Origin of the sequence: Couchioplanes azureus, from assembly GCF_014648355.1 — a bacterium.
Taxonomy (GTDB): domain Bacteria; phylum Actinomycetota; class Actinomycetes; order Mycobacteriales; family Micromonosporaceae; genus Actinoplanes; species Actinoplanes azureus.
The window spans coordinates 1-57,671 of the sequence record NZ_BMQY01000007.1; the positions used below are offsets into that span (position 1 = coordinate 1).

The 57,671-nt window shown below is 71.0% G+C and carries 49 protein-coding genes, 1 tRNA gene and 1 pseudogene (1 of these 51 running past the window's edge); 24 read left to right on the forward strand and 27 right to left on the reverse strand.

Annotated features, from left to right (window positions below; translation table 11 throughout):
• Positions 1-90 precede the first annotated feature (90 nt).
• Positions 91-1,107: an XRE family transcriptional regulator gene (locus tag IEY99_RS23640; protein ID WP_189206253.1), complete on the forward strand. Its 1,017-nt coding sequence runs from the start codon at positions 91-93 to the stop codon at positions 1,105-1,107.
• Between the two features lie 318 nt (positions 1,108-1,425).
• On the opposite strand, the gene IEY99_RS23645 is transcribed toward IEY99_RS23640, so the two are convergent.
• The 3 genes from IEY99_RS23645 to IEY99_RS23655 all read right to left on the reverse strand — a co-directional run bounded on the left by IEY99_RS23645 (position 1,426) and on the right by IEY99_RS23655 (position 14,074).
• Positions 1,426-1,869: a hypothetical protein gene (locus tag IEY99_RS23645; RefSeq protein ID WP_189206254.1), complete on the reverse strand. Its 444-nt coding sequence runs from the start codon at positions 1,867-1,869 to the stop codon at positions 1,426-1,428.
• Position 1,870: 1 nt separating this feature from the next.
• Positions 1,871-13,318 carry a putative Ig domain-containing protein gene (locus IEY99_RS34975; protein WP_189206255.1) on the reverse strand — a complete coding sequence of 3,816 codons (11,448 nt, stop codon included), beginning with the start codon at positions 13,316-13,318 and terminating at the stop codon, positions 1,871-1,873.
• Positions 13,319-13,633: 315 nt separating this feature from the next.
• Entirely contained in the window at positions 13,634-14,074 is a 441-nt protein-coding gene (locus tag IEY99_RS23655) for a relaxase domain-containing protein (protein ID WP_308427080.1), read from the reverse strand.
• 438 nt (positions 14,075-14,512) lie between these two features.
• On the opposite strand from IEY99_RS23655, the gene IEY99_RS23660 reads away from it, so the two are divergent.
• Both IEY99_RS23660 and IEY99_RS23665 read left to right on the forward strand, forming a co-directional pair.
• Positions 14,513-14,878 carry an AbrB/MazE/SpoVT family DNA-binding domain-containing protein gene (locus IEY99_RS23660; protein WP_189206257.1) on the forward strand — a complete coding sequence of 122 codons (366 nt, stop codon included), beginning with the start codon at positions 14,513-14,515 and terminating at the stop codon, positions 14,876-14,878.
• Positions 14,879-14,883: 5 nt separating this feature from the next.
• A complete protein-coding gene (locus tag IEY99_RS23665) occupies positions 14,884-15,888 on the forward strand; it encodes a tyrosine-type recombinase/integrase (RefSeq protein ID WP_189206526.1) in 1,005 nt (334 codons plus the stop codon).
• A 313-nt stretch (positions 15,889-16,201) separates the two neighbouring features.
• On the opposite strand, the gene IEY99_RS23670 is transcribed toward IEY99_RS23665, so the two are convergent.
• The 14 genes from IEY99_RS23670 to IEY99_RS23735 all read right to left on the reverse strand — a co-directional run bounded on the left by IEY99_RS23670 (position 16,202) and on the right by IEY99_RS23735 (position 26,420).
• Entirely contained in the window at positions 16,202-16,741 is a 540-nt protein-coding gene (locus tag IEY99_RS23670; RefSeq protein ID WP_189206258.1) for an SUKH-4 family immunity protein, read from the reverse strand.
• A gap of 3 nt (positions 16,742-16,744) precedes the next feature.
• On the reverse strand, positions 16,745-17,257 hold the full coding sequence (locus tag IEY99_RS23675; RefSeq protein WP_189206259.1) for a hypothetical protein: 513 nt from the start codon (positions 17,255-17,257) through the stop codon (positions 16,745-16,747).
• Positions 17,250-17,741: an endonuclease gene (locus IEY99_RS23680; RefSeq protein ID WP_189206260.1), complete on the reverse strand. Its 492-nt coding sequence runs from the start codon at positions 17,739-17,741 to the stop codon at positions 17,250-17,252. Before IEY99_RS23680 ends, IEY99_RS23675 begins: the two co-directional genes overlap by 8 nt.
• A 106-nt stretch (positions 17,742-17,847) precedes the next feature.
• Entirely contained in the window at positions 17,848-18,549 is a 702-nt protein-coding gene (locus IEY99_RS23685; protein WP_189206261.1) for a WXG100 family type VII secretion target, read from the reverse strand.
• A 6-nt stretch (positions 18,550-18,555) separates the two neighbouring features.
• Positions 18,556-18,867, reverse strand: a complete 312-nt coding sequence (locus tag IEY99_RS23690) for a type VII secretion target (protein WP_189206262.1) — start codon at positions 18,865-18,867, stop codon at positions 18,556-18,558.
• 8 nt (positions 18,868-18,875) lie between these two features.
• The gene (locus IEY99_RS23695) at positions 18,876-19,310 is read right to left on the reverse strand and encodes a YbaB/EbfC family nucleoid-associated protein (protein ID WP_229799181.1); all 435 of its coding nucleotides are present in this window, start codon (positions 19,308-19,310) and stop codon (positions 18,876-18,878) included.
• Between the two features lie 182 nt (positions 19,311-19,492).
• A complete protein-coding gene (locus tag IEY99_RS23700) occupies positions 19,493-19,687 on the reverse strand; it encodes a hypothetical protein (RefSeq protein WP_189206263.1) in 195 nt (64 codons plus the stop codon).
• Between the two features lie 93 nt (positions 19,688-19,780).
• Positions 19,781-20,119 carry a histone-like nucleoid-structuring protein Lsr2 gene (locus IEY99_RS23705; RefSeq protein ID WP_189206264.1) on the reverse strand — a complete coding sequence of 113 codons (339 nt, stop codon included), beginning with the start codon at positions 20,117-20,119 and terminating at the stop codon, positions 19,781-19,783.
• Between the two features lie 1,196 nt (positions 20,120-21,315).
• Complete coding sequence (locus IEY99_RS23710) at positions 21,316-21,792, reverse strand: hypothetical protein (RefSeq protein WP_189206265.1); 477 nt, start codon at positions 21,790-21,792, stop codon at positions 21,316-21,318.
• Positions 21,783-22,343, reverse strand: coding sequence for an SMI1/KNR4 family protein (locus IEY99_RS23715; RefSeq protein WP_189206266.1), 561 nt, complete (start codon positions 22,341-22,343; stop codon positions 21,783-21,785). Before IEY99_RS23715 ends, IEY99_RS23710 begins: the two co-directional genes overlap by 10 nt.
• A 116-nt stretch (positions 22,344-22,459) precedes the next feature.
• Complete coding sequence (locus IEY99_RS23720) at positions 22,460-23,839, reverse strand: NucA/NucB deoxyribonuclease domain-containing protein (RefSeq protein ID WP_189206267.1); 1,380 nt, start codon at positions 23,837-23,839, stop codon at positions 22,460-22,462.
• A gap of 803 nt (positions 23,840-24,642) precedes the next feature.
• Complete coding sequence (locus IEY99_RS23725) at positions 24,643-25,707, reverse strand: tyrosine-type recombinase/integrase (protein ID WP_189206268.1); 1,065 nt, start codon at positions 25,705-25,707, stop codon at positions 24,643-24,645.
• Positions 25,704-26,054: an AbrB/MazE/SpoVT family DNA-binding domain-containing protein gene (locus tag IEY99_RS23730; RefSeq protein ID WP_189206269.1), complete on the reverse strand. Its 351-nt coding sequence runs from the start codon at positions 26,052-26,054 to the stop codon at positions 25,704-25,706. The genes IEY99_RS23725 and IEY99_RS23730 overlap by 4 nt, the downstream gene beginning before the upstream one ends.
• A 278-nt stretch (positions 26,055-26,332) precedes the next feature.
• Positions 26,333-26,420: transfer RNA gene (locus IEY99_RS23735), tRNA-Leu, on the reverse strand.
• A 350-nt stretch (positions 26,421-26,770) separates the two neighbouring features.
• On the opposite strand from IEY99_RS23735, the gene IEY99_RS23740 reads away from it, so the two are divergent.
• From IEY99_RS23740 to IEY99_RS23770, 7 genes are all read left to right on the forward strand, one after another.
• A complete protein-coding gene (locus tag IEY99_RS23740; protein ID WP_189206270.1) occupies positions 26,771-27,502 on the forward strand; it encodes an NUDIX hydrolase in 732 nt (243 codons plus the stop codon).
• A complete protein-coding gene (locus IEY99_RS23745; protein WP_189206271.1) occupies positions 27,499-28,593 on the forward strand; it encodes a 5'-methylthioadenosine/S-adenosylhomocysteine nucleosidase family protein in 1,095 nt (364 codons plus the stop codon). The genes IEY99_RS23740 and IEY99_RS23745 overlap by 4 nt, the downstream gene beginning before the upstream one ends.
• Positions 28,590-30,581: a hypothetical protein gene (locus IEY99_RS23750; RefSeq protein ID WP_189206272.1), complete on the forward strand. Its 1,992-nt coding sequence runs from the start codon at positions 28,590-28,592 to the stop codon at positions 30,579-30,581. Before IEY99_RS23745 ends, IEY99_RS23750 begins: the two co-directional genes overlap by 4 nt.
• Before the next feature lie 172 nt (positions 30,582-30,753).
• Complete coding sequence (kstD, locus tag IEY99_RS23755) at positions 30,754-32,505, forward strand: 3-oxosteroid 1-dehydrogenase (protein WP_189206273.1); 1,752 nt, start codon at positions 30,754-30,756, stop codon at positions 32,503-32,505.
• Positions 32,506-32,538: 33 nt separating this feature from the next.
• Positions 32,539-34,176 carry a GMC oxidoreductase gene (locus IEY99_RS23760; RefSeq protein ID WP_189206274.1) on the forward strand — a complete coding sequence of 546 codons (1,638 nt, stop codon included), beginning with the start codon at positions 32,539-32,541 and terminating at the stop codon, positions 34,174-34,176.
• 466 nt (positions 34,177-34,642) lie between these two features.
• Positions 34,643-36,610 (forward strand): M4 family metallopeptidase, encoded by a 1,968-nt coding sequence (locus IEY99_RS23765; RefSeq protein ID WP_189206275.1) that lies wholly within the window; start codon positions 34,643-34,645, stop codon positions 36,608-36,610.
• Positions 36,611-36,699: 89 nt separating this feature from the next.
• Positions 36,700-37,260 (forward strand): hypothetical protein, encoded by a 561-nt coding sequence (locus tag IEY99_RS23770; RefSeq protein WP_189206276.1) that lies wholly within the window; start codon positions 36,700-36,702, stop codon positions 37,258-37,260.
• 53 nt (positions 37,261-37,313) lie between these two features.
• Here IEY99_RS23770 and IEY99_RS23775 read toward each other — a convergent pair whose 3' ends face one another.
• A complete protein-coding gene (locus tag IEY99_RS23775) occupies positions 37,314-37,757 on the reverse strand; it encodes a hypothetical protein (protein ID WP_189206277.1) in 444 nt (147 codons plus the stop codon).
• 109 nt (positions 37,758-37,866) lie between these two features.
• On the opposite strand from IEY99_RS23775, the gene IEY99_RS23780 reads away from it, so the two are divergent.
• On the forward strand, positions 37,867-38,544 hold the full coding sequence (locus tag IEY99_RS23780; RefSeq protein WP_189206278.1) for a helix-turn-helix transcriptional regulator: 678 nt from the start codon (positions 37,867-37,869) through the stop codon (positions 38,542-38,544).
• A gap of 139 nt (positions 38,545-38,683) precedes the next feature.
• Here the strand turns inward: IEY99_RS23780 and pdxR are convergent, their stop codons facing one another.
• Positions 38,684-40,231 carry a MocR-like pyridoxine biosynthesis transcription factor PdxR gene (pdxR, locus tag IEY99_RS23785; RefSeq protein WP_229799225.1) on the reverse strand — a complete coding sequence of 516 codons (1,548 nt, stop codon included), beginning with the start codon at positions 40,229-40,231 and terminating at the stop codon, positions 38,684-38,686.
• Positions 40,232-40,303: 72 nt separating this feature from the next.
• On the opposite strand from pdxR, the gene IEY99_RS23790 reads away from it, so the two are divergent.
• Positions 40,304-41,176 carry a DMT family transporter gene (locus IEY99_RS23790; RefSeq protein ID WP_189206280.1) on the forward strand — a complete coding sequence of 291 codons (873 nt, stop codon included), beginning with the start codon at positions 40,304-40,306 and terminating at the stop codon, positions 41,174-41,176.
• A 50-nt stretch (positions 41,177-41,226) separates the two neighbouring features.
• Here IEY99_RS23790 and IEY99_RS34980 read toward each other — a convergent pair whose 3' ends face one another.
• On the reverse strand, positions 41,227-41,358 hold the full coding sequence (locus IEY99_RS34980; protein WP_268245145.1) for a hypothetical protein: 132 nt from the start codon (positions 41,356-41,358) through the stop codon (positions 41,227-41,229).
• Positions 41,359-41,362: 4 nt separating this feature from the next.
• Between IEY99_RS34980 and IEY99_RS23795 the strand changes: the two genes are divergently transcribed.
• On the forward strand, positions 41,363-41,683 hold the full coding sequence (locus IEY99_RS23795; RefSeq protein ID WP_189206281.1) for a hypothetical protein: 321 nt from the start codon (positions 41,363-41,365) through the stop codon (positions 41,681-41,683).
• 177 nt (positions 41,684-41,860) lie between these two features.
• On the opposite strand, the gene IEY99_RS23800 is transcribed toward IEY99_RS23795, so the two are convergent.
• Complete coding sequence (locus IEY99_RS23800; RefSeq protein WP_229799226.1) at positions 41,861-42,544, reverse strand: PaaI family thioesterase; 684 nt, start codon at positions 42,542-42,544, stop codon at positions 41,861-41,863.
• Positions 42,545-42,769: 225 nt separating this feature from the next.
• Between IEY99_RS23800 and IEY99_RS23805 the strand changes: the two genes are divergently transcribed.
• Positions 42,770-43,201 (forward strand): type II toxin-antitoxin system Rv0910 family toxin, encoded by a 432-nt coding sequence (locus tag IEY99_RS23805; RefSeq protein ID WP_189206282.1) that lies wholly within the window; start codon positions 42,770-42,772, stop codon positions 43,199-43,201.
• 89 nt (positions 43,202-43,290) lie between these two features.
• Here IEY99_RS23805 and kstR read toward each other — a convergent pair whose 3' ends face one another.
• Positions 43,291-43,920, reverse strand: coding sequence for a cholesterol catabolism transcriptional regulator KstR (kstR, locus tag IEY99_RS23810; RefSeq protein WP_189206283.1), 630 nt, complete (start codon positions 43,918-43,920; stop codon positions 43,291-43,293).
• Positions 43,921-44,053: 133 nt separating this feature from the next.
• Between kstR and IEY99_RS23815 the strand changes: the two genes are divergently transcribed.
• The 6 genes and pseudogenes from IEY99_RS23815 to IEY99_RS23835 all read left to right on the forward strand — a co-directional run bounded on the left by IEY99_RS23815 (position 44,054) and on the right by IEY99_RS23835 (position 49,194).
• Positions 44,054-45,130, forward strand: a complete 1,077-nt coding sequence (locus IEY99_RS23815; protein ID WP_189206284.1) for an acyl-CoA dehydrogenase family protein — start codon at positions 44,054-44,056, stop codon at positions 45,128-45,130.
• Entirely contained in the window at positions 45,111-46,256 is a 1,146-nt protein-coding gene (locus IEY99_RS23820) for an acyl-CoA dehydrogenase family protein (protein WP_189206285.1), read from the forward strand. Before IEY99_RS23815 ends, IEY99_RS23820 begins: the two co-directional genes overlap by 20 nt.
• A 12-nt stretch (positions 46,257-46,268) precedes the next feature.
• A pseudogene (locus tag IEY99_RS23825) lies at positions 46,269-47,156 on the forward strand (bifunctional MaoC family dehydratase N-terminal/OB-fold nucleic acid binding domain-containing protein); the annotation flags it as partial.
• On the forward strand, positions 47,139-47,537 hold the full coding sequence (locus tag IEY99_RS34470) for a hotdog family protein (RefSeq protein ID WP_373293433.1): 399 nt from the start codon (positions 47,139-47,141) through the stop codon (positions 47,535-47,537). The pseudogene IEY99_RS23825 and the gene IEY99_RS34470, both read left to right, overlap by 18 nt.
• On the forward strand, positions 47,534-48,694 hold the full coding sequence (locus IEY99_RS23830; RefSeq protein WP_189206287.1) for a lipid-transfer protein: 1,161 nt from the start codon (positions 47,534-47,536) through the stop codon (positions 48,692-48,694). Before IEY99_RS34470 ends, IEY99_RS23830 begins: the two co-directional genes overlap by 4 nt.
• Before the next feature lie 44 nt (positions 48,695-48,738).
• Positions 48,739-49,194: a GNAT family N-acetyltransferase gene (locus IEY99_RS23835; protein WP_189206288.1), complete on the forward strand. Its 456-nt coding sequence runs from the start codon at positions 48,739-48,741 to the stop codon at positions 49,192-49,194.
• Between the two features lie 31 nt (positions 49,195-49,225).
• Here the strand turns inward: IEY99_RS23835 and IEY99_RS23840 are convergent, their stop codons facing one another.
• Complete coding sequence (locus IEY99_RS23840; protein ID WP_189206289.1) at positions 49,226-49,753, reverse strand: pyridoxamine 5'-phosphate oxidase family protein; 528 nt, start codon at positions 49,751-49,753, stop codon at positions 49,226-49,228.
• Between the two features lie 13 nt (positions 49,754-49,766).
• On the reverse strand, positions 49,767-51,431 hold the full coding sequence (kstD, locus tag IEY99_RS23845) for a 3-oxosteroid 1-dehydrogenase (protein WP_373293434.1): 1,665 nt from the start codon (positions 51,429-51,431) through the stop codon (positions 49,767-49,769).
• A 62-nt stretch (positions 51,432-51,493) separates the two neighbouring features.
• On the opposite strand from kstD (IEY99_RS23845), the gene IEY99_RS23850 reads away from it, so the two are divergent.
• The 4 genes from IEY99_RS23850 to dmpG are packed head-to-tail and all read left to right on the forward strand — an operon-like array spanning position 51,494 to position 55,817.
• Positions 51,494-53,107, forward strand: a complete 1,614-nt coding sequence (locus tag IEY99_RS23850; protein WP_189206291.1) for an FAD-binding protein — start codon at positions 51,494-51,496, stop codon at positions 53,105-53,107.
• A complete protein-coding gene (locus tag IEY99_RS23855) occupies positions 53,091-53,879 on the forward strand; it encodes a 2-keto-4-pentenoate hydratase (RefSeq protein WP_189206292.1) in 789 nt (262 codons plus the stop codon). The genes IEY99_RS23850 and IEY99_RS23855 overlap by 17 nt, the downstream gene beginning before the upstream one ends.
• Positions 53,872-54,768 (forward strand): acetaldehyde dehydrogenase (acetylating), encoded by an 897-nt coding sequence (locus IEY99_RS23860; protein WP_189206293.1) that lies wholly within the window; start codon positions 53,872-53,874, stop codon positions 54,766-54,768. Before IEY99_RS23855 ends, IEY99_RS23860 begins: the two co-directional genes overlap by 8 nt.
• A gap of 8 nt (positions 54,769-54,776) precedes the next feature.
• Complete coding sequence (gene dmpG, locus IEY99_RS23865; protein ID WP_189206294.1) at positions 54,777-55,817, forward strand: 4-hydroxy-2-oxovalerate aldolase; 1,041 nt, start codon at positions 54,777-54,779, stop codon at positions 55,815-55,817.
• Here the strand turns inward: dmpG and IEY99_RS23870 are convergent.
• The 3 genes in view from IEY99_RS23870 to IEY99_RS23880 are tightly spaced (each overlapping or abutting the next) and all read right to left on the reverse strand, a layout consistent with a single transcriptional unit that may run on beyond the window.
• A complete protein-coding gene (locus IEY99_RS23870; RefSeq protein ID WP_189206295.1) occupies positions 55,808-56,812 on the reverse strand; it encodes a ferredoxin--NADP reductase in 1,005 nt (334 codons plus the stop codon). The genes dmpG and IEY99_RS23870 overlap by 10 nt on opposite strands.
• Entirely contained in the window at positions 56,812-57,087 is a 276-nt protein-coding gene (locus IEY99_RS23875; protein ID WP_189206296.1) for a hypothetical protein, read from the reverse strand. The genes IEY99_RS23870 and IEY99_RS23875 overlap by 1 nt, the downstream gene beginning before the upstream one ends.
• Positions 57,084-57,671, reverse strand: the 3' portion of a protein-coding gene (locus IEY99_RS23880) for a 3-ketosteroid-9-alpha-monooxygenase, oxygenase component (RefSeq protein ID WP_189206297.1). The gene runs 549 nt beyond the window's last position; 588 of the gene's 1,137 nt are visible here — the last part of the coding sequence; the start codon falls outside the window, past its right edge; the stop codon is at positions 57,084-57,086. Before IEY99_RS23880 ends, IEY99_RS23875 begins: the two co-directional genes overlap by 4 nt.

Consider the following 57,671-nt stretch of genomic DNA (forward strand, 5'->3'; position numbering starts at 1 on the left):
TACCGACGCCTCGAAACCACACCGTCAACCTCTTGACCGGTCATAGGAGCGTCCACGCTCGGGCAAATCGCCACGGCATTGCGAGTCCCGGTGCAGGCGCTCATCACGGTCGACGAGCAGGTTGTCCTCTCTCCCGGCACAGCGCACCCCGCACTGCCGGCGATCCGGCACGCGCTCAACCAGTGGCCGGCCCTTGGCCATGAACCACCCCCGCCGCTCGAACACATTGAGGCCCGGCTGACCATGGCATGGCGGGCCCGGCACGCCTCACCGGATCACCGCACCGTGATCGGTAGCCTGCTGCCTGACCTGATCCGCGACACCCAGCTCGCCGCCCGCACCTACTCCGGCGACGACCGGCGTCGCGCTCAGGCTCAGCTGGCCGACGTCCTCGGCTTGGCCCAGATGTTCCTGGCCTATCAACCCGCCGCTGACCTGCTCTGGCGCGTGGTCGACCGGGCGCTGTTGGTCGCTCAGGAATCTGGCGATCCGCTCGCGCTGGCCCAGGCAAGTTGGTTCGCGATCGAAGCGCATCGCGACGCCGGTGACTGGGACACCGCCCAGAGCGTCAACCAGGACGTCCTGGCCGCCCTGGATCCTCACTTGGCCGACGCCAGTGAGGACCTGCTCGCAATGTACGGGGCGCTGCACGCCGCCGCGGCGTTCACCGCTGCCCGCACCGGTCGAGCAGGGGTCGCATGGCGGTCCTGGGATGAGGCCGACCGGGTCGTGCGCCGCTTCCATGACGGCTACTACCAGCGCGCCACGAGCTTCTCCAAGCCTGTGATGATCGCGCACGCGGTGACCCTGGAGGTCGAGCTTCACAAGGGCGACAACGCCGTCCGAATGGCGACGACCGCTCAGGCCGACGCCATCCCGTCGCGGCCCCGACGCGCGCGGCACCTGATTGAGGTGGCTCGCGGACATCACCTCAACCGAGAGCACACTGAGGCTCTCGGTCTGCTCTCCCGCGCCTACGACGCCGCTCCGGAAACCATCCGCTACAACGCCTTCGCCCGCCACATGGTCTCCGACATCCTCGCCGGCCCCGCTGTCCTCCGTCGACGAGCCACCGACCTAGCAGTCAAGATCGGACTCGCCGGATAGCCACGCGGAAGCGTTCAGGCCGCCGATCGCGTAGAAATTGGCAGACCAACGGCCCCGCATCGTCGCGCAGACCGCCGCGCCCGTCGACCGGCTCAGCAGTAGTCGCTTAACTGTTCCTAACACGCTCGGTAGCTGGTCCAGCTAATTAGTCGGCGCTAGCAGATCAGGACGCAGGCAAGGCTGACGAGACGGGGATGTCACCACTCAGACGGCTTCAAGCAAGCCCATCGGGACTTGGGGCGCGCGATGAATTGGCCTTTGGTATCGATGCCTTTTGTGGCATCGAGGATGCTTGGCTGGTGAATAAACAAGTCGGCTCTAGATGAGATCAGGTGCCACAGGCCCTTCGAGATCAAAAACAGGAACTTGACGCTCGTCTCCACGACGCCATACCGAAAATAGCCACTCTCCGTAGGGATAGTCACTAATTATTTCAAAGATGCGGCCGCCGTGGGTACTCAAACGCAGATCAAGCCCAACGTCTCGAGGCAGCGTGCTTACTTGAACGATTTTATCTCCAATGAAATCATCAAGAACCGTCCTCGTCGGCTCAGCGCCGGTGCTCGATCCGCTGGCGCGAGCCTCTGCGACATCCTGTGAAATCGACGGAGAGGTTGCAGTAAGGCTCGTTGCAGAAGCATGCCAGTTGGTGTTCACGCGTAGGCGCCAGTAGCTCCCGCCGAGGCAGACGCCATCAAGATCCGCCTCGACGGCTGCGATCGTGAGCGGGAGAAACGCCCTGACGTCCTCTAACCATGCCACGCTATGGCTCCAAATCAATGTGCGTCCGAGACCGGACATATAGCTTCGAATTTGCACCCTTCGGCGGCTGTATTGGCCTACCCGTGAATGGACTTACCGGCGCGTCGGCGCCATTAGTAAACGAGGCTCGAAGCCCGGCATTTCCGTTGGCTGAAGGCTGCATGATACGGATCCTGCTGCCGTCCGGCAGTTGGAAGCCCGTACCTGCCGAACGGGTAGAGAAGGTGCTGAATCCCGCCTCTCCCGCGTCGACTGCCCCCTGCAATCCCGACTCTAGCCGCGAAGCACTTCTGGGTACTACGGTCCCGCTTGCGTCTGCCACGAACGTAGCCCCACCGCAGTTGTGTACGAGGACCGGCATGTTGCCAGCGAGTACATAGTACGTGTGGATGCCGTCGACGGTCATGTTGTAGGCCGTTGTGGTGTGTTGTGAGTCGGGGCGCAGTCCGTCAGTGGGGACGGTGCGGCCGTCGGCGGTGCGTACCAGGTCCCCGGCGTCGAGTTCGGCGGCGTCTTGCCACTGCTGGTCGGTAATGTTCCAGAACGGGTGATCCTCGGTGGTGGTCACAGCTTCGCCGTCGATGATCAGGTCGAGGACGGTGTCCTCGTGGATCCAGAGGGCGGTGACGGTCTTAGCGGATGTTTCGTTGGTCTCGGGTTCGGTGGCCAGCACTGTGTCGCCGACACGGACGTCCGCGATCGGTTTGCGGGTGCCGTCGGCCATGAGAACGCCGGTGTTGCCTGCGAAGCTGCGGAACGGCACCGGGCAGCTGTCGAGGCTTCGGCCGGCACCACTGACGGCCTTGGTGCCGCGGGCGGTACCGGAGACGCCTCTGGCCAGTTTGTAGCCCTTGTAGGCGAGTTGTGCTCCCTTGACGACGTCCATGCCGGGTACCGCCAGGGAGGCGACGTCGCCGGCGAAACGTCCGCCCTTGAACCAGGCGCTGTTCTTGAGTTTGCAGGTCGATCCGGGGCGGACCATTTCGATGAGCTTGGTGCTCAGGCCGAAGGTTAGGGAGTCGGCTACGCCGACGTTGAATTCGTTGTAGGCCCGGGCGACGGTTTCGACGCCTGGCTTGACCATGTTCCATGCGCTGCTGAGCACGCCGCTGATGGACAAGAGGCCGGTCGGGTCGGTGTTCTGCAGGGGGTTGTTCTCGGCGTAGGCGTAGGGCAGAAGCGTCTGGTCGACGATGGGGTCGATGGACAGGAACTGGCCGGTGGCCGGGTCGTAGTCGCGGGCGCGTAGGTGGACGAGTCCGGTGTCGGGGTCGGTCCAGGCGCCGGTGTAGCCCATGGCGCTGTCGCTGGCGCCGCCGTGGGTGAGGCGTTTGCCGTAGGGGTCGTAGGTGTTCTGGCCGGTGGCGGCGCCGGTGTTGCTGGTGATGAGCCGGACGGAGCCGACGTTGTCGGTGTGCAGGTATTCGGTGGTGCCGTCGTCGTCGATCTGGGCGTAGGGGGTGAGGTCGGGGCCGTACAGGTAGCGATGGATACCGTCGTCGAGGATGACGGGCATGCCGCCGAGGTTCGCCCAAGTGAAGGCGGTGGTGACGCCGTCGTGGGTGCGGGTGCGGCGCAGGCCGCCTCCGTCGATGGTGTAGTCGGTGCGGGTGCCGTCGGCGGCGGTGACACCGGTGAGGGCACCGGAGTCGTTGTGGCGGTACTGCGTCGTCTTGCCGCCGGCGGTGGTGACGGTACGGGCGCCGTTGTCGTCGTAGGAGTAGGTGGCGGTGGTAGTGCCCAGCCGGGTGGCGCTGGTGAGTTGCTGGCCGGTGTAGTGCAGGGCGGTGCCGTCGGCCAGGCCGGTCAGGTTGCCGGCCGGGCTGGTGGCGTAGCTGCCGGCGCTGTCCGCCCCGGTGACCGTGGTGAGCTGGCCGAGGGCGTTGAAGCCGTAGGAACCTGCGGCGTCGGTGGCCATCTGGCCGGCGTCGTCGTAGGTGTAGCTGTACGTGTCGAGGGTGGAGGTGCCCTTGGCGTGGGTGATGGACAGCGGCCGGCCGACGCGGTCGTAGGTGTAGCTGCTCGTCACCCCGTTCGGGGTGCGCTGGGCCATCATGTTGCCGTCGACGTTGTAGTCGAAGGCCGTGGTGCGGCCCGTCCAGTCGGTGGCGGACGTCATCTGGCCCTTGGCGTCGTAGCCGTAGGTGACCTTGTCGCCGCTGGGGTAGGTCAGGTCGGTGAGGCGTCCCGCGGTGTCGTAGCGGTAGCCGACGCTGTCGCCGACGCTGCGGGCGCTGCGGGCCAGGCGTCCGGCGTTGTCGTAGGTGTAGGTGGTGGTGCCGGTGTCGTCGGTCATCGAGGTGCGCTGACCGGCGTCGTCATAGCCGTAGACGACGTCGGTGGTGCTGTCGGCGCTGTGCTCGATGCGGCGGATGTCGCCCGCCTCGTTGTAGGTGAAGGTGATGGTGTTGTCGTCCGGCTGGGTGATGGTGGCCGGCCGGCCGGCGTCGTCGTAGGTGTAGCGGGTGATCAGGCCGCCCGGCTGGGTACGCGTGATGCGCAGCCCGGCGTCGTTGTAGGCGTAGGTCGTGTCGTGTCCGTCGGGGTCGCTCACCGTCACCAGCTGGCCGTCATCGTCGTACTTGTGCTTGATGGTCGATGTGGTGTCGGCGCCGGTGACAGTGTCGAGTTGCCCGTCGGCGGTGTAGCTCTGCTTGGTAACCCGGCCCAGCGGGTCCTTGGTGGCGGTGAGTTGCCCCGCCGCGTCGTAGGTGTAGGTGGTGGTTTTCTCGTTGGCGTCGGTCGTGCTGGTGACCTGACCGGCGGCGTCGTAGGCGGTCTTGGTCGTGGCGCCCGAGGGCAGCTCCGTGCTGAGCAGCCGCCCGGCGGCGTCATAGGTGTACTTGGTGGTCTTCAGATTGGGGTCGGTGGCGCTGGTCCGCAGACCCAGCGCGTTGTACTTGAAGCTGGTCTTGCCGGCCGGACCGGAGACCTCGTCGATCTGTCCACCAGCGGTGTACTTGGTCGTCGTGGTCCCCTCGCCGGGCGCGGTCACCGAGGTGACGCGACCGAGGGCGTCGTAGGTGGTGGTGGTCGTCCTGTGGTCGGGGCCGGTGACGCTGATCTGGTTGCCGTCGGCGTCGTAGGTGTAGTGGGTGGTCCGGTCTCCGGGTGCGGTGACCGTCAGGACCCGGCCGACCTCGTCGAAGGTGCTGGTGGTGGTGCGTTCGGTGGCGTCGGTGGTGGCGATCGGCTGTCCGGCGCTGTTGTAGGTGACCTTGGTGAGGGTTTCGTCGGGTGCTCGGGTCCAGGTGCGCAGTCCGGCCTCGTTGTAGCCGTACTTGGTCAGCGCACCGCCCGGGGATTCCTCGGTGGCCAGGGTGCCATCGGGGTTGTAGGTGAAGTGCCGCGTGTGCTCGCCGGCACTCTTGATGGACAGCAGGTCACCGACGGCGTTGTAGGTGTTGACGACGGTCCGCTCCAGCGGATCGGTGACGGACGTGACCTGGTTGAGCGCGTTGTAGGTCCACTTCGTGGTGCGGTTCAAGGCGTCGGTCTGGCTGACCTTGTTGCCCTGCGCGTCGAAGACCGACGTGACGACCTTGCCGAGAGGGCCGGTGACCGAGGTCGTGTTGCCCGCCTTGTCGACCTCGTAGGACCAGGACTGCTCCATCGCGGTGCCGGCCGCGGCGGTCCTGCGGGTGAGGTAGCCGTCGGTGTACTCGTTGATCGTGACGGTGCCGTCCGGGTCGGTGATGGTGGTGCTGCGAGAGCCGGCGGTACCTACCGAGGCGTGGCTGTAAGCCATCTTGGTCACCTGGTCGAGCTGGTCCTTCTGGCTGACAACGCGGCCCGCATTGTCGTAGGTGTTGACCAGGTAACCGCCGCCGGGCTTGACGACGGACAGCATGCGGTTGCCGCTGTCGTAGCCGTAGCGGGTCACCGTGCCGTCGACCGCGACCACGCCGGTCAGCCGGCCGGCGGTGTCGTAGCCGTAGCGCACGCTGCGCCCTGCCGAGTCCCGCAGCGCCGTGATGTGGCTACCGGTCCAGGTGAAGGCGAGTTTGCGCCCTCCGGAGCCGCTCACCGTGGTGAGCCGGTTGTCGCTGTCGTAGCCATAAGTGAGGGCGTTGCCGTGGACGTCGCGCTTGGTGGTCAGCCGACCGGCGGCGTTGAAGGTCATGACCTCCTGCGCCCGGCGGGTGAACGTCCAGCTGCCATCGGTGTCACGCACGAGCGTGGCGAAGTCCCTCGGCCCGGCCTGATACTGCCCGTCCTGGGTGGCGGTGAAGGTGACAGCGGAGCCGTTCTCCTGCTTGACGGTCACCGTTTGTCCCGCGCCGGCGTTGTCGGAGAACTCCAGAGCGGCACCGTGATTGAGCGACCAGCCGGGACCGAGGGGACCGCCGGTCTCGCTCGCCGCACTGGAGTAGGTGCGGCTCACGTCGAGCGCCGGACCGCTACCGGGCAGCGCGACGTCGGTGATGGTGTCGAAGAACTCACCGGTCAACGTGTTCACCGGGTCGCAGCTGCACGCCTGCGTGACGTTCTGCGACGGATTCTGCCCACCCTGCACTTCTCGCTGTGTCAGCGGCGCCGGCGGCGGAGGCGGTGGGAGAGGCAGGGACACCGCATTGGACCATAGGGGCAGGTACGCGGCGGCGTACGTGTGACCTGGATCGAACCTTCCCCACCAGCTGCAGTAGGCGTGGTTGCACACCTTGGCGCCGAGTCCCGGCAGCTGGGTGGTGTCCTCGGTCAGGTCGTAGAGAACGATCCCGTCCCAGGGCCAGCCTTTGCGCCGGTTGGTCTCGGCGTAGAAGGTTCGCTGGTACTGGTCATACCGCAAGTTCAGCGTCATGGCGGAAAAATCCGCCCCACGCCCGCCCCAGAAGGCTTTCACACTGATCGGAGCGTTGACGCGATCATGCAGTACCGCGTCGATGAGGTGGCCGCTCCGGGCGTTGGGAACCGTGACCGCGCACTTGGAGCCGCTGCCACAGGAGATCAGAGTCTCGCCGGTGGTGGTGTCGACGATGTCGAGGAAGTAGGGCTCGGGGTTGAGGAACTCGTTGACGTAAGCGGAAAGGGTGACCTCCTCGACCGCGTCGGTGGACGGATACCTGATCTCCGTCCCGGTGACATAGAGGCTGTGGCCCAGAGACTCCGACATAAAGGGCATAGTCCACACTGCGGCGTCCTCGATGACGCCGCCGTCTTCCCGATAGAGCTCCGCTTTGAGCTGGTGCGATCCGGTGGCTTTGTACGACAGATACTTCTCGCAGCCATTGGTGAAGGTGTCCGACCAGGTCATCGGGCAGGACCCGAGGACCTGATCGGCGGTCAGATCGGTGATGCGCAGACTGTAGCCGTCGCCGTATTTCCCATTGACGTACACGAGGACGGAATCCATCGCGTAGTCACTGACGTAGGGAGCGACGATCGAGTCGATGGCCCAGCTGAAGGTCTGGTCTCCCTTGAGACCCGCGGCGTCGGTGGCGGTGACGGTGACCTCCGCCGAGGGTCCGTACCGGTAGCCTTCCGACTCCACCTTGGCCAGCGTTCCGGAGATCATGCCGGTCCTGGAGTCGATGGCGAGGCCTTCCGGCAGACCCGTCGCCGACCAGGTGTAGGGCGCGGTGCCCGCCTTGGCGGTGGGCTGGACGCTGACCCGTTCGCCTTCCAGGTTCCGGACGTATCGGTCCTCGGTCACCGTGACCTCTACCGGATCGGTGACCGTCCAGGAGAACGCCGGGGCGCGAGCCGCGCGCCCCCAACGGTCGGTGACGTCGTAGACCTCGAGGACGATGTTGTCGGTACGTCCCTTGACCGTCGGAGTGCCACTGATCAGACCGGTGTCCGGGTTGAGGGACAGGCCCTCGGGCAGGGGGTTCGAGAAGTACTCGTCCCAGGACATCCATCCCATCGCGCCGTCGATGCCCGTCGCGGTCAGCTGCAGCGAGACCGGCTTGCCGACGAGACTGACCTGGTTGGGAACGGTGAACAGGATCGTCTTGGCGATACGCCAGTCGAATGCGCCGGTGGCCTTACTGCCTGCCGTATCGGTGACGGTGATGCGTACCGGGAAGTCGCCCACAGCGACCGGCGTCCCCAAGACGACACCCGTGGCGGCATCGATGTGCAGGCCCTTCGGTAGCCCGGTAGCCGACCATGTGCGCACCCCGCCACCGTTCTCGGGGCGGATGACGTCCGTCATCTTCTTTGACAGCGGCTTCCCGAGCGCGCTGTCGAGGATGACTCCGCCGTACACGACCAACGGCTGGACGGTCTCCCAGACGAAGGGCACGGTACGGACCTGGGCACCGGTGGCGTCGGTGACCGTCACCGTCGACACGAACGCCCCGGCGACGGTGGGCTTACCGCTGATGGTGCCGGTCTGGGCGTTGATGGTCAGGCCGAGCGGCAGGTCCTGCGCGGCCCACTGGTACGGCGTCGTGCCGCCGGCGGCGGCGATCGTGCGCGACACGTCGATGCCGACAGCGCTCGCCGGGGAACCGGGATCCGCGAGACTCAGCCGTCCCTCAGGGGCATTGCCCCGGACCTCGAGCTCGTCGACCAAGGTCCAGGCGCTTCCACCGTCGACGTCGACCCTGACGTAACGGGCGTTGGTGTCCAGGGCGATGGCGCGGTAGACCTTGCGCTGGTTGCTGTCGGAGGTGGCGGGGCGTGCGACGATGGCCACCGTTGCGTAGGCCTGGCCGTCGGTGGAAACCGCGTAGGTCACCGTGGCGGGCAGCTGGGCATAGTCGGCCTTGGCCTGCAACCACCCGGTGCTGATCTCGTTGACGGGCTTCACGGCGCCGAGGTCGGCCGTGAACGAGTACCGGCCGGCGCCGTTGCGGCCCTGCCAGGCAGGGCCGTACGAGACCTGTCCGAGCACGCCGTCGGTCAGGGCGGCGGTGTTGGTGTCGGGGTGGGCGTCGTCCGCCGGAACAGAGGCGGTGTAGGCGCAACCGGCTCCGACCCCGCCGCAGCGGGCGTAGTTGACGGTGGTCACCGGAGCGGCGACCGTCGTAACCGTCACCGTGGCGCTGGGCGCGGATGCCACACCGGCGGCATTGATGGCCGTGACCTCGTACCGGTACGTGGTGGCGTCGTCGAGGAGCCGGTCTGTGAAGCTGATGGAGCCGGCGGTCGTGGCGATCAAATCACCGTCGCGGTAGACGCCGTAGCTCTCCGCGCGCGGTACCGCGGACCAGCTCAGCTCGGCGGTCTGGGCCCCGACCGCGGTGGCGGTGACGTCAACGACGGGTGTCGGGGGAGCGAGGGCCGAGTCCACGGTGAAGGAGAAGTGGCTGGTCTCCCCCCAGCCCGCGACGGAGTGCGCGCGCACGTGCAGGTACCACGTGCCGTCGGGCTTACTCGTGGTGTAACTGGTTCCATCTGTGTCGACGGTGGTGTCGGGCTCCGTGGTGGGTGACTGGTCCACGACGACGCTGTAGCCGTCGACCATCCATTCCGACGACCACGTCGCCGTGAAGGTGGTCCCCGCATAAGGGATATCCGAGTCTGGGTGAGTGGGCGATGTGATGAGAGGGGCCGAGGGCAGGTCGAGCTTTCGGACCGACGAGCCCATTGTGAAGCTTCCCCTGCGTCCCTCGGCGTCGGTTGCAATCACCGTCGTGGTGTTGCTGCCTCCCGCGGTGGGCGTCCCGGTGATCTCACCGGTGCTGGCGTTGATACTGAGCCCGTCGGGCAGACCGGTCGCGGTCCAGACATAAGGGCCTGTTCCATTCGGGACTTCGAATGGCCACGCCACGGCGACGCCCATGTCGGCCGACCATTCCCAGTCGACGGGATAGACCTGAAGGGGCTCTTCGCCGCTGGGGGATGTGACAGTCCAGTAGAGGTTGTTGTCGTTGAACTCGCCGGCAGAATCGGTAACGGACAGATGTACCCAGGCGTCGCCGACGGTGGTCGGGCGGCCAGTGATTTCGCCGGTGGTCGGGTTGATCGTCAGGCCGGGCGGCAGACCCGAGGCGGACCAAGTGTAGTCGCCGGTGCCGCCGATGATCGGGGGTTGAAAGGCCACTGATGCGCCCTGCACAGTGGTCTGGTCGTCGTCGGCGCCGATAAAGAGCCCGGTTTCGATTCGCCAGGTGAATCCGATGACGTCGCTCTCGCCAGTGGCGTCTTTCACGGAGACCCTGACGTAGGTGACGAGCGCGCTGCCGGAGGCCGTTCCGGTGATCTCGCCGCTGGTGGCGTTGATGGTCAGGCCGTCGGGAAGGCCGCTGGCGGTCCACGTGTAGGGTGCGGTGCCTCCGTGGGCGACGAGGGGCTGGTAGACATTGCTGCTGGTCACGCTGTACCGGGTCCCGGGATCGTCGATGGCGACCTCCGTCGAGCCCGTGAGGACCGTCCATGCCATGGACACCTCGGCGGTGTTCCCCGCCGTGTCCGAGACGGTTACCGTCGTGGAGGCCGTTCCCGCGGTGGTCGCAATGCCGGTGATGGCCCCGGTGGCGGCGTCGATGCTCAGACCGGTGGGCAGGCCGGTGGCGGTCCAGGTGAGCGGTGCGTGGCCGCCGCGGGCCGACAGGTTCAGCGATACCGCGGCCCCTGCCGTGACCTCTTGCGCGCCGGGGTCGGTCACGGTCAGTGGCTCGGCGACGTTCCAGGAGATGAAGACCTTGCTGGTACGGCCGCCCGCGTCGGTCGCGGTGATGGTGACGGTGGTGGCCGTCGCGGAGGTCGGCACGCCGGAGATGACCCCGGTGGTGGGGTTCATGGTGAGTCCGGCGGGCAGGCCGCTAGCGGTCCAGGTGTAGGGGGCGGTGCCGCCGCCGGCGGCGACGGTCAGCGTCACCTCGGCGCCGGTCGTGCCGGTCTGCGGTCCCGGGTCGATGACGGCCAGGGCGGCCGCGACGTGCCACGCGACGGATTTCGCGGTGGTGTGGCCCTCGGCGTCGGTCAGGGTGAGAGTGGCGGTGGCATCGCCGGCGGTCGCCGGGGTGCCGGTGATGGCGCCGGTGCTCTGTTGGATGGTGAGGCCGGCGGGCAGGCTGGTGGCGGTCCAGGTGTAGGGGGCGGTGCCGCCGGACGCGGTCGCGGTGACGTTGATGTCGACTCCGGCGGTGGCGTCGACGGTGTCGGGGGTGGTGATGGTCAGCGCCTGGCCGATGGTCCAGGTGAAGGTGGCGGCGTTGGTGCGCTTGCCGCTGTCGGTGGCGGTGACGGTGACCGGGCCGGTGGCGACGGTGGTGGGGGTGCCGGTGATGGTGCCGGTGGCCGGGTTGATGCTCAGCCCGGCGGGCAGCCCGGCGGCGGTCCAGGTGTAGGGCGCGACACCGCCGGTAGCGGTGACCGTGACCGACGCGGGGCTGCGGGCGGGGTCGGTTTGGGTGCCCGGGTTGGTGACCTTGACGGGGACCGCGACGGTGAGCGGGAACGTCACCGTACCGGCGATCTTGAGGGCGTCGGTGACGGTGACCTTGACCGTGCCCGTGGTCGCGGTCGACGGGGTGCCGGAGATCAGGCCGCTGCTGGCGTTGATGGACAGCCCGGCGGGCAGGCCGCTGGCCGACCACGAGTAGGGCAGCTTGCCGCCGGTGGCGGTCATGGTGTGGGAGACCGCGACACCGGTGGTGGCGTGGACCTGGCCGGGGTCGGCGATGACCGCGGCGGGCGCGATGGTCCAGGTGAAGCTGGTGGCGCCGGAGACGCGAGCCGTGTCGGTGGCGGTGACCTTGGTCGTGTAGGCGCCGTTGGTGCTCGGGGTGCCGGTGATGACACCGGTCGCGGTGTCGATGCTCAGGCCGGGCGGAAGGCCGGTGGCGGTCCAGGTGTAGGTGCCGGTGCCACCGGCGGCCTTGATCGCCAGTGGGGTGATCGGCGTGCCGGTGGCGCTGCCACGGCTGCTGGGGTAGGTCACGATGACGCCGGTCGCGAAGTTGAAGGACAGGCTGCCGGTGACGCCGTCGACGTCGGTGACGGTGACCTTCGTGGTCTGGCTTCCGGCGGTGGTCGGGGTGCCGGTGATGACACCGGTGGCGGAGTCGATCGACAGGCCGGCGGGCAGCCCGGTGGCGGTCCACCGGTACGGCAGGGTGCCGCCGCTGGCGGTCATCGTCTTGGAGTACTCGACGCCGGTCGGGCCGACCTGGCCGCCCGGATTGGCCACCACGATCGGCGGCACGATGGTCCAGGTGAGGGTGAGCGAGTGGGCGCGCAGGCCGGTGTCGGTGACGCTGATCGTCACCGTGTGGGTGGCCAGCGTGGTGGGGGTGCCGGTGACGACACCGGTGGCGGCGTCGAGCGTCAGTCCGGCGGGAAGACCGGTCGCCGCCCACGTGTACGGGGCGGTGCCGTCGGTCGCGGTGAAGGGCACCGACACTGGGTTACCGATCGCGTCCTTGCGGTTGCCCGGCTCGGTGATCCTGACCGGCGCGGCAACGGTGAGCGGGAAGGTCACCGTACCGGCGATCTTGAGGGCGTCGGTGACGGTGACCGTCACCGGCCCGGCGGCGGCCACGGTGGAGGTGCCGGAGACGAGGCCGGTGCCGGACTTGATGGACAGCCCGGCGGGCAGGCCGGTGGCCGACCACGTGTAGGGCGCCTTGCCGCCGGCCGCGGTCATCTGCTGCGAGAACGGGATGCCGGTGGTGGCGTGCACCGCGCCGGGGTCGCTCACCACGGCGGCGGGGGCGACGTTCCAGGTGAAGCCGGTGGCGCCGGACATGCCGGTCGAGTCGGTGGCGGTGATCTTCGCCGCGAATGCGCCATCTGTCGTCGGGGTGCCGGTGACCACACCGGTCGCGGCGTCGACGGACAGCCCCGGCGGCAGGTCGGACGCGGTCCACGTGTAGGCGCCGGTGCCGCCGGCGGCCTGGATCGGCAGCGGCGCGATCGGGCTGCCGGTGCCGCTGCCCCGGGTGCCGGGGAAGGTGACGATCACGCCGGTCGCGAAGTTGAACGAGGCGCTGCCCGCGACACCGGCCCGGTCGATCGCGGTCACCTTGGTCGTCTGGCTGCTCTTAGTCGTCGGCGTACCCGAGATCTCACCCGTCGCCGCATCGATCGACAACCCGGCGGGCAGCCCGGTCGCCGACCACACGTACGGGGCCGTACCGCCGCGGGCGGCCAGCGTCTTCGAGTACGGCACCCCGGTCGGGCCTACCTGGCCACCCGGGCTGGTCACCACCACACCGGTGGCCCAGGCGAAGGAAGCAGTCGCGCTCATGGCCGCCGCGTCGCGGACCGTCACAACGACGGAGGAGTTCCCGGCGGCCGACGGCGTACCCGAGACGGCACCCGTACCGGAGTTGATGCTCATACCGGTCGGGAGTCCTGTGGCCGACCAGGAGAACGGCGCCGTCCCGCCGGCCGCCGTCAGCGACAGCGAGGCAGGGAGCCCGGTCGGGCTGGACTGCGCGCCCGGGTTCGTCAGGGTCAGGGCGGCCGCCCACGCCGGCACCATCGGCGCGAAGCTGACCAGCACCGCGGCAATCGCCACGAACGCCAGGGCCACCGTCCGCCGCGGCCACATCCCGCGACCCGAAACGAGCGACTCCGCAACCGCACGGGACCCGCTGGACGCAGTCCACTCCCCACCAAACGACATGAAGAAAAAAGTACGGATATGCCGCATAGCAGCTGATCCGGCGAACGGGGTGGCCGGGCAACCAGATGGCAACCGGCGCACCTGCAAACGGGTGGAATCCGGTATCCGAGCGGACGACCGGTGGCTGGAAGTCCGCATCAGCGGTACCTGCTCTGCCAACGGGGCATCACCAGTACCAGCTCTACCAGCGTGGGCCGGCGCGTTAGATCTGCCTCACCAGCTTTTTCTCAAGTTCGCCGCTCAGCGACTGGTGCCCACGATCTCGCGGATGGTGGAGCCCGGACGCGCGGTGAACTGCACGCCGCGGCGGCGGGTGAGTTCGCCTTCGAGGGCGCGTTCGTAGGCGACCCTGGCGCCGATGTTCGCCTGGTATAGCGCCTTACCGTCCGGGGCGAGCCAGGTGGGTTCACCGTCGCGTGCCAGCGTGCGGACCTTCGCGGACACGACGACGTGGTAATGGAGCTGCGGATCTTTCTCCTGGCTCATGCGGTGGTCGAACACGGTGGTGGCCAGGCCCGCGGTGTCGACTTGCCGCAGCCCGTTGGCGCCGGTCCGGGTGAAGGCGCCATGCCGTTCGAGGTGTCGCACCACGGGACGGACGCCGTCGTGAGAGTGGGTAGACCTGGCCTGTCGACCTACGTCAACCTTCGTCGTCTTCCGGTGAAGCGCTCTCATTGTCATGGTTGCAGGTGGCCGGCTAGCCAATCCCGATGGCAGCCCGGCTGGGCCACCAAGCCCCGGGGGAGGAGGACCATGTCGACGTTCCACGATCCCCACTGGTTGAGCAAGCAGACCATCCTTGAGGAACCTGGGCGTCGGCTGAGCGGCGCTTCGATGAGGTCACTCTCGGTGCCGTGGCCACACTTCGATGAGGCGAGAAGCGCCGCGGAGATTCGCGGCTTCGAGCCGGGCGGTATGGCCAGTGGCGCTGAATCCCATGCTCTTGTCGATCACTGTGGCCCAGATGCCCCGTCGTCGGGGTGCTCTGCGAATTGGTCGGCTGCATCCCCGCCTATTTTGGGGAGTCTGTTGCACAGTACGGGCATTACTGGTGGCCCCGAGCTCCAGCTCGGTTGGTTCTTGGCGGTACACCGCCGGAATGCAGCACCGCAAGTAGCCGTGCTCGACGCTGAGGTCGAAGTCGGCCGATACTGGACCGTTACCCCGATCGACGAACGAGCTCGGCTCGGCGACCGTGCTCCCCTGAGGCTGTTGGGCTGGGGACCGGGTACTCCCGTCACGGTCCTCGCGAATCCCGCAGCCGGCATCATCGCGGTCCGGCTCGGCGGCAGGTATGTCATCGACAGGCAGGGACGACTTCGGCTGCCGGCGGAGATCCGGCACGCATGTCGGCTGGGCACCGGGGACCGGCTGCTGGTCGCTGTGCATCCTGCCGAGGCTGTGCTCGTGGCATACCTTCCTCGAGCGATGAACAGGATGGCCGCCAGCTATCACGCTGATCTGACCAGGAGCGACATGCAGTGAGCTTCATGCCGCTCGCTACGACTGGCGAACTGGACGCTGCGCGCCTGCTGCTCGACCGGCTCGGTGTGGTTCCCGAACAACTTCTGAACGACGACAGAAGCATGCCGACCTTCGGCGAATACGTCCCGCAGGTCGCGGCAGCGGTGTCGGCCGGTACCCGGCGGGTGTACGGCAGCTACTGGGATCGGATCTGCGAGCAGTGGGGCACCCGGCGACTCGACGAACCGACGGCCACGGAGATCGGGCAATTCGCCCAGCAAGCCAAGGCGGACGTGGTTGTCCGCGCCAATGCGCGAGGTGGCCATCTTGCCGCAGAACACACCATCGCCGCGATGCGCTGCATTTACCGGCACGCGATCGCCGACGGCTATCTACCCGAGGGACGAAATTTCGCCATCCGTGTACCGAAACCGCGCCGGCAAGCCAGTGCACGCAGGGCGCTGCTCGGCACCCAACTCGCCGCTATCAGCACCGCAGCATCTACCACGGGGAACGACCGCGACCTCGATGGCCTGATCATCCGTCTGCACGTCGAAACCGCCTGCCGGCGGGGCGGTGCACTTTCCCTCCGCCCGGCCGACCTCGACCCAAGCCAATGTCTGGCCCGGCTCAGGGAGAAAGGCGGGACGGACCGATGGCAGCCGATCTCGCCAACCCTCATGCGCCACCTGCGCCTGCACCACGAACAGCGGGGCGGAACACAGGGGCAAGCGCCGCTACTGTGCTACCGCAATGGCAAACCGATCACGTACCGCCGTTACGACCATCTCTGGGCCCGCATCGGCAGACACCTGCCCTGGGTCGCCGCCCAACAGATCAGCACTCACTGGCTGCGCCACACCACACTGACCTGGGTTGAACGCCACTTCGGGTACGCCGTAGCTCACGCCTACGCCGGACACCACAGCCGCAACGACTTCGGAGCCACCGCCACATACACCCGCGCCGACGTCTACGAAGTCGCCGCCGCACTCGCCGCCCTGACCGGCGAGAGCCACCCGCTGGCGTAGTGCTGACCTTTGCAGCGGCAGGACATGGCCGCAAGCTGAGGGAGGCTCAAGGCCACGGCGGGCGTGGTCCCGCCTTGGAATGGAGACCGGATCGGGCGTTTGCCTCCTCCGGCCCGCACGGTGCCCCTCTCAGCCGTTGACGTCCCTGCCGGTGTGATCAGCCAGGGGATGCCCGGTCAGCCAGGCGACCGCAGCAACTATCTCCATACAGTCATCGCTGCGACTTTGTCTCCGGAGCGCGGTCGCTGGCGGTCCCGAATGGAAGGGAGGAGCCGCCGACGCAATCTTCTAGGGAGACTGGTGATCGTCTCTTCTAGGTGCTGGTGAGTAGTTGGGCGAAGGCGGCGGACCACCAGGATTCGGGGTCCTCGAATGCGTCGGGGTCGAGGTCGTGCAGGTCGCGGCGCAGGATGGCGGCGTGGTCGGCGCGGGCTTCCCCGCCGGGGTCGGATTGGATGAGTTCGTCCAGGCGGTACAGGAACTCGACGAACAGAGCGAAGGAGGTGTTGACCAGCTCGTATCCGGGATGCTCGGGGTCCAGGTCGAGCAGCATGATGGCGCCGGTGGCCGGGTCGAGGCAGAACAGCATGTCGGGATCGGAGGGCACACAGCCGATCACGATGAGGGTGGTGGGCTGGTCTTCGCCGAGTTGCAGGTTCAGCAGGCTGAACAGTTCCAAGTCCGGGGCGGTCACGGCGACGGTGAACAGGATCGGCACCTCGACGGGGATGGCCCCGTCGGGAGGGAACGCTTCGGGGCCGACCTGGATGCGGGACAGGAACCGGTCGAGCGGGAAGTAGATGATGCGGCGCGCGCCCCAGTGGGCGAGGAGCTGGGCGTGGGTGAGGGGCAACGTTCAGTCCTCCGCCGGGTCTTCGTCGTCGTGGGCCCAGCCGAGCTCGACGAGCAGTCGTGCCCATGGGTCGTCGGTGGCGCAGATGTCGAGGTAGCCGTCGCCGAGCAGGTAGTCGGTCATGAAGGTGGCGACGTCGTCGGTGAGTTTCTCGAACTCGGTGCTGTCGAGCCAGGTCACGCCGGTGTCGGGGAACCACCACACCTCACCGGTATCTTGGTGGATCAGCAGGGGTTCGTCGTTGAGGGTGGCGAACCGCGTCCACACGTCCGGGTCCGCGACGGCTTCCACGCCGTCGAGCGAGAAGTCCTGCTGGGCCAGCTCGGCGCGAGAGTAGACGACGATCTCCCCGCCGCGGGGCCCGTCGCTGAGCGCCAGCACAGCGCTCAACCCGGGAGGCAGGTCGCCGTCGCCGCTGTCGGGTCGGCCGGGTGGGAACTTGCCGTACTTGATGCCGTCGGGACGGGCGGCGAGCGCGGTGCGGACTTGTTCGATTCGGCTGCTCAGCTCACTCATCGATCACCTCAATGCGAATGGGGGTGCCGTCCTGTAGTTTCGCGATTTGCGGGCGGATCTGGCGCATCCCGATGTCTTCATTCGTGGGCCCGTGCAGAAACTTGAGATTACTCCTATGGTCCGGACCGCCGAGTTGCAGCTCCCACACGTGGTCGGGCTGCATCACCCGGGTCACGCGGTCGATGAGCTTGTCCGAGAAGTCAGGGTTGCGTTCGTGGTACTGCGCGTAAATGCGGTCGATCATGTCCTGGCGGTATTCCTTGGTGACCGACGGGTCACGCTCCACCGGGTTCGTGGCCTTATACAGCTTGCCTTCTTCACCGAGCTCGTGCAGCGCGCCCATCTTGCGCCGGAACTCGGTCTTGGGCATTTTCGGCTTGCGGACGACGGTCACGGTGACCGGCTCGATCGCCGGGTCGGGACCGGTGACCCGCGCCCGCCCGGCGCGGGCCACGTCGTTCACGCTCGCTTCGGCCTCGCGCATGCTGCCTGCGCGTCCCCGAGCCCGCCGCGGCCGACCACCACCGCTGCCAGTGCCGCCGTCGCTGTGGCCGCCGGCTGGAGTGCGAGGTTTACCCGTCATCGTCGGCTCAGCCCTCGAGGAGCTGGCGTAGGTTCTTCAGACTCTCGACCAGGGCCATCGTGTAGGTCAGGATCCGGCCCGCCCACTTGACGACCGCCGAGGCGATCTGCGCGGCGACGACCGGGATCGTCACGATCGCCAAGGATTCCAGCGCCCACACCACGACCCGTGCGACCAGGTCAGCGATCAGGTCGCGAACGATGTCGCGGGTGAACGTGACCAGGTTCCCCGCCGCCTGGGTCGCCGACGACATGGTCGCCGCGAGCACGCTGAGCCCGTCGAGCGCGTCGACGTTGTTGCCCATCAGCTGCTGGTATGCCGTAGCGGCGGAGCCCTGCCAGTCAGGCAGGTCGGAGATGAGGCTGGCGTGCAGGTCTTCGGCCATCGACTGCAGCGCGCCGGCCATGTTGTTCCAGGTTTGCGCGTGCGCGATGACCCGGTCCGGGATGCCGGCCAACTGGTCGAGCATCTCGCGCAGCGGCTCGAAGTGCTCCATGGCCCAGCCGAGGCCGTTGGACAGCAGCGCACTGAACGGGTCCAGCGCCGTCGCCGCGGCCTCGGTGGCGAACGCGCCACCGGCGAGGGCTTGATCGACCCAGCTGCCCCCGTTCACGCTTTGCTGCAGGCCTTGGAAGCTGTCGGCGAGTGACGCCCCGCTCCAGGCGGTCTGGGTGGAGACTGGTGCGGCGACCAGCGAGTTGTCCGTCATCGGGCGTCAGATTCCACCGGCTTGGCGGATCTGCTCCGCGGCGGCTTCGTCGACCTGTTCGTAGTCGCGGCTGGCTGCCGCCAGTGAGTCCGCCGCCAGGGACAGGTTCTCTTCCACGTAGGCGATCAGCTCGTCCTGTGCCGCGTGGCGGCCCTCCAGGATCCCGGCGATCCAGCCACACAGCATCCCGTACGCGGCATCGTCCTGCGCGATCGCGGCGCTGGCGCCCTTGACCGCGGCGAACTGGGCACGGACGGCGTCGACGTTGGCGGCATGCCGGCGCAGCTGTTGCGGGTCGACGGTGAATTCGTCAGCCATCGGTCGCCTCAGCCCGCCACGCCGGGTACCGGCGGGTCACCGGCCGGGGGCTGTAGCTGCTGGGTGACCCGCTCGGCGATCGCACGTGCTGCTACCGAGTCGGGTCCCATCGTCTCGGCGATGATCTGCTGGGATCGCTGTGCGGCCTTGAGCTTCGCTTGCTGCATCGCGCGCAGGACCGCCCGCGAGACCACGTCGGGGGCGACCCGCTGGATCCGCTGGGCGAACTGCACATCGATCAGCATGCCGGTGGAGTCGATCGTCACCTCGACCAGGCCGTCGCCGTCGTCCGCGCTCACCCGCAGCTGCCCGAGCCGGTCGCTCATTGCCTGGGTGTCTGCGGCCATCTGATCGATGCGGCCCTTCCACCTCTTCAGGTACTCCGTGGCCCCGTCCGGGTCCAGGATGCCGTCGCTGGCCATCGAGCCGGACACCGTTCTCACCCCGTTCCCCACCCCCGCACGGAAACCGGAGTCTAACAACGCACCCGACGGGCAGCGACCCGCCGACTTGTACACGCCGGGCGACCGACATGGTGCTTCGACCCAGATCGCCTGGACTTACGGGGCGCTCCGAGGGGCAGTTCTGCGGTGGCAAGCAGGCGGGCGACCTCGACCGGCCGTTGCTACAACTCACGGGCGACCACGTCGAACGGGTCGACGTCACAGGGAGTTCCCCGGGCATCGGTGCCGCGCACGACGTAGCGGTATCCGCGGGCGAATTTCGGGCCGTCCGGACCTGCCGGGTGCGTGGCGGTGGACCACCACGCCCCGAGTTCAGCGTGCAGCATGATCCAGTCGTCGGTCTCGAACTCCTCCAAAGGTATGCGGTCGAGATAGCGCTGGACGTAGGCGTCGAAGGCTGCACGGCGGGCGGCACCGGGCTTGAAAGCCTTGTCGCCGCCCGCGCTGGCTCAGCGCGCGTGGTACGCCTCGATCACCGATGCAGGAATGCGACCCCGCTCGGAGACCTCGTATCCGTTCTTGGCCGCCCATTCGCGGATGGCGTGGTTCTGTTCGCGATTCGACCGGCCCGGCGCCGCTGTGCGTGAAGCGATCCGCCCGGTGCCGCTGGTGCGGCCGACCCGTGATGCCACCGTGAGGTAGGGGTCGAGCGCCTTGCGCAGCTTCCCGGCGTTCTTCTCGGACAGATCGATGGTGTAGTTGACCCCGTCCAGGCTGAAATCGACGGTGCGGTCGGCTTCGCTGCCGTCCAGGTCGTCGGTCAGGAGCGTGACGATCCGCTTGGCCATGGATTCCTCTTTCCTGCGATTATCTCGGTATTGTTGAGTGAGTTTGATTTCGGCGACTATAGCCGTCGCATATGCGGCGGCATCACGTGGCTGTAGTCGTATCGAGCGTCATCACTGGCGGTGAGCTTGCAATCACCTGGCTGCGCGTCGCTGACCCTGTGAATGCGATGGCGCCTATGGCGCGCCGCGGTGCCGGCAAGGATCAGAGAGCGATCGGCAACGGTGTGCATGTTGATGCGGGCCCACACCCTGTGCAATCGGCGCAGCCGTGGGTATGCCGGATCGGCGTGCGCTGGGTTTCGAACCGACTCGCTATCCTCGGGCGATGGTGGCCTGCGCCTCGCGGCGGGCAGGCCGACGCAGGTCGCGGCGGCGCGTCGCTGGGGACACACGACGTACTGGTCGAGGGCGCCGGTGGCGCCGAGCTGAGCGGAAAACTGACGCGGACCGGCGCTACGTTGCGGCCGCCGGCGCTGAGCCCGCCTCCTCCGCTATACACCGGGCGGGGTGCGGCCTGAATCCGGCGGATCTCCCGGGTCAGCGCGGCCCGGCCGTACTGGTCCACGGGAGCGCGCGAGCACCCATCCTCGGCAGGAGCTCCGGGGGCACCGCCCTGCAGAAACCCGCAGCTTCACGCGGACCATAGGCAGAGCCAGCGGAATGGTTGCCAGGCCCGGCGCCCGCAGGTGGGGGCGCGCTGACCCCGCCGCCGACCGGCCCCGCGAGCCGGCAGGCCGGCAAGGGACGCGCCCCGGACCCGCCACCGGCTGCCGCATCATCGCCCGCTCGTCGGCTGCGTCGGTGGCCGGGCCGGGGCGCAGCGCCCTTGCCGGACCAGGGCCGGGCCGGTAGAAGGCAGGGGGCAGGCAGCGCGCCACCCACCGGGGCTGGACGCAGAACCCAGGCGACAGTCCAACCCGCGCGCAGTGCCTGTCCTGCGGTACGGGAAGGACAATCCCGGCTGCGGTTGTGCGCGACCGCAGCCCACCGCCAGCAGGACTTGGACGAGCTAGCTTCCGCCCTGCGGCGGCTGTCGGTCCTCACTCAGTGATCTCGTCGACTGCGTGACGGGCGGCGTCCGCGAAACGTGGTCGGCTCAGCTCCACCCATCGCCCATCAGTGAGGGCTTCGGCGGGCTCACTGATGGTGTGCCGATGACGTACCGTTCTGGCTGGCCGCCTGCTCTGAGCTGGGTACTATCGCGGCGCTTGGTGGTTGAGGCACTGGTGGGCTTCGGAGACGGCGTCGTCGTCGCCCGGATTGAGGGGCCAGAAGGTGGTCTCGTGGGCCTCTGGCGTCAGTGAGTAGATGTCGGGCTTTCTGACCTGCCAGAGTCCCTCCCGGGCCTTTGAGGGTTGTCGGTGCTGGTCGAGGTAGGACAGGGCGATGATCTGGCTGCCGTCGGCAGCGTTCACGGTGGCGGAGGCGAGGACCGTCATGCTGGCGTCTCCTTGGCGTGCGCCGGAGACGATGGCTTGCACGGTGGTGCTGTCCGCCTCGGGACATTGCGACCCGGCGGATGGCGGGGCGGTCTGTGGGGTCGCCGTGGTGTTGGCGCAGCCGGTCAACGCCAGCAGGACTGCACCAAGCAGTGCCCTGCCGGGGCGCGGACCCAGACGCACAGCGGCGTGCATCGTGGCGGGCGGTCGCCCGCTGGTGCGGTTCAGTTCCATGTCAGCTTGTCCGGGCCGACAGTCAGGGTTCGCTCGCGCATCGGTGTACCGGTTGTCAGGGTGGTCGCCAGCTCGTGCAGCAGGACGGCGATGCTGGGCCAGCCGAGGTTGCGGCGGGCTCCGGTGCCGTGCTGCACGGTGAACACGGATCCTTGGCCGGGTCCGGGGGAGTGGTCGACGACGAGGATGCTTCCGGCCCAGGCGGAGCCGATCGGTAGCCATTCGCGGCTCCAAAGCCAGGCGGCTTCGGAGGGGTCGCTGAAGGTGTCGGCGACGACCTGGTTGTAGGTGCGCCACTCGTCGAGGGCGTCGTCGAGGGTGAGGAAGCCGTGGTCGGGGGCCAGCCAGAACGGCTGGGGAAGGCCGGCGCTGCCGTTGTGCCACCGGTACAGCTGCTCCACTTGCGGTAGCAGCCCTATCCCGGTGAGGGCTTGGAGATGGTCGAGTTGGGCGGAGCTCGCCGGCGCGGGCAACGTGGACTGCACCGCCGGGCAGTTGGTGGCGAGCCAGGCGTCGATCTGTTCCAGGGTGCCGGTCACTGACTCCTGCATACCGCCGTCGTCCGATCTCGAGAGTGCGCCGGGAAACGTACCCGGAATTTTACGCTGGGATGGTGTCTGCCCGCGCGGGAGCGAGTCCGGCGCGGGCAGACGCTATCGATGCGGGGTCAGTCCTGGGGTGCGTCGTCGATCGTGACGAAGAAGGGGTCACCGTCGAGGATGTGGTCGTTCTGCTGCCAGGCGCCGAGCACGGCTCCGGCGCTGCGGTTGTGCCGCAGGTCGACCTGGGCGACGGCCCAGGTAGCGGCGGTGCCGATGGTGTCGTAGTTGGCGCTCTGGTAGGTGGAGGCGAACGGGTACTCGTCGCAGTCGCACTTGACTCCGTCGGCGCGGTTGGTGACGTAATCGTCGCCGAACTTGCGCTTGCATTCGTTCTGGACCTTGGTCCGGGAGGTGTTGCCGTAGTAGTTGCGGGTCAGGGGCTCGAGGAAACCGGTCACCGGCTGGGGGTAGTAGCCGCCCGGGACGTACAGGCCGACGGCGTCGTCGATGATCTGGTCAAGGTGGTGCATCGCCTTCCAGATGAACTCGACCGACTCCTTGGATTCGGGCCGGTTGTAGCTGATGTGGAAGTTGCCGAACACGCCGGTGAAGGTGCAGCCCGCGCCGGTCATGTATGCAGCGTTGTCACAGCGCACGACGGTCAGCGGGTTCGGCGGCGGGTTCGTCGGGCCTTCCGCGATGGCCTGCGGAGCGATGTTGAAGTTTGCGATCTTGTCCGCAGGGTGCGGGTCATTGGGCGCCGGCCGAGGCGTGGTGGTGCTGTAGGTGAACACGACGCTGGCCGTGGTCTTCCACTGGTCCAGAGTCTTCACGTAGCCCCATTCGGGGCTGACGGTGCACGTGCCGACGTTGGCGTAGCTGCGGCAGGGCACCTCGATCGACAGGCGGACGCTGCCGACGTAGTCGCCGACGGTCTTCCACCCGAACAGATGCGCAGTCCACGTGAAGGAACGGGCAGTGTGGGACAGGGCGCCGATGTAAGCGATCCGCACGTACGTCGACCCGGTGATCTGGCAGCCGGTCGAGGTGCACTTGCTGACCGTGGCGACGTTGTCGGTCACCTGGCACGCCGAGTAGTGATTGCGGTAGTACCAGTACGTGCCGACGGGTCGTGAGTCCCAGCCGGTCTTGCACTGCTCCAGGGTCATCCAGTCCTCGACCCCGGCCGCGCTTGCGGTGTCCTCGAGGTCGTGGGCGTAGGCGTCGTAAACCTGCGGGTTGGCGCGCTGCGCGGCGAGATCGGACTGCAGCTTCGGGTCGAGGTGGCGCATCGACGCGGGAAGGCGACCGCCGTCGGCCGCTTTCATCGGGGTGTTCTTCGCGGGGCCGGCGGCGACGTTGTCGTGGTGGGGGGCGCTGAATGTCGTGGTCCACTCGGTGGTGGTCGTGCCGGCAGGAGCGGCCAGCGATGGCTGGGCGGCGGTGGCCACCATGGCGAGACTGAGCAGAGCCGCGAAAACGGCTGTGGAGCGCGTGAGACGCACCGTGCTGAACCTCCAGGATTCGTCGTGGCGCTACAGAAAATGACCCACCTGTAGACAGGTGAATGGATCTGAGCTGATGCGATCTCTCGTGATAGGCGCCAGTACGTCCCGCAGCCGACGCGGCAGAGGTCACATTGGGCAAGGATCTTCAATGCGAGGCGAATGCGTATCCACCTTTTGTTACTTGCGCGCTCGCCTATTTCTTGTTCCCGTTTTCCGGAGGCGTCTCATTCGGTCCGGACCCTCCGCGCGTGCTCTGCAGAACTGGACGACGCCTCATTCAGGGCCTTCCGCCCGAGTGTCTGCTTCGCCCGCAGCTAGTGAAGCCGCCGCGTTAGCAACGTGCGGCGCGGTCGCGAATTCCTAGAAATTCCGTTCACCCTGATGCCCCCGTCGGCTCGGTATGTTCGGTCGCGCATCCAACCTAGGCCACCAGGTTCCATCGGTCAACCTGAATGTATGCAGCCGGTGGCGATCTCTATTCCGGCGTAGAGTGAACCTTCAGAAGCCCATTCGTCGCCGCCAACTGTGTGGTCGGTGGGACGTCCGTGCCCTCGGGCGGCACGGCCGTCGGTGCATAACCGCGCTGCACAATCAGGGCCAGCGCCGGAGTGCAGGAGTGCCGGTCACGACGGTTCGGCACTGCGAGCAGCTGACGACCGGCGCGGCAGGCCTGTCCCGCCGAGCACGCCACCGGATCGCGTCGCCATCCGCTGGCGGGAAGCAGGAGGGCCCAGGGGGCGACGTCAGGGTGTGGGCCGAAAGCGGCAACATCGTCCGGCTCCGGCCCACACGCGACCGTCTCAGCTCACAACCGCTTGGACACTTTCGTCGGCAAGTGGATGGGGCTCCCCCGTCAGCGCGGCGACCGCGGCTGCCACCTCGGTCAGGCTTGCCTTGATGTACGTGATCGTGGAGGCGGTGTCGCCGCCGCTGGCGGCGTGGCCGGCGAAGGCCCGTGCGATGGCGTAGCCGAACGTGCGCTCCACCCACGTGATCACCGTGTGCCGTAGCCAATGCGCGCTGATCCCTTGCGTCGCTACCGACGGCAGATGCTCTCCGATCCGCACCCATAAACCGTCGTAACGGCGATACGTGATCGGCTTGCCGCTGGCGTAGCGAAATAGTTGCGCGTCACTGCGCGGATTGCCGTCTCCGCGTTCGTTCCAATGCGCCACGAGGTGCCGCATCAAGGTGGGGGAGACTGGCTGCCACCGCTGCGTCTCGCCCTTCTCCCGCAGCAATACCAGGCAATGCTTTTCATCCAGGTCCCGGCGCCGCAGGCTCAAGGCACCGCCGCGCCGGCAGCCGGTCTCAGTATGAAAACGCAGCAACAACGTGTCCAACGCCGGATCGTTACCGGTCGTCGCCGCGACCTCGTTGATCTCCGCCAGTCGAGCATCCGTCAGTGCGTGCCGGGTGCTTTCCCCGCGTTTGGGCTTCGGCACCTTCGCGGCCGGGTTGTCCGCCTGGCTCAGCAGGCCGTTGTCCACCGCCCGCCGATACAGGCAGCGCATCGCCGCGACGTAGTTCTCCTCCGTGCCGGCGCCGCTGCGCCCGTTGCGGCGGATCACCCGCCCCGCGCGTAGTTGCTTGCCGAGTTGGGCGATCTCCAGCGGGGTTGGCTCGTCGAGTCGCCGTAGCCCCCACTGTTCGACCACCCGGTTCCAGTACGAGCCGTACGCCTTCAACGTGCCGGGCGTGGTCGCTGCCGCGACCTGCGGCACGAACTCGGCGAACGTCGGCACCGGCGGCCGTGACGCGACCGCCCCGGCGATCAAATCGTGCGGAGACAATCCCAGCCTGGCGAGCAGAAGCAGCGCGGCATCGACCTCAGGGCGGCTACCGCCGGCGACTTCGGTACTCATGCGTCACCGCCGAACGCCTCAGCATGGGCACGGCCGATCGTGGCGTCGAGTGCTGCCGAGGGATGGATAACCAAGCGAGCCGTGGCCGTGTCGGCGACCAGCAACACCCGCGAGCCTTGCGTCAGGCCACACCAGCGCCGCGTCGCCACCGGCACCTGCAGTCGACCCTTGCGGTCGATCTGCGACTCGCCCTCAGCGCCGGCGGTGACCACCACCAAGCGCGCCTGTACCCGCACGGCAAGGCGAGTAGCTGGGTCCCATGGCAGGGCGTGGAGCACGCTGTGCACGCTGACTCGGCCGCGGGCTTCGACCACCACCATGGCGTACACCGACGAGTGCTCACGCACCGCCGCAAGGCGAGCGAGCGCAACCTTGCGCAAACCCGGCCCAGCGGCCGGATGTGAACGCGCAGGCCCCGACCGGGCGGGCAGAACCAGGGGAGTGACAACACCGGCGGTCACGTCAACCACCCCACGCGGGGAGGCAGCGAAGACCGCGACAAGGAAGATAGGAGATAGGGCTCGGGTTCGCTGCCGTACGCGGCTGACTCCAAGAGATCAGTCGCTCTGGCGGCGTGAGCCGCGTGTTCAAGTACCGTGTGAAACGTGGTACCCGTACCACCGTTTGGTGTCCGAGGGGGGACTTGAACCCCCACGCCCGATAAAGGGCACTAGCACCTCAAGCTAGCGCGTCTGCCATTCCGCCACCCGGACCTGCTCGCACAGCCTAACCGGGCCGATCTGCGGTTGGCATCCGCATTCGGTGTGCCCCGGTGGGCCGCACAGGAGAGAACTTTACACGCCCCTCCGAGCCCCGTGCATCCGCCCCTCCGTGTCGCGCCGCCGCTCCGTGATCCGAGCCTGACCTGTAGTTCCGCCGCACACCGGCTTCGAGTGCAGGATGCATCACCGCACGGGCACTCGTCGCCTGCGCTGCCCGGACGGCGGGCACCGCGGGGAACGAGGGCAGCCTCGGAAGCCGTCGGGCGTGACTCCGGCGGCTGATGGAAGCCGACAGCTACCAGGCCTTGTTGTGAGAGTGACAATAAGCCTACGGTGCATCCATGTACGCCGATCCCTGGGAGCCGCCCCAGGTCCTCGTAGCAGTGGATCTCGTGGTCTTCACCGTCCGCGGGTCCCACCTCCACGTCGTGCTGATCGAGCGGGGGATCGAACCGCACCGTGGCGCCCTCGCGCTGCCCGGTGGCTTCCTCCGGGACGACGCCGAGGATCTGCTGGCGGCCGCCTACCGGGAGCTGGCCGAGGAGGCCGGCCTGACGGCCCGGCACGTGCACCTCGAGCAGCTGGGCGTGTACGGAACCCCGGGCCGTGACTCCCGCGGCCGGGTCGTCTCCGTGGCGTACCTGGCGATCGCGCCCCGCCTGCCCGAGCCGGTCGCGGACACCGACGCGGCGGCGGCCGGCTGGGTTCCCGCCGAGTATGCGCTGTCGCCTGCGGCGCGGCTCGCCTTCGACCATCGGGAGATCCTCGCCGACGGGGTCGAGCGCGTCCGTTCCAAGCTCGAGCATTCCACGCTGGCGACCGCGTTCGTCGGGCCGACCTTCACGGTCTCCGAGTTGCAGAGCGTCTACGAGGCGGTGTGGGGCGTCCGCCTCGATCCCCGGAACTTCTACCGCAAGGTCCAGGGTGCCGACGGTTTCATCGTCCCCGCCGGCCCGGCGCGCCGGGCCACCAACGGACGTCCCGCCCGGCTCTTCCGTGCCGGCCCGAGCGCGACGATCCGTCCCCCGTTGACGCGACCGACCGGTCCCGCGGATCAGGAGGCACACGCATGAGCGACCTCGTCGTCATTCTCACGGCCATGAATCTGGAGTACGAGGCGGTCCGGGACCGGATGACCAGTCCGCGGACCCACCGGCATCCGGCGGGCACCCTCTTCGAGGTCGGCCGCCTCGGTACGGGCGGATGCCGGATTGCCCTGGGGCTGGTCGGCAAGGGCAATCATCCGGCGGCGGTGCTCGCCGAGCGTGCCATGGCCGAGTTCTCGCCCGCCGCCGTCCTCTTCGTCGGGGTGGCGGGGGCGCTGTGGCCCAGTGTCGAGCTGGGCGACGTGGTGGTGGCCTCGCAGGTCTACGCCTACCACGGCGGTACGAGCGAGGACGACGGCCTCAAGTCGCGCCCTCGGGGGTGGGAGACGTCGCATGCCGCCGCCCAGGTCGCGCAGCGCGTCATCCGTGCGGGTGGCTGGGCCGACGGTCTGCCGGGCGGGGTGCGTCCGCGGGTGCATTTCGGGCCGATCGCGGCCGGGGAGATCGTGCAGGACTCCGCGGTCTCCGAGCAGGCGCGGTGGATCCGGCAGCATTACAACGACGCGCTCGCGGTCGAGATGGAGGCCGCGGGCGTAGCGCAGGCCGGACATCTCCACGGCGCGCTGCCGGTGGTCGTGGTGCGGGGGATCAGCGACCGCGCCGACGGTGAGAAGGCGGCACGGGACGGCGAGAACTGGCAGCCGCGGGCCGTCGCGCACGCGGCGGCGTTCGCCGCCGCGCTGGCGGCCGAGCTCGTCACGGACAGCGGCCCGGACCGGCCGGCCGCCTCCCGGAAGGACGACCCGGCGACGACCACGTCCATGACGAACATCGCCACCGGCAACGCGCGGGTCGGGAACCAGGGCACCAACCACGGCGACATCACGTTCGGGCGCGAGACCGCCGGGCTTGCGGACCTGCCCGGCCTGCTCGGGCGGGCGCATCCTGCCGGGCACATCGGCAAGGAGACCTGCACGGCCGCCGAGGCCGGCTGTCTCCCCCGGGGCGGAGCCGGACTCGTGCTGGCGTTGAAGCGGCTGCGGGGTCTGGTGTCCGAGGTGGCCGATCTCGGCGCTCGAGCCACCGGGACGATCACCGCCGCCCGGGGCTTGTCGTGACGACCACGACGAACGTCGCGCAGGACCACGCCACCGTCGGCGCGCAGGGCGACGTCCACGGCGACGTCTACTTCTACCAGGTGGCGGCGGACGCGTCGCCCGAGACCCAGTTCGCCGTCGGCGTACGGTATCTGGACGCCCGGATGCCCGGCGAGGCCCGGGAGCTCATCGAGCTGGCCGTCGCCCGCGGCTACGAGACCGACGAGGTGCGCTTCCATCGCCTGCTCGCCCGGTTGAGCGGACGCACGCTGCGGGAGCTGAGCCCGGAGGAGGACATCGCGGCGCTCACGGCGATCTGCGGGGACATGCCACCGCTCGGCCGCGGCGACGAGTGGACGGCGGGGCTCAAGGCGGTGCTGCGCCTGATGGGCTCGATCGGTACGACCGACACCGAACTGGCGGTCAAGCAGCTCGACGACCTTCACCCGGTGCCGCGCGGCAAGGTTCTCGACCACCTGGGCTCGCTGATCGAGGGACCCCTGGTCGACCAGCTGTGGCAGCGCTCGATCGCCCAGGCCCGGGCGAACCAGCTGGCCGGGGACCGGATGGACCGGATCTGGATGTTCTTCGAGCCGGATCCGGCGGGTGCGCGCGCCCGGGAGGTGACGCCGGATGCGACCCGCGTACGGGATCGCGTGCTCGCGGTCCTCGGCACCGCCGTCCTTCTGTACGCGATGGGCGTGCTCGGCCGCCTGCTCCTGCAGCAGGGCGACCTCGCCGCGCGGGCCGCCTTCGTGGTCGCCGTGGCCGCTGGCGCCGTCGCCATGGCCAATGCCGTGCCCTGGCACTTCGCGCGGGCCCGGCTGCGGGCCGGGGACGCGGTGTTCGCGCCGCCTCGGCCGCGCGGCCGCGAGGCACCCGGGCGCGGCTTCGCCCGCGCGGTCGACCGGCTGTTCGACCACTACTTCGCGCGGTACGTGCCGTACGGCACCGACCGGGACACCTGGCTGGAGCAGACCGCCGGCATCAGGCGGCACCTGCGCGACGAACTCGTCGAGATCTACCGCGAGCAGTCCGTCACGGCCCGGCAGATCGCCTGGCTGGTGCGCCATCTCGTGGGCGACGTCCGCAGCCGCTGGGAGAACGACACCCTGACGGCATACCGGGCGCAGTTGCGCACTCCTCTGCGGGTCCGGGCGGCATGTCTCGCCGGGACCGCCGTGGCCGTGGTCGCGGTCATCGGCTGGGTGGTGCCCGCGGCCGCGGGGGCCGCGCCCCTGGCGGGAACGGGCTCGGCCCTGCTCGCCGCCGTCTCCGCGGTCGTCGCGGTCCGGACGTGGCTGCGCATCGGCACCGAGCGCCGGCGGGTGGCGGCCGACGAGGCGGAACGGGCGGCGAAGCTCCGGTCGCGGCAGGAAGCCCACCGCAGATGGAAGGCGAAGCTGTCCCGCCGGCCCACCGACGCGGAGATGGCCGCCTGGCTCGAGTGCGACCGCAAGCTTCTCGTCGACCGGATGCTCGCGCTGTACCGCCTCCGGCCGAGCCAGATCATCGCGCACACCTTCATCGAGGCGCCCGGCAGGCCGCGTGAGCGGGCCCGCATGATCCGTGGCCCGTGGCGCTACACGAACTACCGGCTGCTGCTGTTCCTGCTCACCGACTCCGGCGTCCGTCATGCCAGCGTGGATCTCGACTTCCGGGCGGCGCAGTCGCGTCCGACGGCGCGGATGAGTTTCCGTTTCGACGCCGTCGCCGCCGCGCACGTGCAGGGGCTCGCCGCGCGGCAGCGGCAGACGTTCGAGCTGACGCTGGTCAGCGGCGAGCACATCGAGGTCGAGGTCACCGAGCCGCCGACGACCGACATCCGGGCCGGTGAGGACGTGACGACCCTGTCCCGGGTCGCCGTGGACGCCTCCGGTCTGACCCACACCCTCAACGTGCTGGAGGGGATCGCCGCGGAAGGCAAGGAGTGGGCCAGGCACCAGCGTGCGCGTACCGAGGAACGGCTCACGGACCTCGCCGCGACGGTCAAGGGATTGATCGACTGACCCCGGCGGCGGGCGCGGGGTAGCGCGGCCCCGTCCGCCGATGTGTATCACGTTCTTATTAGAGATTTCAATTGACAACAGTATGTTCGATGCCAATAGTAGAACGCGTTACAGCTGTCTGAGGCATCGAGGCACGCGCGTCGTTCTGCTCCCTGCTCTCCTAGGAGCTCCGATGTCACCATCTCTCAGCCGCCGTCAGGTTCTCGCGGGCGCCGCCGCCGTCGGCAGCGGTCTGGCCGCCGGTCCGGCCCTGCTCGGGCGTGCCGCGCAGGCCGCTGCGCAGTTCGACGCCGTGGTCGTCGGGTGCGGTGCCGCCGGGATGACCGCGGCGCTGCGGCTGGCCAGGCGCGGTCTCAGCGTCGTCGTGGTGGAGAAGGCGCCGACGTTCGGCGGGTCCGCGGCCCGGTCGGGTGCCGGCATCTGGATCCCGAACAACGAGGTCATCCTCGCCGCCGGGGTCCCGGACACGCCGGCGAAAGCCGCGACCTACCTCGCCGCGGTGGTCGACGGGGACGTGCCGACCGCCAAGCAGCAGGCGTTCCTGGACAACGGGCCGGCCATGATCTCGTTCGTCATGGCGAACAGCCCGCTGCGGTTCCGGTTCATGGAGGGCTATCCGGACTACTATCCCGAGCTCGCCGGCGGCATGCCGCAGGGCCGCTCGATCGAGCCGGACCTGTTCGACGGCAAGCTGCTCGGCGCCGAGCTGAGCCGGCTCAACCCGGCCTACATGCCGACGCCGCCCGGCGCCTCGGTGTTCAGCGCCGACTACAAATGGCTCGTACTCGCTCTGGTCAATGCCCGGGGGTTCGCCGTCGCGGCCGAATGTGCCGCGCGGTATGCGGGGGCCGTGCTGCACGGGCAGACTCCGCTCACGATGGGACAGGCGCTGGCGGCCGGGCTGCGGGCCGGGCTGCTGGGGGCGGGCGTGCCGGTCTGGCTGAACACCCCCTTCCAGGACCTGCGGTTCGACGCGAGCGGCCGGGTCACCGGGGTCGTCGTCACGCGTGACGGGTCGTCGACCGTGATCGGCGCCAACCGGGGCGTGATCGTGGCCGCCGGCGGGTTCGAGCACAACCTCGCCATGCGGCTGGCGTACCAGCGGCAGCCGATCGGCACCGAGTGGACCGTCGGCGCGAAGGAGAACACCGGCGACGGCATCCAGGCCGGCCTGCGCGCGGGTGCCGCCACCGACTTCCTCGACGACTCCTGGTGGGGGCCGGCCGTCCCGACGCCCGAGGAGCCGTACTTCTGCCTGGCCGAGCGGACCCTGCCCGGCAGCCTCATGGTCAACAGTGCGGGGGTGCGGTTCGTCAACGAGGCGGCGCCCTACAGCGACGTCGTGCACGTCATGTACGACAAGAACGGCATCACGCCGGACATCCCGGCCTGGTTGATCTTCGACCAGAACTACCGCAACCGCTATCTCTTCAGCGACATCCCGCCGGCTTTCCCGTTCCCGGATTCCTGGTACGAGGCCGGCGCCGTCCACCGCTCCTCGACGCTCGGCGGGCTGGCCGGGAAGATCGGCGTCCCCGCAGGTGCCCTGTCCGCCACCGTCTCGCGGTTCAACGGGTTCGCGCGCAGCGGACGGGATGCCGACTTCCACCGCGGCGACAGCGCCTACGACCACTACTACACGGACCCCGCGGTCCGTCCGAACTCCTGCCTGGCGCCGCTGTGGCTGCCGCCGTACTACGCCTGCAAGATCGTCCCGGGTGATCTCGGGACCAAGGGCGGGCTGCGGACCGACGCCCGGGCCCGGGTGCTGCACGCCGGCGGGCCGGTCATCCCCGGGCTGTACGCCGCCGGCAACTCCAGCGCCGCGGTCATGGGGCACAGCTATGCCGGTGCGGGTTCCACCATCGGCCCGGCGATGACCTTCGGCTACATCGCCGCCAACGACATCGCCGACGGCACCTGAGGCTGCCCGCCGGCGACGTGGGAAGGAACCACGATGTACCACCATCCCGCGCCCCGGTCCCGGGTGATCTCCCGTCGCGCCCTGCTCCAGGGCGGCGTGGCGGCGGCCGTACTCGGCGCGGCCGGGGGAGGGTCCCTCGCCCGTGCCGCGGCGGCCGGCGCCACGCTCGCCGACGGCGACCACGTCAGCGCCCTCGTCATCGGCAGCGGCTACGGCGGCGCGGTCACCGCGCTGCGCCTGACCCAGGCCGGCATCGCCACCAGCGTCGTCGAGATGGGGATGGCCTGGAACACCCCCGGCCCCGACGGCAAGATCTTCTGCAACATGCTCCGCCCGGACCAGCGGTCGTACTGGCTGCGGACCTCGACCGACCAGCCCCTCGGCTACTTCCTCGGCATCCCGGCCAACAAGCCGATCGGCAGGTACACCGGCGTGCTGGACTCCGAGCGCTTCTCGGGCATCCGCGTCTACCAGGGACGCGGTGTCGGCGGCGGCTCGCTGGTCAACGGGGGCATGGCGGTGCAGCCGCTGCGCAGCTACTTCGAGGAAGTGCTGCCCTCGGTCGACCCCAGGGCCATGTACGACACGTACTTCCCGCGGGCCAACGCCGCGCTCGGCGTCAACCACATCGACCCGGCCTGGTTCGAGGCGGCGGAGTGCTACCGGTACGCGCGGCTCAGCCGCAACCAGGCCCACGCGTCCGGGTACCGCACCACCTTCGTCCCCAACGTGTACGACTTCACGTACATGGCGCGGGAACAGGCGAACACCGTGCCGCGCTCGGCCCTGGCCAGCGAGGTGATCTACGGCAACAACTACGGCAAACGTACGCTGGACAAGACCTACCTGGCGGCCGCGGCGGCGACCGGCCGGCTCTCCGTCACCGCCCAGCACGTCGTCACGGCCGTCACGCCCGCCCCGGCCGGCGGCTACGCCGTCACGATGACCCAGATCGGCACCGGCGGCGAGCCGGTGGCCGGCAAGACCGTCCGCGCGGACCGGGTCTTCTTCGCCGCCGGAAGCATCGGCACCAGCAAGCTCCTGGTCGCGATGAAGGCGGCCGGCGCCCTGTCCGGCCTGCCGGACGCGGTGGGGCAGGGCTGGGGCAACAACGGCAACGTCATGGTCGCCCGGGCCAACCACGTGTGGGACACGACCGGCGCGCTGCAGGCCGGCATGCCCGCCATGGGCATCGACAACTGGTCCGACGCCCGGGGCCCGGTCTTCGCGGAGATCGCGCCGTTCCCCACCGGCGTCGAGTTGTGGGTCAGCCTCTACCTGGCCATCACCCGCAATCCCGAGCGCGCGCGCTTCGTCTTCGACAGCGGCACCGGAACGGTCGGCCTGACCTGGCGGACGGCGCAGAACCAGCCCGCCGTCGACGCGGCGAAACGCGTCTTCGACGCCATCAACGCGGAGCAGTTCACGGTCTACCGCCGCGATCTGTTCGGCCCCGGGAAGATCTGGGGAGACGACTTCACCTATCACCCGCTCGGCGGCTGCATTCTCAACCAGGCGACCGACAACTACGGCCGGCTGCCCGGCTTCCCCGGTCTGTACGTCATGGACGGCTCGCTGATCCCGGGCAACATCGGCGTCAATCCGTTCGTCACCATCACCGCCCTCGCCGAGCGCAACATCGAAAAGATCATCACGACCGACCTTTCCTGAGGGTACGGGCGACGCCCGGCGCTTGGCTGCAGCGCGGGTGGGGCAGTGCGGTCGCGGACCCGGGAGACGTCGGCATCCCGGGTGGCGAAGAGGGGCCGGGCATCCACGGGGGAAGATGCCCGGCCCCTCCACGATGGAAGCACACCCATCGCCTGCTCCGCTACCCGGCGGTGGGTCCTCGATGTGGACGCCACCCGCGCGGGCGCCGGAAACACTGTTACGGCGGTGGCACTAATTGTCGATGCACGGCGTCGGTCGAATAACGCTTGCCGAAAGCCCGGCGTAAATATCGGAATCCCCGCCTCATCGATGGTTAAAGATTGCTTAAGCGCATTGACCCTGATCGTTCACGACCCGAAGACTTGCCCTCGCTCGGCAGACGAGCGCATTCCTCTCACTTCGCGACGGCGGGACGGACGGGCACGCCCGGCCATCGGCGCCGCGAGCATTCGCGCAAGGAGCACCGTTGAAGCACAAAGTCGCGGTAGCGACCGGCATAGCGGCCGTCACCGTTGCGGGATCCATCGCCCTCACCATGCCGCAGGGCAATGCGGCCACCACCTCGGCACGTCCGGCCGGGGCCCTCGCGGCCGACCCGGTTCCGACCGCCGTCGCCACCTCCCGGGCGACGTCGTCGGCGTCGGCACTGGTGGCCGGCAAGCCCAAGCTCTTCTTCAAGAGCGAACACGACAAGCTGGTCAAGCGGCAGGTCGTGAGCCAGAACGGCCTGCAGTACGTGGCGTACGAGCGCACCTACCGGGGCCTTCCGGTGCAGGGCGGCGACGCGGTCGTGGTCACCGACTCCTCCGGGGCGGTGCTCGGCAACTACGTGGCCCAGGACCAGGCACTGTCGACCGGCACGAAGGCCAGGATCTCGGCGGGCACCGCCGCGAAGGTGGCCCGCAAGCAGCTGGCCACCGTCACGTCGACGGGCAAGCCCACGCTGACCGTGGTGGCGCAGGGCTCGGGCGTGCTCGCGTACGAGGTGGTGGTCGCCGGCACCAAGCGCACCAAGCAGGGAACGGCGCCCAGCAACCTGCACGTGTTCGTGGACGCCGGCACCGGCAAGGTGCTGACGGATTTGACCCGCGACGACGTGCTCGACGCCACGGGCCGGGGCGCCTACTACGGCAACGTCACCCTCGACACGCAGGGCTCGGGCGGCCGCTTCACGATGAGCGACCCCCAGCGCCCCGGCCTGCAGTGCGGCGGGCAGAACGGCGCCGCGTTCACCAGTACGACCGACAGCTGGGGCAACGGCAACGCCACCGACCTGGTCACCGGCTGCGTGGACGCGATGTACGTGGTCGCCAGGCAATGGGACATGCTCCGCGACTGGCTGGGCCGCGACGGCATCGACGGCAACGGCCGTGCCTTCCCGATCCGGCAGGGCCTCGACGACGTCAACGCCTTCTGGAACGGCTCGCGCGTCGAGATCGGCAGGTCCTCCGACAACCGGCGGCTGCTCAACACCATCGATGTGGTGGCGCACGAGTTCGGCCACGCGATCAACCAGTTCACGCCCGGCGGCTCCAGCGGCGGCAACGAGGCCGGCGGCCTGAACGAGTCCACCGGTGACATCTTCGGCGCGCTGACCGAGTTCTACGCCCGCAACCCCAACGACGCGGCCGACTACACCGTCGGTGAGCTGGCCAACCTGGCCGGCGACGGGCCGATCCGCAACATGGCCGACCCGTCGAAGGTCGGCGACCCGAACTGCTTCTCCAGCAGCATCCCCAGCACGGAGGTGCACGCCGCCGCCGGCCCGCAGAACCACTGGTTCTACCTGCTCGCCGAGGGCTCCCGGCCGGCCAACGGCCAGCCGTTGAGCCCGACCTGCGACAACAGCACCGTGTCGGGCATCGGCATCGAGAAGGCCGGCAAGATCTACATGGCCACGCTGATGCGCAAGACCAGCGGCTGGACCCACGCCAAGGCCCGCGCCGCCTCGGTCGCCGCCGCCGCCCAGCTCTTCGGCGACGGCACCGAGTGCGCCACCGTCAAGGCCGCGTGGAACGCCGTCAGCGTGCCGGCCGGCGCCGGCGAGCCCTCCTGCACCGGAGGCGGCGGGCCGGCGCCCACCGCCACGCCGAGCACGCCCCCGACCCAGTCGCCCGCGGGTGCCTGCCAGGCCGGGTACTCCTCGCACGACAGCGGCGCCATCGACACCGGCGAGACGGCCGTCACCGGCACGTTCACCGCCGGCGCCGGACGCCACAGCGCCTGCCTGTCCGGGCCCGCCACGGCCGACTTCGACCTGTACCTGGACAAGAGCGTCGGCGGCCGGTGGACCACGGTGGCCCGCTCGACCGGCGAGACGTCCCGCGAGACCATCGCCTACACCGGCACGACGGGTACGTACCGCTACCGGATCGTGTCCTACGCCGGCTCGGGGGACGCGGTCCTCGGCTGGAACGCTCCCGCCGGCGGCTGATCCCGGATCCACCATCGACGGTGGCCGGGGTGTGCAGGCCGCGCCCCGGCCACCGTCGATGGTGGCCGACCACGACGATGATGGGAACCATGGTGCTCAAGTCGCGAACATCCGTAGTCCTGACCGCCCTGCTCCTGGTCGGCATCGCCGGGTGCACGCAGAACGGCACGGCTTCCGCTCCGGGGGCCTCGACCTCCGCCGCGTCGGCGCCCGCCGCCTCCGCGTCCGCCGTGCCGGCAAGCGCCTCCGCCGCGCCGGAATCCACCTCCGCCGGAGCGACGCCGTCGTCCGCGAGCCCGGCGGCGCCCGGTGCGCAGGCGCTCTTCCCGCTCGCGATCCACCGGCGGGGTGGCTTCGCGGGCGTGGACGACCGCGCCTCCGTCGCGGCCGACGGATCGGTGGTCGTGACCCGCCGTGGGAAGGGAACCGTACGGACCTCGTTGCCGGCCGGCACCATGGCGGAGCTCCGCCGCCTCCTGACGGCTCCGGACCTGCGCGCGGCGCCCTCGAACGCGCCGGTCTGCAACGACGGTTACGAGTACGCGTTCACGAGCCCGTCCTCGACCGCGGTGGGGTACGACTGCAACGTGCCGCAGGGGGCGTCGCTCGACAAGCTGCTGACCATCGCAGGGCAGTTGTTCGACAGCTGATTAGCTGCACGCCCGCGGGCGGGCCGGCCGGCGGCGGGGGCGCCGGCCGGCAGTCACCGGTCGGTGCGCTCGTGCGTGCGGGTGGCCGCCGCCAGGCGGGCCAGGGCGAGCGCGCCGATCAGGAGGCCGAAGTCGCGCAGGGCCACGTCGTAGTGATCGCCCAGGACGAGCAGGTTGACGATGATGCCGCCGAGCCACGCGGCGACCAGGTAGCCGCCGAAGCGGGGGAGCGCGGCGACGACCAGGCCGGCCACGATCTCGATCACGCCCACGGCGAGCATGGCCTGGTGCGCGGTGCCCGGGATCAGCCGGTCGAACGCCGGCGCGAGGTAGCCGTCCCAGCCGGTGAGGACCTGGGCGAACTTGTCCAGGCCGAAGAGGATCGGCGCGGCGGTGAACCCGGCGCGCAGGAGCCAGAAGGCCTGGGCCACCGGATCGCTGCGCACCGCTGCGGCGGTGGAGACGCTCAGGGATCTGCGGGCGGCGATGCTGGTCATGATGAAACCTCCTCTAAAGGAAACGTATTTTGACGTTAGAACGCCGGCCGGTCTTTCGTCAACGGGGTCGTCCGTTAGAGTGGGGGAGGGAACCTGAAGAGGAGCGCTGATGAGCGACGATCTCGCGGCCGACATCACCAGCGTCGCGGCGCTGAGCGAGCCGGTGCGCCGCGGCCTCTACCGGTACGTCGTCTCCCAGGACGAGCCGGTCAGCCGGGAGAGCGCCGCCGCGGCGACCGGGGTGGCGCACCACGTCGCCAAGTTCAACCTCGACCGGCTCGTCACCGACGGGCTCCTCGAGGTCGAGTACCGGCGCCCACCCGGCCGCAGCGGCCCGGGCGCGGGCCGCCCCACCAAGCTCTACCGCCGCGCCGCCCGCGACATCTCCGTGACCCTGCCCGAACGCCACTACGACCTCGCCGGCCGGATCCTCGCCGAGGCCGTCACCATCGCCGGGCGCGACGGCGTACCCATGGGCGAAGCCCTGCAGACGGCCGCCCGCGAGGCCGGGCGGCACCTCGGCGAGGAGGCCGGGTCCCCGTCCGGCACGCCGCAGTCGATCTGCGGCATCCTCGGGGCGACCGGTTACGAGCCCCGCACCACCGACGGCGAGGTGGTCCTCGCCAACTGCCCGTTCCACGACCTCGCGCAGCGCTACACCGCCCTGGTCTGCGGCATGAACCTGCACCTCATCGACGGACTCCTCGACGCCCTGGACGCCGAAGACCTGCGCGCGCGCCTCGACCCCGGCCCGGACCGCTGCTGCGTCACCATCGGCCGGGACTGAGCCCGGCGACCCGGACGCGCGCCGGCCCTCGAGCCATTCAACCTATCCTCCTAGGATGGCCTAGCGTTGGTGGCGCCCGGCACTTCATGTGGCAGGAGGTAGAGCCTCGCTCGCGGCGAGCTTGGTGGCGCCCGGCACTTCATGTGGCAGGACGCAGGGTCTCGCTCGCGGCGAGGAGGCGGACTGCCTCCGTCAGCTCGTCCGGGGTGTGCGGCGCATAGCCGAGCACGAGGCCGGGCGGGCCACCGGGCCGCGAGCGCAGTGTGGACAGAGCGACCGGGCCGAGCCCGAGCGTGCGTGCCGCCGCCGCGAGCGCCTGGTCGTCGACCGTCGCCGGCAGCTCCACGACCAGGTGCAGGCCCGCCGCGATGCCGGTGATCCGGGCGTACGGGAGGTGGCGGCGCACCGCGGCCACCAGCGCGTCGCGGCGCTGCCGGTGGATGCGCCGGGCGCGCCGCAGGTGCCGGTCGTATCCGCCGCCGGCGAGGAACTCCGCGAACGCGAGCTGCTGGAGGGCGGGCCCGCCGTTGTCGGCGTCGGCCTTGACCGCGTGCAGCCGGTCCCGCCACGCCGGGGGCGCCACCAGCCAGCCGAGGCGCAGTCCCGGTGCGAGCACCTTGCTGACCGAGCCGACCAGCACCACCCGCTCCGGCGCGAGGCTCTGCAGGCAGCCGACCGGATCGCGGTCGTAGCGGTATTCGGCGTCGTAGTCGTCCTCGACCACCAGCGCGCCGGCGCGTCCGGCCCAGGCGAGCAACTCGGCGCGCCGCCGGGGTGCGAGTACGACGCCGGTCGGGAACTGGTGCGCCGGGGTCAGCAGCACGGCGCGTACCCCGGTACGGTCGAGCGCCGCCACATCCAGCCCGGAGGCGTCGACCGCCACCGCGACCGGCTCCATGCCCAGCCGCCTCAGGTGCTCGCGCAACGCGGCCGGGCCGGGGTCCTCGCACGCGATCCGCCGGATGCCCTCGGCCAGCAGCACCCTCGACAGCAGCGCCAGGCCCTGGGTGACGCCGGCGGTGACGATCAGCCCGTCGGCGCTCACCAGCGCGGCGCGGACCCGGCCGAGATATCCGGCGAGTTCCGCGCGCAGCCGGGGCAACCCGATCGGGTCGCCGTAGTCGAGGTCGGCGTCGGGCGCGGTGGCCAGGGCCCGCTCGTACGCGCGGCGCCAGGCGGTGCGCGGGAAGAGGCCGAGGTCCGGCACGCCGGGCCGCAACGGCGCCACCGACCCGGCCGCCACGGACCCGGCAGGCGTGGCGGCGCCTGGCCCGGTGGCGCCCGGCCCGGTGGCGCCCGGCCCCGTGGCGGCTCGCCCGGTGGCGGCTCGCCCGGTGGCGGCTCGCCCGGTGGCGGCTCGCCCGGTGGCGGCTCGCCCGGTGGCGGCTCGCCCGGTGGCGGCTCGCCCGGTGGCGGTCGGCGGGCCCGGGGGTGCGGGCGCGGGCCGGCCTGCCACGGTCGTTCCGGAACCGCGCCGGGTGACCAGGCGGCCCTCGGCGACCAGCTGCTCGTAGGCGCCGACCACCACCCCGCGCGACACGCCGAGGTCGGCGGCGAGGTCGCGAGTGGACGGCAGCCGGGTGCCGGGCGCCAGGCGGCCCTGGCCGATCGCCTTCCGCAGCGCACCGACGACCTGGTCGCCGACGCGGTTGCGGGTGCGGTCCAGCTCGACCAGCGCCTCCCACACCGACAATTGGTCCTCCCATTGGAGCCCGGATTGGCACTGTAGCGTGGACCACCGCCGCCCTAGGGTATGGCCGTGATCAACCGCTACGTGGCCATGTGCGTCACCACCTCGGCGATCCTCGGCGGCTCCTTCACGGTCAGCCGCGAGATCCTGTCCTACCCACCGTTGTCCGGCCAGGCGCTGCGGTACGGCGTCGCCGCCCTGGCGCTGTTCGCCGTCGTCGCGGCCGGCCGCACCCGCGTACGCCCGACCGCCCGTGACTTCGTCCGGCTGGCCGCCGTCGCCGCGACCGGGCTGGTCGGGTTCAATCTGCTGCTGCTGTTCGCGCTGCGTCACGCCGACCCGGCCGTCGTCGGCACGATCGTCGGCGGCAGCCCGCTGCTGCTCGCCCTCATCGGCCCGCTGCAGGAGGGTCGCCGGCCGGCGTTGCGGCTGGTCGCCGCCGCGGGCACGGTGGTCGCCGGCGCGGCGCTGGTCCAGGGCGGCGGCTCGGCGGACGCGTCCGGCATCGTCGGCGCACTCGGGCTGCTCGTCGCCGAGGCGTCGTTCTCGCTGTTCGCCGCGCCGCTGCTGCCCCGCCTCGGCGCCGTACGGGTGTCGGCGTGGAGCACCGCGCTGGCCGTACCGATGCTGGTCCTGGGGATGGCCGCCACCGGTGAGGTGCCGCGGACGCCCACCGCCGCCGAGGCCGGCGGCCTGCTCTTCCTGGGCCTGGTGCTGACCGTGCTGGCGTTCGTGGCCTGGTACACCGGGGTCAACGGCCTGGGCATCGAGCGCGCCGGGGTGTTCGTGGGTCTGGTGCCGGTGTTCGCGCTGCTCACGCTGGCCGCGGTCGACGGCGTGGTGCCGCGGCCGCTGCAGGTGGCCGGAGTGCTGGTGGTGACCGGCGGACTGGTCGCCGGCCTGCGGGTGCGCCCATCGCCGCGACGGCTCGCACCCGCGTGAGGCGCCGCGAGGCCGAGGTGCGCACCTCGCCGAACGCAGGACTCAGTTGGTCAGCGGCGGTAGGTTCGCGCGGCCGAGGTGCGGGTGTCGCCTGCGCTGTCGTACGCGCGCAGCTGGACGGTGAACTTTTGCACCTTGGCGACGCCATTGCGGTCGGCGGCCGTGCCGGCGACCTCGGTCACCCTGGTGAGCGTGGTTCCGTTCTTCGGCGCCCTCGTGATCGTTGCGGCCGGTGCGATGTTGTCGATGGTGATCGGCAGAGACGCCGTGGCGGCGTGCCCGGCGGCGTCCTGGACGCGCAGCACGACGGTAGCCGATCGGTGGGCCGGGTTGATGGACGTCATGGAGAACCGGAGGGGTCCGGTGGTGCGCAAGGTGCCGTCCACCCACCATTCGATGCGGGTCGGTGGGGACTCGTCGGTGACCTCGGCCGGCAGGTCACCGTTGCCGCCGACGATTCCGCCGGTCGGGGCGACGTCCAGCGGCGCGTTGTGGGACCACTGGTAGCCGATGTGCTGGTTGACGGGCTTCTGGTCGTCGACGATGTACTGGCCGGCGAGGAAACCGAGGTTTCCGGCCTGATCCCGGAGGGTGAAGGAGAGTGACGTGCCGTCCGTGGCCTGCCAGGTGAACGTCCAGGGTGCCGGTAGCTGAGGGGTGCGAGAGGGGTAGCGGTGATATCCCTCAGCCGGCGCGGGAGCCGGAGTCCCAGATCGCGCCGAAGAGGCGGCGGGCCTGGTCGGCGCTGAGGGCGACGAAGGTGCCGGTGGCGGCGACCAGGACGGCGTCCGGCTCGGCGGCGGTGGCGATGGACCCGGAGGCGGTCACCCGGCGTCCGTCGATCGTGGTCACCCGGGCGGTCAGGCGCAGGGGAGTCTGCAGGGGGACCGGCGCCCGGTACGAGGTGTCGAGCCGCACCGTCATGCCGGGGTGTCCGGAGGCGCTCACCGCGTATCCGAGGAGCTGGTCGAGCAGGAGCGCGCTCACGCCGCCGTGGGCGTAGCTGGGCGGCCCCTCGAAGGCCAGGCCCAGGGTGCAGGTGCCGACGGTGAGGTCGCCGGCCTGTTCGATGTGCAGAGGTGGGGCCAGGGCGCTGCCGCTGCCGGTCACCGGGTTGTACATCCGGACGCCGTCGAGCAGGTCGTCGGTGCTCGGCGGGGTCGAGCGGTCGCGGAGGCGGCCGCCGAGCAGGGCCGCGGCCGCCCGGACGCTCTCGGTCGCGCGGGCGAGGTCGTCGACCGGGGCCTCGGTGGCCGCGGAGAGCTCGACCAGGGTGCGCAGTGCGTCGCCGAGCTCGCTGACGGCGTGGCGCCGGCGGTGCAGCCGGGCCGGGCCGGCCGGATCGGTGCGGCCGTCGACGGCGCGCAGGTTGCGGGTGGCGCGGGGTGCGATCGCGTCCTGGTGCCAGGCGGCCGACGGGGAGTGCTCCCGCCCACCGGCATTGTTCTCGGTCACCGCACGCCTCCACCGTTCTCCGGACAGAACCTGGTTCTACTCCGGCAACGAGCCTTATTCATGAATGAAACTAGTGAAGCTCGTCACATTGCTATAACCTGTTCTAGTTCTGTGGGATCAGCCGCAAGGAGGAGCGCGATGCCCAAGGTCAGTGTCTCGGCCGGTGCCGCGGCCGAACCGCAGAAGGTCTGGCAGTTGCTGGTGGACCTTCCGCGGGTCGCCGAGTGGAACACGATGCACGAGGGCTTCGCCGGTGAGGTGCCGCCGACGCTCGACACGGGCACGACCTACCGGCAGAAGGTGAAGCTGATGGGCATGCCCGCGGAGATGTCCTGGCGGGTGACGGGCGCGGCGGTGGGGGAGCGGCTCGAACAGTCCGGGGACGGCCCGATGGGCGTCAAGGCCAAGAGCCGGATGGCGATCGAGCCGTCCGGGAGCGGGTCGCAGATCACGTACGAGATGGAGTTCGCCGGCCCCGCACTGGCCGGACCCATGGCGGGGATGCTCGAGAAGCAGGCCGGCACCGCGGCGCAGCAGTCGCTGGCGAAGCTGACAGCTCTGCTCGGCTGACCGAGCGGGCGAGCAGACGGGCAGACGGGCAGACGGGCGGACTGGCGGACCGGCGGCACCGGGAGGGCATCCCGGTGCCGCGGTGCGTGTCACTGCAGCAGCAGGCGGGTGGCGAGCTCCAGGTGGTTGACCACGTCGTTGGCCGAGGCCCGCCGGGTCACCCAGGCCACCAGGTTGGACAGCCACACGTCGCCGATCACGCGGGCCTTGGCCCGGTCGTCCGGGGTCGGCTCGCCGTCGTGCATGGCGTTGGTGAGCATCTCCTCCATGAGCCGGGCGACGGCGTTGACCTCGGCGCTGGCCGACGGGTCGGCGAACATGAACGCGCGCGTCATCGCCTCGGTGAGCAGCGGCTCGCGCTGCATCACCCGGGTCATCCGGCCGAGCACGTGCAGGGTCCGCTCGTGCGGGGTGTCGCCGGGGATGGGCTTGCGGTTCAGCTTCTCCTGGATCATCTCGAACTCCAGCACCAGGGCCGAGACCAGGAGATGGATCTTGGAGGGGAAGTAGCGGTACAGCGTGCCGAGCGCCACCTCCGCCCGCTCCGCGACGGTGCGCATCTGGACGGCGTCGTAGCCACCCTTGGAGGCCAGTGCGAGGGTCGCCTCGAGGATCCGGCGGCGCCGGTCCCGCTGGGCGGCGGAGCCCTGCTGCGCGTCCGCGCCGGCGAGCGCGCTGCGGCCGGCGCCGTTACTGGTATTCGTTCTCGACGCTGCCATCCTTGCCTTCCCCGCGAACTCGATCACGGCCGAAGGGCCGTGTTGTGGGATCTACCAGGGTACCAACGTGTGCGCGGCGATCGTCGACGTAGGTATCTGGCGAGTGAATACTGAAACGTGTTCTAATCCTGGAATGGGTCCCGACTTCGAGCTCGACGAGGCGCAGGAGGCGATCGTGCGGCTCGCCGGCGAGGTGCTGGACGACGGCGCCGGGACCCCGGACCGCCTCGGGAAGGCCCTGGGCGAGGCGGGCCTGCTCACCCTCGCCGTGCCGGAGCGCCTCGGTGGCGCGGGGCTGGGGCTCCTGGAGAACGCCTTGGTCATCACCGAGATCGCCCGCCGCGGCGTGGCGATCCCGGCGCTGTCCACCCTCGGCCCCGGCGTGCTGCCGGTGGTCCGCTGGGCGGATCCCGACCGGCAGCGCGACCTGCTGGCCGGGGTGGGCGGGGGCCGGATCCTGACCGCGGCCCTGGCCGAGCCGGGCGATCCGCTGCCGGCCGGCCCGCGCACCACGGCGTCCGCGCGGTGGACCGTCACCGGCACGAAGACCGGCGTGCCCGACGCCGAGCAGGCCCACCGCATCCTCGTGCCGGTCACCCGGGAGACCGGCGGCCTCGCGGTCGCCCTGGTCGATCCGGCCGCCCCCGGCGTCACCCTGCGCCGCACGGCCACGTCGTCCGGCTGCGCCGAGTTCACCGTACGGATGGACGCGGTGGCCGCGGAGCCCCTCGCCCCCGGCGGGCGGTGCGTCGCCGACCTGCACCGGTGTGCCGTCGCCGCGGCCTGCGCGGCGGGGGACGGCGCGCTCGCCGGGGCGTTGCGGTTGACCGCCGGCCACGTGCGCGACCGCCAGCAGTTCGGCCGCCCGCTCGCCACCTTCCAGGCCGTCGCCCAGCAGATCGCCGACGTGTACGTCACCTCGCGCACGCTGCACCTCGCCGTGCTGGCCGCCTGCTGGGGACTGGACGCCCAGCGCGGCGACGACGACGCGCGGGCGGACGACGACCTGTGGATCGCCGCGTACTGGCTGACCAGCGAGGCGCTCGCGGCCCTGCGCTCCTGCCACCACCTGCACGGCGGCCTGGGCCTGGCCGCCGACTACCCGCTGCACCGCTACGGCGCCCTGCTGCGCGACCTGGCCCGCCGCCTCGGCGGCGCCGAGCACTGCCTGCACCGGCTGGGAGGGCGCGTTGTTCATCGACCTGTCTGAGGACCAGCGGGCGCTGCGCGACCGGCTGCGGGCGTACCTGCAAGACCTGCTCTCGCCGGAGCAGCGCGCCGCGCTGCGCCACGACCGGCACGGACCGGTCCACCGGGAGGTCGTCGCCCGGCTGGGCCGCGACGGCTGGCTCGGCCTCGGCTTCCCCACCCGCTACGGAGGTGCCGGTCACGGCCCGGTGGAGCAGCAGATCCTGGGCAACGAGGCGGCTCGCGCGGACGTCCCGCTGCCGGCGGTCACCCTGCAGACCGTGGCGCCGACCCTGCTCGCGTACGGGACGCCCGAGCAGAAGGACTTCTTCCTGCCGCGCATCCTCGCGGGCGAGCTGCACTTCGCGATCGGCTACACCGAGCCGGAGGCGGGCACCGACCTCGCCGCGCTGCGCACCCGGGCGGTCCGCGACGGCGACGCCTACGTGGTCGACGGCCAGAAGACGTTCACCACGGGCGCGCACGACGCCGACTACCTGTGGCTCGCCTGCCGGACCGACCCGGACGCGCCGAGGCACAAGGGCCTGTCCGTCCTCGTCGTCGACACCCGCGACCCGGGGTACTCCTGGACGCCGATCATCACCTGCGACGGGGCGCACCACGTGAACGCGGTGTACCTGAGCGACGTCCGCGTGCCGGCCGCGATGCGGGTCGGCCCGGAGAACGGCGGCTGGCGGCTGCTGACCACCCAGCTCAACCACGAGCGGGTGATGCTGGGCCCGGCCGGGCGGCTGGCGGCCTTCCACACCCGGGTGCGGGACTGGGTGCAGGCGCGCCCGGGACTGCGCGACGAGCCCGACGTGCGCCGCGCGCTCGGCCGGGCGTACGCCTGCCTGCGGCTCAACGAGCTGCTCAACTGGCAGGTCGCCGGCGGCGAGCCGGCCGTGGCGGACGCCTCGGCCACCAAGGTCTTCTCCTCCGAGTGGGTGCTGCGCGTCGGCCACGAGCTCGAGCAGCTCGTCGGCCGCCACGGCGACCCGGACGACCCCGCGACCGCCGCGCTGATGTCCTGGCTGGACCTGCAGGCCAAGCGCAACCTGGTGCTGACCTTCGGCGGCGGGGTCAACGAGATCCAGCGGGAACTGATCGCGTCCGCGGGCCTCGGGCTGCCCCGGGTGCCGAGGTAGGTGGGGTACGCCGTGGACGAGACGATCAGCGCCGCCGCACGCCGCATCGCCGAGGCGGGCGAGTCGCCGCCGCGGCCGGCCCGCGACCCGGTGAACCTTCCGGGGATCCGCGGCTGGCTGGAGGCGATCGGCGACACCAACCCGGTCTACGAGCGCGACGGCCTGGCGCCGCCGGCGATGGTGCAGGTGTGGACGATGCCCGGGCTGCGCCCGGCCGCGTCCGGGGCGGCCGACCCGCTGCGGGACATGTCCGCGGTGCTCGACGCGGCCGGCTTCACCTCGGTCGTGGCGACCAATTGCGAGCAGACGTACGCGCGCTACCTGCGCGAGGGTGAGCGGGTCGCCGTCCGCAGCCGCCTGGTCGGCGTGACCGGGCCGAAGCGCACCGCGCTCGGCGAGGGCTGGTTCGTCACCACCGAGAGCACCTGGTCCGTGGCCGCCGAGCCGGTGGCGACCATGCGCTTCCGGGTGCTCAAGTTCCGGCCGGGCACCGCCGCGCCGGCCGCCGGCCCGGGCGCCGCGCTGCGGCCGGCGATCGGCCCGGACACCGCGTTCTTCTGGGCCGGCACTGCCGCCGGCGAGCTCCGGGTGCAGCGCTGCGGCGAGTGCGGCGCGCTGCGTCATCCGCCCGGTCCGGCGTGCCCGCGCTGCGGCGCCACCAAGCCGGAGTACGCCGTCGCGTCCGGCGCCGGCCGCATCCACAGCTACGTGGTGCACCGCCACCCGCCGCTGCCGGGCCGGCGGCTGCCCGTGGTCGTCGCGCTGGTCGATCTGGCGGAGGGCGTACGGATGGTGGGCGAGCTGCGCGGCGCGGACCCGGACCAGATCCGCATCGGCGCGCCGGTACGGGTGGAGTTCGTCCGCCTCGACGACGAGGTGACGCTGCCGGCGTGGCGCCTCGACACCCCGGCGGGAACCCCGCTGCCACCCTGGGAGCTGGCGGTGACCCCCACCGTCGTGATCAGCACGGCCCTGGCGACCCGCGACTTCCAGGACGTCCACCACGACCGCGACGCGGCGGTGCGGCGCGGCGGCAAGGACATCTTCCTCAACATCCTGACCACCGCCGGGCTGGTGCAGCGCTACGTCACCGACTGGGCCGGCCCGCGGGCCACCCTGCGCGGCATGGCGATCCGGCTCGGCGCGCCGTGCCACGCCTACGACACCCTCGCCTTCACCGGCCGGGCCCGCGACGGCGCCGGCGGCGAGCGGGTGGTCACGGTCAGCGGCCGTACGGCGGCGGGCGAGCACGTCGCCGCGACGGTGCGGGTGGCGCCGTGATCGCCCGGACCGCCGCGATCGCCGGCATCGGCGCCACCGAGTTCTCCAAGGACTCCGGCCGCAGCGAACTGCGGCTGGCCGTCGAGGCGGTCCGCGCGGCCCTCGACGACGCCGGCCTCTCGCCCGGCGACGTGCAGGGCATGGTGACGTTCACCATGGACGGCAGCGCCGAGGTCGCCGTCGCGCGCGAGCTCGGCGCCGGCGAGCTCACCTTCCTGGGTCGCATCGCGTACGGCGGGGGAGCGGCGTGCGCGGTCGTCCAGCAGGCCGTGCTCGCCGTGGCGGCCGGCCTGGCCGACGTGGTGGTCTGCTACCGGGCGCTCAACGAACGCTCCGGCCGCCGCTTCGGGCGGGCCCACGCGCAGACGGGCGCCACCTCCGCGGACGTCGACGCGAGCTGGCACCACCCGATGGGTCTGGCCACCCCGGCGGCGATGGTCGCCATGGTGGCCCGCCGCTACCTGCACGACTACGGCGCCACCACGGACGACTTCGGCCGGGTCGCGGTGGCGGCCCGCCGGCACGCCGCCACCAACCCGCACGCCTGGTTCCACGGCCGCCCGATCACGTTGGAGGACCACCGGGCGTCGCGCTGGATCGCCGACCCGCTGCGGCTGCTGGACTGCTGCCAGGAGAGCGACGGCGCGGTCGCGCTGGTGGTCACCTCCGCCGAGCGCGCCCGCGACCTGCGCCAGCCGCCCGCGGTGGTGTGCGCGGCGGCCCAGGGCAGCGGCCCGGACCAGTACGTGATGACGAGCTACTACCGCGACGAGGTCGCCGCGCTGCCCGAGATGGGCGTGGTGGCCCGCCAGCTGTGGCAGCAGTCCGGGTACGCCCCGGCGGACGTCCGCACGGCGGTGCTCTACGACCACTTCACGCCGTACGTGCTGATGCAGCTGGAGGAGCTCGGGTTCTGCGGCCGTGGCGAGGCCCGCCACCTGGTCGCCGGCGGCGGCATCGAGCTGGGCGGGCGGCTGCCGGTCAACCCGCACGGCGGGCAGCTGGGGGAGGCGTACATCCACGGCATGAACGGCATCGCGGAGGCCGTCCGGCAGGTCCGCGGCACCGCGGTCAACCAGGTCCCGGGCGACGGCCCGGTGCTGGTCACGGCCGGGACGGGGGTGCCCACCAGCGGCCTGGTCCTCGCGGGCGGCTAGGCGCCGGTCGTTCCCGGCGCCTGCGGCTCGCTAGGTTGTCGGTCATGACGGACGTACGGCTGGAGCCGATGACGGAAGATCAGTACAAGCCGTGGCGGGCCGCGGCCGAGGCCCACTACGCGCGGAGCGTCGCGGCGTCGGGCCGGTCGGCGCAGGACGCGGCCCGCACCGCCGCCGACACCTACGCGCAGCTGTTGCCCGACGAGTCCGCCACCCCTGACCACCACTTCTGGTACGCCTACGATGGCGACCGCCGGGTCGGCTTCCTCTGGGTCAAGGTCACCCACGACACCGCGTTCGTCTACAACGTCGCCGTCGAACCCGACGTACGCCGCCAGGGCTACGGCCGCGCCATCATGCTGGCCGCCGAGCGCTGGTGCCACGACAACGCGCTCAGCAGGATCGGTCTGCACGTCTTCGCCCACAACGCCGGCGCCCGGGCCCTCTACGAGCAGCTGGGCTTCACCGAGACCGGCCGGAACATGGCCAAGGACCTGTGACCGCGATCCGCCCGACCGGCGTCGAGCCGGATCATTCGTCGGGTTGCTCGCTGCGCCGCCAGAACTGGCGGGGAGCGAGGTTCTCGCGCCGGAGCCAGTGCTCGGTGTAGACGATGCGGTCCGCCTCGACGACCACGAGCGTGTCGTCGGGCGGCTCGGACACGGAGCGGCCGCGTTCGACGTGCTCGTTCTCCCACCGGAACGCCGGCCAGTAGTGGGCGCGGTCCGGGTGGCCGGCGCTCAGCACCCGGGCGGTGCCGAACAGCTGGGCGCCGCGGCTGCTGGCCAGCCCCACCAGCGGGGCGAAGATGCCGACCGACACCCGCGGGTCGGCGGCGATGTTGCGCATCTTGGGCGAGCGCGGCGCGGCCGTGAACATCACCGCGAAGCCGAGCGGGTAGTACCGCACCGGGGTGGCCAGCGGCCCCTGCCGTCCTGCGGTGGCGAGTACGCACATGTTCTGCGACGACAGCAGGTTGAGGATCCGCTCCTCCAGCCGCTCCCGGTCCATCCGTCCGCTGGGCGAGGCCCCGGACAGCCACGGGTTGGTCAGCGGCATGGGACATCCACGATCATGGCGGGACTCTACCCGCTCCCGCGGCGAGGTCGAGGGCGGCGAGGTCGAGGGCGGCGAGGTAGCCGAAGGTCATGGCCGGTCCGAGGGTGGCGCCGGCTCCGGCGTAGCTGCGGCCCATGACCGAGGCGCTCGCGTTGCCCGCCGCGTACAGGCCGGGGACGGGGGTGCCGTCCTCGCGCAGCACCCGGGCCCGCTCGTCGGTGCGGAGCCCGCCCTTGGTGCCCAGGTCGCCGGGGACGACCCGGAAGGCGTAGAAGGGCGGCTTGCGGACCGGGCCCAGGCACGGGTTCGGCCGGTTGCGCGGGTCGCCGTAGTAGCGGTCGTAGGCGGAGTCGCCGCGAGCGAAGTCGTCGTCGTGGCCGCGGGCGGCGAACTCGTTGAACCGGTGCACGGTCGCGGCCAGCGCGCCGGGCGCGACGCCGATGCGGGTGGCCAGCTCGTCCAGGGTGCGGGCGCGGTGCGCCACTCCGGCGGCGAACCAGCGCCGCGGCAGCGACCTGCGCGGGCCGTGCCCGGCGAAGAGATAGCGGTCGCGGTACGTCTGGTCGGTGACCAGCCACGCGGGCACGTGCCCCGGCGCGGCGAGCATGGCGTGCACGGCGTCCACGTAGGGCGCCGACTCGTTGACGAACCGCCGGCCCGCGGCGTCCACCAGCAGGCTGTGCGGCAGGTTGCGCTCGGCGAGGCAGAAGTACGGGCCGCCGGTCAGCGGCAGCGACGGTCCCCACCACGCCTCGTCCATCAGGTCGAGCGCGGCGCCGAGGCGGCGGCCCGCCTCGATGCCGTCGCCGGTGTTGCCGGGCGCGCCGGTCGTCCAGTCCGCGCCGACCGGCTGGTGGCGCCGGCGCATCCGCTCGTTGTGCTCGAACCCGCCGCTGGCGAGCACCACGCCCCGGCGGGCGTGCCACCGCACCGTCCGTCCGGGAGGCCCGGCGTGGATCCCGGCGACCCGGCCGTCCTCGACGATCAGGTCCGTCAGCGGCGTGCCGAGCCGGACCGGGACGCCGGCCGTGCGGAGACCGGCCCGCAGCCCCGCGGCGAGGGCCTGGCCCATGGTGAGCCGGCGCCGGTGCCGCAGCCGGGAGCTCAGGCCGCCGGCGGCGAGCCGCGCCGCCGTCAGGACCGCCCGCGGGTGGGTGCCGAGCGACAGCCACCGGTAGTCCGCCGCGGTCACGGCGACGCCGGCCGGCGCGGCCCGGTACGGCGGGGCGAGCCGGTCCACCCCGGACCCGAGCCGGCGGGTGTCCAGCGGCCGCGGCTCGATGGTCCGGCCGCCGGGCAGGCCGCCGGGTGCCTCGGGGTAGTAGTCGGGGTAGCCGGGCACCCAGGCGAACGTGAGCGGGGTGTGCTCCCGGACCACCTCCAGCATGGCCGGGCCGTGCGCGAGAAACGCCTCCCGGCGCGACGACGGCACCTCGGGCCCGGCGACGTGGGCCAGGTACTTCCGGGTGGCCTCGGCGTCGTCGGCGATCCCGGCCCGGCGCAGCACCGCGTTGCCGGGCAGCCACAGGGCGCCGCCGGAGCGGGCGGCGGAGCCGCCGTACACGTCGGCCTTCTCCACCACGACGACGCTCAGCCCGCGGTGCGCCGCGGTGAGCGCCGCCGTCATGCCCGCCGCGCCGCAACCGACCACGACGACGTCATGTTCCTCCACCGGCATCGACACTAGAACAGGTTATAGTTATCGGCGCGGAGAAGCCATCGAGACAGGGACATCTGCCCATGACCGAGGCGTGGCACGAGGCGGCCGATGTGGTGGTCGTGGGGTTCGGCGCGGCCGGGGCCTGCGCCGCCGTCGAGGCGGCCGGGGCGGGTGCCCGGGTGCTGGTCCTGGACCGCTTCACCGGCGGCGGCGCGACCGCGATCTCCGGCGGCGTGGTCTACGCCGGCGGAGGCACCCGGCAGCAGGCCCGGGCCGGTGTCGCGGACACCGTGCAGGCCATGACCGGCTACCTGCGCGAGGAGGTGGGCGACGCCGTCTCGGCGGCCACCCTGCGCCGGTTCTGCGAGCAGAGCGCCGCGATGCTCGCCTGGCTGGAGGAGCGCGGCGTGCCCTTCGACGCCTCCCTCTGCCCGCACAAGACGTCCTATCCGACCGATCGCCACTTCCTCTACCACTCCGGCAGCGAGCTCTCCTTCGCCCAGGTCGCCGCGCCGGCGCCGCGCGGGCACCGCACGCACGCCCGCGGGGCCTCCGGCCGGCTGCTGTACGCCCGCCTCGCCACGGCGGCCCGGGCGGCCGGCGCCGAGGTCCGCGTCCAGGCCCGCGCGCACCGGCTCGTCACCATGGACGGCGCGGTGGTCGGCGTCGAGTGCCGCACCCTGCACGGCGCACCGGCCTGGGCCCGGTCCGGTCATCGGATCCTGCACCGGTGGTCGGTCAAGCCCGGCATCTACCTGCCGGCTCTCGGCCGCGCGCTGCACCGGCCGGTGGCCGGGCTGGAGCGCCGCTACGGCCGTACCCTGCGGATCGGCGCCCGGCGCGGCGTCGTGCTCGCCGCGGGCGGCTTCGTCTTCGACCGGGAGATGCTGCGCGAGCACGCCCCCGGCCACCGGGGCGGCCTGCGGCTGGGCACACCCGGCGACGACGGCTCCGGCATCCGGCTGGGCACCGGGGTCGGCGCCGCCACCGGCCACCTGGACCGGGTCAGCGTCTGGCGCTTCCTCACGCCCCCGTCGGCGCTGGCCGGCGGCCTGCTGGTGGACCGCGACGGGCGGCGGGTCTGCGACGAGTCGCGCTACGGCGCGGCGATCGGCGACGCCGTGCTGCGCTGCCCGGACCGGCGGGCCTGGCTGCTGGCCGACGCGGCGCTGCTCGCCGAGGCCCGCCGCCAGGTGCGCCGGCAGGCCTCGTGGTTCCAGCGGTTCCCGGCGTGGTGGCTGCTCACCGTCGGCCGGGTCCGCGGGCGGTCGCTCGCGCAGGTGGCCCGGCGCGCGGGCGTGGACGCCGCCGGGCTGGCCGCCACGGTGCGGGAGTACCACGCCGCCGCCGACGCCGGCCGGCCCGATCCCGCCGGCAAGCCGAGCGAGGCCGTCCGGCCGCTGCGCCGGGCGCCGTACTCGTTGATCGACGTCTCGATCCGGCCGCGGATCGCCGTGCCGGCGCCCATGCTCACCCTCGGCGGCCTGCGGGTCGACGAGCAGACCGGGCAGGTGCTGCGGCCGGACGGCAGCGGCGTGCCCGGGTTGTACGCGGCCGGCCGCACCGCGGTCGGCGTCTGCTCGCGCAGCTACGTCAGCGGGCTGTCGCTGGCCGACTGCGTCTTCTCCGGCCGCCGGGCCGGCCGGAGCGCGACGGCCGAGGACCGGGGAGGGGTGCATGCTCACCGAGACTGAGCGGGCGGCGCTGGCCGACCGGCTGCACGCGGCCGAGCGGGACCGCGCGCCGATACCGCCGCTGGTGCTCGAGCGCCCGGACCTGACGGCGGCCGAGGCGTACGCCATCCAGCTGCACAACGTGCGCCGCCGCGGCGAGGCCGTGGTGGGGCACAAGGTCGGCCTGTCGTCGGAGGCCATGCAGGCCATGATGGGCGTCGACGAGCCGGACTACGGTCACCTGCTGGAAAGCATGCGACTGTCCGAGGACGAGCCGGCGCGGGCGTCGCGATACTGCTGTCCGCGCGTCGAGATCGAGGTGGCGTTCCTGCTCGGCGCCGACCTGCCCGCAGACTGCACCGAGGACGACGTGCTGGCCGCCACCGCGGCGTTCGCCCCGTCCATCGAGCTGATCGACAGCCGCATCCGGGACTGGAAGATCAGCCTGGCCGACACCATCGCCGACAACGCGTCCTCGGCCGGCTTCGTCGTCGGCGCGGCCCGGGTGCCCCCCGCCGCGGTCGACCCGCGCGCCATCGACGCCGTTCTCTACCGCGGCGACGAGCCGGTGGCCCGGGGGCGCTCGGACGCCGTGCTGGGCAACCCGGTGACGGCGGTGGCCTGGCTGGCGCGCACGGTCGCCGGCTTCGGCGTCCGGCTGCGCGCGGGCCACCTCGTGCTGCCCGGCGCCTGCGCCCGGGCGGTGGACGTCCACCCCGGCGACGAGTTCCGGGCGGTCTTCACCGGCCTGGGCGAGGTCCGCCTGTCCTTCGAGGAGGAGTCGCATGGTTGAGCTGACGGCCGCCATCGTCGGGTCCGGCAACATCGGCACCGACCTGCTGTACAAGCTGCGGAGGTCACCGCTGATCGAGCCGCGCTGGATGGTGGGCGTCGATCCGGACAGCCCGGGCCTGCGCCGCGCCGCCGAGCTGGGCCTGGCGAGCAGCGCGGGCGGCGTGGACTGGCTGCTGGCCCAGGACCCGCTGCCCGACCTGGTCTTCGAGGCCACCTCGGCGGCGGTGCACCGGGCCCACGCACCCCGCTACGCGCGGGCCGGCATCCGGGCCGTCGACCTCACTCCGGCGGCCGTCGGTCCGCTGGTGGTGCCGGAGGTCAACCTGCGTGCCCACCTGGATGCGCCCAACCTCAACCTGATCACCTGCGGCGGGCAGGCCACCATCCCGATGGTCCACGCCGTCTCCCGGGTCACCCCGGTCGGCTACGCCGAGATCGTCGCGACGGTCGCCTCCCGGTCGGCCGGGCCGGGCACCCGGGCCAACATCGACGAGTTCACCCGGACCACCGGCCGGGCGCTGGAGGTCGTCGGCCGGGCGGCGCGGGGCAAGGCCATCGTGGTGCTCAACCCGGCCGAGCCGCCGCTCATCATGCGGGACACGGTGTTCTGCGCGATCGACCCGGAGGCCGACGCGCGCGCGGTGGCCGCCTCCGTCGTGGCGATGGCCGCCGACGTGGCCCGCTACGTGCCCGGCTACCGGTTGCTCAGCGAGCCGCAGTTCGACCCGCCGTCGCCGGCGACGCTCGGGCGCAGCCGGGTGGGGATCTTCGTCGAGATCGCCGGGGCCGGTGACCACCTGCCGGCGTACGCCGGAAATCTCGACATCATGACCGCCGCCGCGACCCGGGTGGGCGAGGAGCTCGCCCGGGCCGCCGTGCCCGCCTAGGAGCTCGCATGCCGCCGCGCCCCTTCTCCGCCGACCTGGACGTCCGGATCACCGACTCGGCGCTCCGCGACGGCTCGCACGCCAAGCGCCACCAGTTCACCGCCGCCGAGGTCGCCTCGGTGGTCGCCGCGCTCGACGCCGCCGGCGTACCGGTGATCGAGGTGGCGCACGGCGACGGGCTGGGCGGCTCGTCGTTCACCTACGGCCTCAGCCGTACGCCGGAGCAGGAGCTGATCGAGGTGGCCGTCCGGACCGCCACCCGCGCCAGGATCGCGTTCCTGATGCTGCCCGGCGTCGGGGTCGTCGACGACATCCGGGTGGCCGCCGGCAACGGCGCGGGCGTCTGCCGGATCGCCACCCACTGCACCGAGGCCGACATCGCCGTGCAGCACTTCGGACTGGCTCGCGAGCGGGGGCTGGAGACCGTCGGCTTCCTGATGATGGCCCACTCGCAGCCGCCGGAGGCGCTGGCGAAGCAGGCCCGCATCATGGCCGACGCGGGCTGCCAGTGCGTGTACGTCGTCGACTCGGCGGGAGCGCTCGTCCTGGACCAGGTGGCCGACCGGGTCGCCGCGCTCGTCGCGGAGCTCGGCGACGACGCGCAGGTCGGCTTCCACGGCCACGAGAACCTGGGTCTGGGCGTGGCCAACTCGGTGCTGGCGGTGCGGGCCGGCGCCGCGCAGATCGACGGCAGCACCCGGCGCTTCGGCGCCGGGGCCGGCAACACGCCGGTGGAGGCGTTCGTCGGCGTCTGCGACAAGCTCGGCATCCGCACCGGCGTGGACTTCTTCGCCGTCGTGGACGCCGCCGAGGACGTGGTCCGCCCGGTCATGCCGCAGGAATGCCTGCTGGACCGCCTGTCGCTGACCATGGGCTACGCCGGGGTCTACTCCAGCTTCCTCACCCACGCCTTCGCCCTGTCCCGGCGCTACGGGGTGCCGGGCGCCGAGATCCTGGTCCGGGCCGGCGAGCGGCGCCTGGTCGGTGGCCAGGAGGACCAGCTCATCGACATCGCGGTGCAGCTGCGCCGGGAGGCGGATCAGTCGTAGGTGACCGCGACCCGGCCGGTGCGCGCGACCGCCTGGCAGGCCAGGATGTAGCCCTCGGCGAAGTCCTCCTCCTCGAGCACCTCGTTGCGTACCAGCTCGACGTCGCCGTCGACCAGGCGGCAGGCGCAGGTGCCGCAGTTGCCCTGGCGGCAGGAGAACGGCGGGTTGAGCCCGGCCGACATGATCACGTCGAGCAGCCGGGTGCCGGCGGGCCACGCCAGCCGGTGGGTCTGCCCGTCCAACGTCACCTCGGCGGTCGCGTCCAGGGTGGTGGGCAGCATCGACTCGAAGCGTTCCACCCGGACCCGCTGCGGCGCCACGCCGGCCCTCTCCAGGGCCTGCCGGGCCACCACGACGAACGGTTCCGGGCCGCACACGAAGGCCTCCCTCCGCGCGTACGGACGCAGCAGCGGCGCCAGGTCCTCCCCGCGGGGAGCGCCGCGCTCGTGGTCCAGCCAGTGCGTCACGGTGAGCCGGTCGGGGTGCCGTTCGCGCAGCGCCGCCAGCTCCCCGGCGAAGATGACCGAGCCCGCGTCGCGGTTGGCGTAGACCAGCGCGAGCCGTCCGCGCCCCTGGGCGAGCACGGACTTGATGATCGCCATCACCGGGGTGATGCCGCTGCCCCCGGCGAGCAGCAGCAGGTCGTCGTCGAGCGAGGCCGGGGTGAACTCGCCCGCGGGCGGCGTCAGGTCGAGCTCGGCGCCCGGCTCGACGTGGTCGCAGATCCAGTTCGAGGCCTGCCCGTCGCGGACCCGCTTCACCGTGATCTTCAGGTCGGTGTCGGTGTGCGGCGAGCTGGACAGCGAGTAGCAGCGGGCGACGGTGCCGCCGCCGCCGGGCACCCGGACGGTCAGGTATTGCCCGGGCCGGTAGCCGAACTCTGCGGCCAGCGCCGGCGGCACCGACAGCACCAGCGAGCGCGCGTCGGCGGTCTCGGCGATGACCCGGGCGACCCGCAGCCGGTGGAACGGGAGGCCCGGACGGGTCTCGCCCATCAGCTCACCTCCAGCCGGCCGTCGCGGACCGCCCGGTCGATGGTGTCGTGCAGATCGGGGCAGGTCGGCACCAGTGCGGCCGGACGCCCGGCGGCGTGCGCCGCGGCGAGGACGGCGCACGTGGCGGCGGCGCGGACGGTCCACTGCACGCTGGTCTGCTGGGGGCTGCGCTTGCCGGCGCGCACCAGGGCGCCGCAGCGCGCGCAGCCGATGTCGGACAGGCCCTCCTCCAGGTACGCCCGGCGCTCGGCGAGCGTGTCGGCCCCCGGTGTCACTGCGCCGCCGACTCGGCCTGGCGCCGCAGGTTCTCGGCCACCTCGGCCTCCCAGGTCTGCACCGCGCGGGTGGTGTCGACCTCGAACTCGTAGCGGGCCACCATGTCCTCGGTGACGTCCTCGACGTCCACGTAGAACTGCTCGTACCAGCGGCGCAGCTGGTAGACCGGGCCGTCCTCGACGCACAGCAGCGGGTTGTCGATCCGGCTCTTGTGCTTCCAGATCTCCACGTCCTGCTGGAAGCCGACGCCGATGCTGCGGGCGAACTTGGCCGCCGCCTTGTGCGCCTGGGCGGTGCTGAGGCCGGGCAGCCGCTTGACGATCAGGCCCCACTGCAGCACGAACGAGGTGGCCGTGACCGGGTAGTGGCAGTTGATCAGCACGGACTCGACGTCGACTCCGTGGTAGTCGAGGTACAGGTTGTCGATCATGTACGAGGGCCCGTAGTAGGCGGCCTCGGAGCGCAGCCCCCCGCCGCCGGACTGGCTGGCCCCGATCGGCACGTCCGGCCGCGGCCGGGTGGTGAGGTACTGCGCGGCGACGTGGCCCTCCAGGACGTTCTTGAAGAACGTCGGGAAGGCGAA

Coding starts and splice junctions, on each gene's coding strand:
- IEY99_RS23760 (WP_189206274.1), top strand. CDS start 32,539: ATGTACCACCATCCCGCGCCCCGGTCCCGGGTGATCTCCCGTCGCGCC.
- IEY99_RS23740 (WP_189206270.1), top strand. CDS start 26,771: ATGTACGCCGATCCCTGGGAGCCGCCCCAGGTCCTCGTAGCAGTGGAT.
- IEY99_RS23805 (WP_189206282.1), top strand. CDS start 42,770: ATGCCCAAGGTCAGTGTCTCGGCCGGTGCCGCGGCCGAACCGCAGAAG.
- IEY99_RS23815 (WP_189206284.1), top strand. CDS start 44,054: ATGGGTCCCGACTTCGAGCTCGACGAGGCGCAGGAGGCGATCGTGCGG.
- kstD (WP_189206273.1), top strand. CDS start 30,754: ATGTCACCATCTCTCAGCCGCCGTCAGGTTCTCGCGGGCGCCGCCGCC.
- IEY99_RS23835 (WP_189206288.1), top strand. CDS start 48,739: ATGACGGACGTACGGCTGGAGCCGATGACGGAAGATCAGTACAAGCCG.
- kstD (WP_373293434.1), bottom strand. CDS start 51,431: ATGCCGGTGGAGGAACATGACGTCGTCGTGGTCGGTTGCGGCGCGGCG.
- IEY99_RS23725 (WP_189206268.1), bottom strand. CDS start 25,707: ATGAGTACCGAAGTCGCCGGCGGTAGCCGCCCTGAGGTCGATGCCGCG.
- IEY99_RS23690 (WP_189206262.1), bottom strand. CDS start 18,867: ATGGCTGACGAATTCACCGTCGACCCGCAACAGCTGCGCCGGCATGCC.
- IEY99_RS23680 (WP_189206260.1), bottom strand. CDS start 17,741: ATGCGCGAGGCCGAAGCGAGCGTGAACGACGTGGCCCGCGCCGGGCGG.
- IEY99_RS23685 (WP_189206261.1), bottom strand. CDS start 18,549: ATGACGGACAACTCGCTGGTCGCCGCACCAGTCTCCACCCAGACCGCC.
- IEY99_RS23710 (WP_189206265.1), bottom strand. CDS start 21,792: ATGGAACTGAACCGCACCAGCGGGCGACCGCCCGCCACGATGCACGCC.
- IEY99_RS23675 (WP_189206259.1), bottom strand. CDS start 17,257: ATGAGTGAGCTGAGCAGCCGAATCGAACAAGTCCGCACCGCGCTCGCC.
- dmpG (WP_189206294.1), top strand. CDS start 54,777: ATGCCGCCGCGCCCCTTCTCCGCCGACCTGGACGTCCGGATCACCGAC.
- IEY99_RS23655 (WP_308427080.1), bottom strand. CDS start 14,074: ATGACAATGAGAGCGCTTCACCGGAAGACGACGAAGGTTGACGTAGGT.
- IEY99_RS23870 (WP_189206295.1), bottom strand. CDS start 56,812: ATGGGCGAGACCCGTCCGGGCCTCCCGTTCCACCGGCTGCGGGTCGCC.
- IEY99_RS23840 (WP_189206289.1), bottom strand. CDS start 49,753: ATGCCGCTGACCAACCCGTGGCTGTCCGGGGCCTCGCCCAGCGGACGG.
- IEY99_RS23860 (WP_189206293.1), top strand. CDS start 53,872: ATGGTTGAGCTGACGGCCGCCATCGTCGGGTCCGGCAACATCGGCACC.
- IEY99_RS23850 (WP_189206291.1), top strand. CDS start 51,494: ATGACCGAGGCGTGGCACGAGGCGGCCGATGTGGTGGTCGTGGGGTTC.
- kstR (WP_189206283.1), bottom strand. CDS start 43,920: ATGGCAGCGTCGAGAACGAATACCAGTAACGGCGCCGGCCGCAGCGCG.
- IEY99_RS34975 (WP_189206255.1), bottom strand. CDS start 13,318: ATGTGGCCGCGGCGGACGGTGGCCCTGGCGTTCGTGGCGATTGCCGCG.
- IEY99_RS23775 (WP_189206277.1), bottom strand. CDS start 37,757: ATGACCAGCATCGCCGCCCGCAGATCCCTGAGCGTCTCCACCGCCGCA.
- IEY99_RS23715 (WP_189206266.1), bottom strand. CDS start 22,343: ATGCAGGAGTCAGTGACCGGCACCCTGGAACAGATCGACGCCTGGCTC.
- IEY99_RS23705 (WP_189206264.1), bottom strand. CDS start 20,119: ATGGCCAAGCGGATCGTCACGCTCCTGACCGACGACCTGGACGGCAGC.
- IEY99_RS23780 (WP_189206278.1), top strand. CDS start 37,867: ATGAGCGACGATCTCGCGGCCGACATCACCAGCGTCGCGGCGCTGAGC.
- IEY99_RS23665 (WP_189206526.1), top strand. CDS start 14,884: ATGCCGCTCGCTACGACTGGCGAACTGGACGCTGCGCGCCTGCTGCTC.
- IEY99_RS23745 (WP_189206271.1), top strand. CDS start 27,499: ATGAGCGACCTCGTCGTCATTCTCACGGCCATGAATCTGGAGTACGAG.
- IEY99_RS23770 (WP_189206276.1), top strand. CDS start 36,700: ATGGTGCTCAAGTCGCGAACATCCGTAGTCCTGACCGCCCTGCTCCTG.
- IEY99_RS23855 (WP_189206292.1), top strand. CDS start 53,091: ATGCTCACCGAGACTGAGCGGGCGGCGCTGGCCGACCGGCTGCACGCG.